The 56,544-nt window shown below is 71.5% G+C and carries 52 protein-coding genes and 2 pseudogenes (1 of these 54 running past the window's edge); 26 read left to right on the forward strand and 28 right to left on the reverse strand.

Annotated elements, in window-relative coordinates:
* From zwf to CFN78_RS15350, 4 genes are all read left to right on the forward strand, one after another.
* Positions 1-668, forward strand: the 3' end of a protein-coding gene (zwf, locus tag CFN78_RS15335; RefSeq protein ID WP_094863464.1) for a glucose-6-phosphate dehydrogenase. Its footprint begins 862 nt before the window's first position; the window shows 668 of its 1,530 coding nt (coding positions 863-1,530); the start codon falls outside the window, past its left edge; its stop codon occupies positions 666-668.
* A gap of 136 nt (positions 669-804) precedes the next feature.
* Positions 805-1,824, forward strand: coding sequence for a glucose-6-phosphate dehydrogenase assembly protein OpcA (opcA, locus tag CFN78_RS15340; RefSeq protein WP_094863465.1), 1,020 nt, complete (start codon positions 805-807; stop codon positions 1,822-1,824).
* On the forward strand, positions 1,821-2,609 hold the full coding sequence (gene pgl, locus CFN78_RS15345; RefSeq protein ID WP_094863466.1) for a 6-phosphogluconolactonase: 789 nt from the start codon (positions 1,821-1,823) through the stop codon (positions 2,607-2,609). The genes opcA and pgl overlap by 4 nt, the downstream gene beginning before the upstream one ends.
* 215 nt (positions 2,610-2,824) lie before the next feature.
* Positions 2,825-4,027 (forward strand): sensor histidine kinase, encoded by a 1,203-nt coding sequence (locus tag CFN78_RS15350; protein WP_240519470.1) that lies wholly within the window; start codon positions 2,825-2,827, stop codon positions 4,025-4,027.
* A 245-nt stretch (positions 4,028-4,272) separates the two neighbouring features.
* On the opposite strand, the gene CFN78_RS15355 is transcribed toward CFN78_RS15350, so the two are convergent.
* The 9 genes and pseudogenes from CFN78_RS15355 to CFN78_RS15395 all read right to left on the reverse strand — a co-directional run bounded on the left by CFN78_RS15355 (position 4,273) and on the right by CFN78_RS15395 (position 16,211).
* The gene (locus CFN78_RS15355) at positions 4,273-4,614 is read right to left on the reverse strand and encodes an RNA polymerase-binding protein RbpA (RefSeq protein WP_094863468.1); all 342 of its coding nucleotides are present in this window, start codon (positions 4,612-4,614) and stop codon (positions 4,273-4,275) included.
* A 57-nt stretch (positions 4,615-4,671) separates the two neighbouring features.
* The gene (secG, locus tag CFN78_RS15360; RefSeq protein ID WP_094863469.1) at positions 4,672-4,902 is read right to left on the reverse strand and encodes a preprotein translocase subunit SecG; all 231 of its coding nucleotides are present in this window, start codon (positions 4,900-4,902) and stop codon (positions 4,672-4,674) included.
* Between the two features lie 56 nt (positions 4,903-4,958).
* Positions 4,959-5,744 carry a triose-phosphate isomerase gene (tpiA, locus tag CFN78_RS15365; protein ID WP_094863470.1) on the reverse strand — a complete coding sequence of 262 codons (786 nt, stop codon included), beginning with the start codon at positions 5,742-5,744 and terminating at the stop codon, positions 4,959-4,961.
* Positions 5,744-6,961, reverse strand: a complete 1,218-nt coding sequence (locus CFN78_RS15370; RefSeq protein ID WP_094863471.1) for a phosphoglycerate kinase — start codon at positions 6,959-6,961, stop codon at positions 5,744-5,746. The genes tpiA and CFN78_RS15370 overlap by 1 nt, the downstream gene beginning before the upstream one ends.
* A gap of 38 nt (positions 6,962-6,999) precedes the next feature.
* On the reverse strand, positions 7,000-8,004 hold the full coding sequence (gap, locus tag CFN78_RS15375) for a type I glyceraldehyde-3-phosphate dehydrogenase (RefSeq protein ID WP_094863472.1): 1,005 nt from the start codon (positions 8,002-8,004) through the stop codon (positions 7,000-7,002).
* 147 nt (positions 8,005-8,151) lie between these two features.
* Positions 8,152-9,341 (reverse strand): annotated as a pseudogene (locus CFN78_RS15380) (winged helix DNA-binding domain-containing protein).
* Positions 9,342-9,387: 46 nt separating this feature from the next.
* Positions 9,388-13,893 carry a coiled-coil domain-containing protein gene (locus tag CFN78_RS15385; protein WP_240519471.1) on the reverse strand — a complete coding sequence of 1,502 codons (4,506 nt, stop codon included), beginning with the start codon at positions 13,891-13,893 and terminating at the stop codon, positions 9,388-9,390.
* 9 nt (positions 13,894-13,902) lie between these two features.
* Positions 13,903-14,643 carry a hypothetical protein gene (locus CFN78_RS15390; RefSeq protein ID WP_094863607.1) on the reverse strand — a complete coding sequence of 247 codons (741 nt, stop codon included), beginning with the start codon at positions 14,641-14,643 and terminating at the stop codon, positions 13,903-13,905.
* Between the two features lie 44 nt (positions 14,644-14,687).
* A complete protein-coding gene (locus tag CFN78_RS15395) occupies positions 14,688-16,211 on the reverse strand; it encodes a hypothetical protein (RefSeq protein ID WP_094863473.1) in 1,524 nt (507 codons plus the stop codon).
* A 76-nt stretch (positions 16,212-16,287) separates the two neighbouring features.
* Between CFN78_RS15395 and CFN78_RS15400 the strand changes: the two genes are divergently transcribed.
* On the forward strand, positions 16,288-16,725 hold the full coding sequence (locus CFN78_RS15400; RefSeq protein WP_094863474.1) for a PPOX class F420-dependent oxidoreductase: 438 nt from the start codon (positions 16,288-16,290) through the stop codon (positions 16,723-16,725).
* A gap of 66 nt (positions 16,726-16,791) precedes the next feature.
* Here the strand turns inward: CFN78_RS15400 and fabI are convergent, their stop codons facing one another.
* Complete coding sequence (gene fabI, locus CFN78_RS15405; protein WP_094863475.1) at positions 16,792-17,556, reverse strand: enoyl-ACP reductase FabI; 765 nt, start codon at positions 17,554-17,556, stop codon at positions 16,792-16,794.
* A 53-nt stretch (positions 17,557-17,609) separates the two neighbouring features.
* Entirely contained in the window at positions 17,610-18,314 is a 705-nt protein-coding gene (gene fabG / locus CFN78_RS15410; RefSeq protein ID WP_094863476.1) for a beta-ketoacyl-ACP reductase, read from the reverse strand.
* Between the two features lie 279 nt (positions 18,315-18,593).
* Between fabG and CFN78_RS15415 the strand changes: the two genes are divergently transcribed.
* On the forward strand, positions 18,594-19,055 hold the full coding sequence (locus CFN78_RS15415) for a tRNA (cytidine(34)-2'-O)-methyltransferase (RefSeq protein ID WP_094863608.1): 462 nt from the start codon (positions 18,594-18,596) through the stop codon (positions 19,053-19,055).
* A gap of 27 nt (positions 19,056-19,082) precedes the next feature.
* Here the strand turns inward: CFN78_RS15415 and CFN78_RS15420 are convergent, their stop codons facing one another.
* The 4 genes from CFN78_RS15420 to mobA all read right to left on the reverse strand — a co-directional run bounded on the left by CFN78_RS15420 (position 19,083) and on the right by mobA (position 22,894).
* Positions 19,083-20,066: a VWA domain-containing protein gene (locus CFN78_RS15420; protein ID WP_094863477.1), complete on the reverse strand. Its 984-nt coding sequence runs from the start codon at positions 20,064-20,066 to the stop codon at positions 19,083-19,085.
* Positions 20,063-21,013 carry a DUF58 domain-containing protein gene (locus tag CFN78_RS15425; RefSeq protein ID WP_094863478.1) on the reverse strand — a complete coding sequence of 317 codons (951 nt, stop codon included), beginning with the start codon at positions 21,011-21,013 and terminating at the stop codon, positions 20,063-20,065. The genes CFN78_RS15420 and CFN78_RS15425 overlap by 4 nt, the downstream gene beginning before the upstream one ends.
* A gap of 9 nt (positions 21,014-21,022) precedes the next feature.
* Complete coding sequence (locus CFN78_RS15430) at positions 21,023-22,087, reverse strand: AAA family ATPase (protein WP_094863609.1); 1,065 nt, start codon at positions 22,085-22,087, stop codon at positions 21,023-21,025.
* Between the two features lie 129 nt (positions 22,088-22,216).
* Entirely contained in the window at positions 22,217-22,894 is a 678-nt protein-coding gene (gene mobA / locus CFN78_RS15435; RefSeq protein ID WP_420807887.1) for a molybdenum cofactor guanylyltransferase, read from the reverse strand.
* 200 nt (positions 22,895-23,094) lie between these two features.
* On the opposite strand from mobA, the gene CFN78_RS15440 reads away from it, so the two are divergent.
* The 5 genes from CFN78_RS15440 (at position 23,095) to CFN78_RS15460 (ending at position 27,724) form a co-directional block, all read left to right on the forward strand.
* Positions 23,095-23,919: an ABC transporter permease gene (locus CFN78_RS15440; protein ID WP_094863611.1), complete on the forward strand. Its 825-nt coding sequence runs from the start codon at positions 23,095-23,097 to the stop codon at positions 23,917-23,919.
* Complete coding sequence (locus tag CFN78_RS15445) at positions 23,907-24,620, forward strand: ABC transporter ATP-binding protein (RefSeq protein WP_094863479.1); 714 nt, start codon at positions 23,907-23,909, stop codon at positions 24,618-24,620. Before CFN78_RS15440 ends, CFN78_RS15445 begins: the two co-directional genes overlap by 13 nt.
* Complete coding sequence (locus CFN78_RS15450) at positions 24,607-25,626, forward strand: ABC transporter substrate-binding protein (protein WP_094863480.1); 1,020 nt, start codon at positions 24,607-24,609, stop codon at positions 25,624-25,626. Before CFN78_RS15445 ends, CFN78_RS15450 begins: the two co-directional genes overlap by 14 nt.
* Positions 25,623-26,780: an LLM class flavin-dependent oxidoreductase gene (locus CFN78_RS15455; RefSeq protein WP_094863481.1), complete on the forward strand. Its 1,158-nt coding sequence runs from the start codon at positions 25,623-25,625 to the stop codon at positions 26,778-26,780. Before CFN78_RS15450 ends, CFN78_RS15455 begins: the two co-directional genes overlap by 4 nt.
* Before the next feature lie 77 nt (positions 26,781-26,857).
* The gene (locus CFN78_RS15460) at positions 26,858-27,724 is read left to right on the forward strand and encodes a GNAT family N-acetyltransferase (protein ID WP_094863612.1); all 867 of its coding nucleotides are present in this window, start codon (positions 26,858-26,860) and stop codon (positions 27,722-27,724) included.
* Between the two features lie 51 nt (positions 27,725-27,775).
* Here the strand turns inward: CFN78_RS15460 and CFN78_RS15465 are convergent, their stop codons facing one another.
* Positions 27,776-29,170 carry an NlpC/P60 family protein gene (locus CFN78_RS15465; RefSeq protein WP_094863482.1) on the reverse strand — a complete coding sequence of 465 codons (1,395 nt, stop codon included), beginning with the start codon at positions 29,168-29,170 and terminating at the stop codon, positions 27,776-27,778.
* 272 nt (positions 29,171-29,442) lie between these two features.
* On the opposite strand from CFN78_RS15465, the gene CFN78_RS15470 reads away from it, so the two are divergent.
* The 4 genes from CFN78_RS15470 to CFN78_RS15485 all read left to right on the forward strand — a co-directional run bounded on the left by CFN78_RS15470 (position 29,443) and on the right by CFN78_RS15485 (position 35,462).
* On the forward strand, positions 29,443-29,934 hold the full coding sequence (locus tag CFN78_RS15470) for a hypothetical protein (protein ID WP_240519472.1): 492 nt from the start codon (positions 29,443-29,445) through the stop codon (positions 29,932-29,934).
* 5 nt (positions 29,935-29,939) lie between these two features.
* Complete coding sequence (locus CFN78_RS15475) at positions 29,940-31,481, forward strand: flagellar basal body protein FliL (RefSeq protein ID WP_240519473.1); 1,542 nt, start codon at positions 29,940-29,942, stop codon at positions 31,479-31,481.
* Positions 31,482-31,786: 305 nt separating this feature from the next.
* Positions 31,787-34,651 carry an aconitate hydratase AcnA gene (gene acnA / locus CFN78_RS15480; RefSeq protein WP_205660526.1) on the forward strand — a complete coding sequence of 955 codons (2,865 nt, stop codon included), beginning with the start codon at positions 31,787-31,789 and terminating at the stop codon, positions 34,649-34,651.
* Positions 34,652-34,745: 94 nt separating this feature from the next.
* Positions 34,746-35,462, forward strand: coding sequence for a sulfite exporter TauE/SafE family protein (locus CFN78_RS15485; protein ID WP_094863484.1), 717 nt, complete (start codon positions 34,746-34,748; stop codon positions 35,460-35,462).
* Here CFN78_RS15485 and CFN78_RS15490 read toward each other — a convergent pair.
* Complete coding sequence (locus CFN78_RS15490; protein WP_094863485.1) at positions 35,459-35,689, reverse strand: hypothetical protein; 231 nt, start codon at positions 35,687-35,689, stop codon at positions 35,459-35,461. The genes CFN78_RS15485 and CFN78_RS15490 overlap by 4 nt on opposite strands.
* Positions 35,690-35,810: 121 nt before the next feature.
* Between CFN78_RS15490 and CFN78_RS15495 the strand changes: the two genes are divergently transcribed.
* The 4 genes from CFN78_RS15495 to CFN78_RS15510 all read left to right on the forward strand — a co-directional run bounded on the left by CFN78_RS15495 (position 35,811) and on the right by CFN78_RS15510 (position 38,073).
* Positions 35,811-36,680, forward strand: coding sequence for a helix-turn-helix domain-containing protein (locus tag CFN78_RS15495; RefSeq protein WP_094863486.1), 870 nt, complete (start codon positions 35,811-35,813; stop codon positions 36,678-36,680).
* 2 nt (positions 36,681-36,682) lie between these two features.
* On the forward strand, positions 36,683-36,880 hold the full coding sequence (locus tag CFN78_RS15500) for a DUF397 domain-containing protein (RefSeq protein ID WP_094863487.1): 198 nt from the start codon (positions 36,683-36,685) through the stop codon (positions 36,878-36,880).
* An 80-nt stretch (positions 36,881-36,960) separates the two neighbouring features.
* Positions 36,961-37,143, forward strand: a complete 183-nt coding sequence (locus CFN78_RS15505) for a DUF397 domain-containing protein (protein WP_094863488.1) — start codon at positions 36,961-36,963, stop codon at positions 37,141-37,143.
* 57 nt (positions 37,144-37,200) lie between these two features.
* Positions 37,201-38,073 carry a DUF3626 domain-containing protein gene (locus CFN78_RS15510; protein ID WP_094863489.1) on the forward strand — a complete coding sequence of 291 codons (873 nt, stop codon included), beginning with the start codon at positions 37,201-37,203 and terminating at the stop codon, positions 38,071-38,073.
* 127 nt (positions 38,074-38,200) lie between these two features.
* On the opposite strand, the gene CFN78_RS15515 is transcribed toward CFN78_RS15510, so the two are convergent.
* From CFN78_RS15515 to CFN78_RS15555, 10 genes and pseudogenes are all read right to left on the reverse strand, one after another.
* Positions 38,201-38,485 (reverse strand): hypothetical protein, encoded by a 285-nt coding sequence (locus CFN78_RS15515; RefSeq protein ID WP_094863490.1) that lies wholly within the window; start codon positions 38,483-38,485, stop codon positions 38,201-38,203.
* Entirely contained in the window at positions 38,482-38,625 is a 144-nt protein-coding gene (locus tag CFN78_RS29150; protein ID WP_165777565.1) for a hypothetical protein, read from the reverse strand. Before CFN78_RS29150 ends, CFN78_RS15515 begins: the two co-directional genes overlap by 4 nt.
* Entirely contained in the window at positions 38,622-39,578 is a 957-nt protein-coding gene (locus CFN78_RS15520) for a CHAP domain-containing protein (protein WP_240519474.1), read from the reverse strand. The genes CFN78_RS29150 and CFN78_RS15520 overlap by 4 nt, the downstream gene beginning before the upstream one ends.
* Before the next feature lie 131 nt (positions 39,579-39,709).
* Positions 39,710-40,327, reverse strand: a pseudogene (locus CFN78_RS15525) (transglycosylase SLT domain-containing protein); the annotation flags it as partial.
* 34 nt (positions 40,328-40,361) lie between these two features.
* On the reverse strand, positions 40,362-42,035 hold the full coding sequence (locus CFN78_RS15530) for an alpha/beta hydrolase (RefSeq protein WP_240519475.1): 1,674 nt from the start codon (positions 42,033-42,035) through the stop codon (positions 40,362-40,364).
* Positions 42,036-42,228: 193 nt separating this feature from the next.
* Entirely contained in the window at positions 42,229-43,197 is a 969-nt protein-coding gene (gene egtD, locus CFN78_RS15535) for an L-histidine N(alpha)-methyltransferase (protein ID WP_094863492.1), read from the reverse strand.
* Complete coding sequence (egtC, locus tag CFN78_RS15540; protein WP_094863493.1) at positions 43,194-43,958, reverse strand: ergothioneine biosynthesis protein EgtC; 765 nt, start codon at positions 43,956-43,958, stop codon at positions 43,194-43,196. Before egtC ends, egtD begins: the two co-directional genes overlap by 4 nt.
* Positions 43,959-43,960: 2 nt before the next feature.
* The gene (gene egtB / locus CFN78_RS15545; RefSeq protein ID WP_094863494.1) at positions 43,961-45,328 is read right to left on the reverse strand and encodes an ergothioneine biosynthesis protein EgtB; all 1,368 of its coding nucleotides are present in this window, start codon (positions 45,326-45,328) and stop codon (positions 43,961-43,963) included.
* Positions 45,325-46,593 (reverse strand): glutamate-cysteine ligase family protein, encoded by a 1,269-nt coding sequence (locus tag CFN78_RS15550; RefSeq protein ID WP_094863495.1) that lies wholly within the window; start codon positions 46,591-46,593, stop codon positions 45,325-45,327. The genes egtB and CFN78_RS15550 overlap by 4 nt, the downstream gene beginning before the upstream one ends.
* A gap of 85 nt (positions 46,594-46,678) precedes the next feature.
* Complete coding sequence (locus CFN78_RS15555) at positions 46,679-47,644, reverse strand: LysR family transcriptional regulator (protein ID WP_094863496.1); 966 nt, start codon at positions 47,642-47,644, stop codon at positions 46,679-46,681.
* A gap of 260 nt (positions 47,645-47,904) precedes the next feature.
* Here CFN78_RS15555 and CFN78_RS15560 point away from each other — a divergent pair, with 260 nt between their 5' ends.
* The 7 genes from CFN78_RS15560 to CFN78_RS29780 all read left to right on the forward strand — a co-directional run bounded on the left by CFN78_RS15560 (position 47,905) and on the right by CFN78_RS29780 (position 55,640).
* Positions 47,905-49,110, forward strand: coding sequence for a Glu/Leu/Phe/Val dehydrogenase dimerization domain-containing protein (locus CFN78_RS15560; protein ID WP_240519476.1), 1,206 nt, complete (start codon positions 47,905-47,907; stop codon positions 49,108-49,110).
* 139 nt (positions 49,111-49,249) lie between these two features.
* On the forward strand, positions 49,250-49,834 hold the full coding sequence (locus CFN78_RS15565) for a TetR/AcrR family transcriptional regulator (protein WP_094863498.1): 585 nt from the start codon (positions 49,250-49,252) through the stop codon (positions 49,832-49,834).
* Between the two features lie 49 nt (positions 49,835-49,883).
* On the forward strand, positions 49,884-50,453 hold the full coding sequence (locus CFN78_RS15570; RefSeq protein ID WP_094863499.1) for a TIGR03086 family metal-binding protein: 570 nt from the start codon (positions 49,884-49,886) through the stop codon (positions 50,451-50,453).
* 219 nt (positions 50,454-50,672) lie between these two features.
* On the forward strand, positions 50,673-52,046 hold the full coding sequence (locus CFN78_RS15575) for a hemolysin family protein (protein ID WP_165777566.1): 1,374 nt from the start codon (positions 50,673-50,675) through the stop codon (positions 52,044-52,046).
* Positions 52,043-53,086 (forward strand): hemolysin family protein, encoded by a 1,044-nt coding sequence (locus CFN78_RS15580; RefSeq protein WP_094863501.1) that lies wholly within the window; start codon positions 52,043-52,045, stop codon positions 53,084-53,086. The genes CFN78_RS15575 and CFN78_RS15580 overlap by 4 nt, the downstream gene beginning before the upstream one ends.
* Complete coding sequence (locus tag CFN78_RS15585) at positions 53,086-53,970, forward strand: 3-methyladenine DNA glycosylase (protein ID WP_094863502.1); 885 nt, start codon at positions 53,086-53,088, stop codon at positions 53,968-53,970. The genes CFN78_RS15580 and CFN78_RS15585 overlap by 1 nt, the downstream gene beginning before the upstream one ends.
* A 119-nt stretch (positions 53,971-54,089) precedes the next feature.
* Positions 54,090-55,640: a hypothetical protein gene (locus CFN78_RS29780; RefSeq protein ID WP_240519477.1), complete on the forward strand. Its 1,551-nt coding sequence runs from the start codon at positions 54,090-54,092 to the stop codon at positions 55,638-55,640.
* Between the two features lie 22 nt (positions 55,641-55,662).
* Here the strand turns inward: CFN78_RS29780 and CFN78_RS15595 are convergent, their stop codons facing one another.
* On the reverse strand, positions 55,663-56,493 hold the full coding sequence (locus tag CFN78_RS15595; protein ID WP_094863503.1) for an aldo/keto reductase: 831 nt from the start codon (positions 56,491-56,493) through the stop codon (positions 55,663-55,665).
* Between the last annotated feature and the right edge of the window lie 51 nt (positions 56,494-56,544).

Below are 56,544 nucleotides of genomic sequence, written 5' to 3' on the forward strand. Positions count from 1 at the left end.
AGGTCAAGGTGCTGGAGGCGACGAAGGCGGTGGGCCCGTTCGCGGAGACCACAGCGCGTGGCCAGTACGGCGGCGGCTGGCAGGGCGGGAAGAAGGTTCCCGGTTTGTTGCAGGAGGAGGGTTTCGCGCGGGATTCGACGACGGAGACCTACGCGGCGGTGACCTTGGAGGTGCAGAACCGTCGCTGGGCGGGGGTGCCGTTCCACGTCCGTACCGGTAAACGCCTTGGCCGCCGGGTCACGGAGATCGCGGTGATGTTCAAGCGTGCGCCGCATCTGCCGTTCGATTCGACGGCGACGGAGGAGCTGGGGCAGAACGCCCTGGTGATCCGGGTGCAGCCGGACGAGGGTGTGACGATGCGATTCGGTTCGAAGGTGCCGGGCACGACGATGGAGGTCCGGGACGTCACGATGGACTTCGGGTACGGGCACGCGTTCACCGAGTCCTCTCCGGAGGCCTATGAGCGGCTGATTCTGGATGTGCTGCTGGGTGAGCCCTCGTTGTTCCCGGTGAACGAGGAGGTCGAGTTGTCGTGGCGGATCCTGGATCCGGTGTTGCAGTACTGGGCCCGTTCGGGTTCGCCGGAGGCGTATCAGCCGGGTTCGTGGGGGCCGGAGTCGGCGGACGCGATCATGGCCCGCGAGGGACGTCACTGGAGGAGGCCGTGACCGATACTTGCGCAGCCCCGGTCCACGGACACCGACCGGGCGCGGGTGTCCCGCACACCACCGAGGCGACCGTGCCCGATACTCACGCGGACGGTCTGTCCGTGGCACACAGTTCTTTCCACGCTCGGAGGCGTCCGTGATCATCGACATGCCCTCGACGACGACCTCGCAGGTCAACAACAAGCTCGTCGAGCTCAGGGAACGTGGCGGCGCGGTGGCGCTGGGCCGGGTGCTGACGCTGGTGATCGCGGCGGACGACGACGAGCATCTGGAGGATGCGATCGACGCCGCGAACGAGGCGAGCCGGGAGCACCCCTCGCGGGTGATCGTGGTGGCCAAGGGGGTGCGTACGGCGGCGGCGCGGATCGATGGGCAGATCCGGATCGGTGGTGACGCGGGCGCGAGCGAGGTGATCGTGCTGCGCTTGTACGGCGCGCTGGCGAGCCAGGGGCAGAGCGCGGTGGTGCCCTTGCTGCTGCCGGACGCGCCGATCGTGACGTGGTGGCCGAGCAACGGCCCGAAGTCGCCCGCGGCGGATCCGCTGGGTGCCTTGGCGCAGCGCCGGATCACCGATTCGGCGGCGGACAAGAACCCGATCCGGGCGCTGACCGGACGCAGCAAGTCCTATGTGGAGGGTGACACGGACTTGGCGTGGACGCGGTTGACGCACTGGCGTGCGCAGCTCGTGTCGGCGCTGGATCTGCCGCCGTACGAGAAGGTGACGACGGCGACGGTGACGGGTGAGGCGGATTCGCCGTCGACGGAGTTGCTGGCGGGCTGGCTGGCCGAGTATCTGCGGGTGCCGGTGCGGCGGGTCAAGACGACGGGGGCGCAGGGCATCGTGTCGGTGGCGCTGGAGCGGAAGTCCGGGGCGGTGGAGGTGCACCGGCCGGATGGCCGGGTGGGCACGCTGACGCAGCCGGGGCAGCCGACGCGGCGGGTGGCGTTGCAGCGCAGGACCACTCAGGACTGTCTGGTCGAGGAGTTGCGCAGGCTGGATCCGGACGAGATCTACGAGGCCGCGTTGCATGGTCTGGCGAAGTTGTCCACGGGCCGTGAGCGCAAGAAGCCCGCCGCACGGCCGGCGGCGAAGTCCGGGGGCGGTGCTGTCGCGAAGGCCGCGGGCACCTCGGTGAAGGAGAAGGCCTCGTCATGACCGATGCCCAGGTGGTCGTGTATCCCGGTGCGGACCTGCTGGCCGCGGCGTGTGCCGCTCGGCTGGTGACCCGGCTGGTGGATGTGCAGGCGGCGAAGGGCTCGGCCTCGGTGGTGCTGACCGGTGGCGGCACGGGGATCGCGATTCTGGAGCAGTTGCGGCGTTCGCCTGCCCGCGATGCCGTGGACTGGTCTCGGCTGGACGTCTACTGGGGTGATGAGCGGTTCCTGCCTGCCGGTGATCCGGAGCGTAACGAGACGCAGGCGCGTGCGGCGCTGCTGGATCATGTGCCGGTCGATCCGGCCCGGGTGCATGCGATGGCCGCTTCGGACGGTGAGTTCGGTGAGGACGCGGAGGCCGCGGAGGCCGCGGCCGCGGCGTATGCCGAGGTGCTGGCGGGGCGGGCGGTGCCGGAGGATCACGGGCCGGTGCCCGCGTTCGATGTGCTGATGCTCGGTTTGGGCGGCGAGGGGCATACGGCGTCGATCTTCCCGTCCTCTCCCGCCGTGTACGAGACGCGGCGTCCGGTGGTGGCGGTGCGGAACTCGCCGAAGCCGCCGCCGACGCGGGTGTCGCTGACCTTGCCGGCGATCCGCAGGGCGAACGAGGTGTGGCTGGTGACGACCGGCGAGGCGAAGGCCGATGCGGTGGCGTTGGCGTTGGCCGGTGCGGGTGAGGTGCAGTTGCCGGTGGCGGGTGCCCGGGGTTCGCGGCGGACTCTGTGGTTGCTGGACCGTTCGGCCGCGTCGAAGCTGGGCCGGGTGTACCAGCCCCCGTTGTCCTGATCTCGTCCTGCCGGTTTGCGGGAGTCGGCCGGCGGAGTCGTTGCTCTCGTGCCGGTGTGTGGTGTTGCGCTGGTGTGCCAGAATCCCGTCGGTAAATGGCACACCGACAACAAATCCCACACGTTTGCATTCGTGTATTTGTTGCTCGCGGCGCGTCCCGATCGGGTCTTTTCTCCATCTCACTTCACAAGACCACGACACGGGAGGTCCGAGCAGTGACCACAGAGGGACTCTCCATGCCGCACATCGCCGTCGGTTCCACCAGCGCGCGGTCAGGCGAGCGGCAGCGACGCACGGCCGGTACGCGCCGTGCCGCTCTCCCCCATCGCGGGACGCTGCGCCCGTACGCGCTGGACATCACCGTGATCCTGCTGGCCGGACTCGACGTGTGGATGGTTGGCCCCGAACAGGTCCCCAGTTACTCGATCGTCCTATCGGTGCTGGCATGCCTGGCGTTAGCAGGGCGCCGCTGGTTTCCTTTCGCCGTTCTCCTGCTGACCGTCCCGGGGTTCCTGGCGGGCTGGGCGCAGATCGCCGCCATGTTCGCCCTCGGCATGCTCGCCACCCGCAAGCAGTTCCACTGGCAGGTGTGGGTCGGTGCCGGTCTGATCTGGGTCTGCCGGTTCTTCCAGTGGCCGCTGGAGGAGTTCATGGACCTGAGCTGGCAGATGCACGTCCGCAACGCCATCTACGGCGTCGTGGTGGCCGGGATGCCGGTGGCCATCGGACTGCTGATCGGTGCCCGCTCCGAGCTGTCCGCGCGCCTGGCCGAGCTGGCCGCCAGCCGTGATCGTGAACGGATACTGCACGCCCAGGCGGTTCGTGCCGATGAACGCGCGAAGCTGGCCCGCGACATGCACGACGTGGTCTCGCACGACATCACCCTGATCGCGATGCAGGCGAACGCCCTGTCGGTGTCCAACACGAGTGCCGAGGCCCAGCGCACGGCCGACACGATCCGGCAGTTGAGCAAGCACACGCTCGAGGAGCTGCGGTCGCTGGTGGGCCTGTTGCGCTCCAGTGGGCAGACCGAGCCGTCCCAGCCCGGCATCACCGAACTCGATCAGCTCGTGCGCAACACCAACGTCCCGGTGCAGCTCACGGTCGAGAGCGTGCCGGACGGGCTGCCGAACGACGTGTCCGCGGCCGCCTACCGGACCGTGCAGGAGTGCCTGACGAACGTGCACAAGCACGCGCCGGGAGCCGGGGCGACAGTACGGGTCCGCGGCGAGGACGACGGTCTGCGCATCGAGGTGCACAACGCACCGGGCACGACGGCAACCGCCGGGCTGCCCTCCGGCGGGCACGGGCTCACCGGTATGGCGGAACGGGCGCGGATGCTCGGTGGGACCTTCGAGACGGCGCCGACGGAGGACGGCGGGTTCCGCGTGCGCGCGAGCTACCCGGTCGACACCTGATCGGTGGCCGGCCGCGTTCGGGGCGCTCCCCTTCGGCGTGCGCCCCTCCGGGACCGACTCGGCGGCCCTCTCCGCCCGCCTCGTGCGGGTGCGGGATGGCCGGCCCGTGTCCGGGGTCCCCGGCCGGCAGGGCGAGGGCCCGGTGGCTCGTCACCGGTGACCGGCGTACCGAACACGGCCACGGGCCTGGTTCCGGTCACCCGGAACCAGGCCCGTGGCCGTTGTGGTTCTGTGCTCGTCCGCGCTCAGATCTCGCGGCGCTGGCGCAGCCGCTCCAGCGCCTCGGCGAGGATGGCCTCGCCGTCGGAGTCGCTGCGGCGCTCCTTCACGTAGGCGAGGTGCGTCTTGTACGGCTCGGTGCGGCGCGCGGCGGGCGGGTTCTTCTCGTCCTGTCCGCCGGGGAGCCCGCAGCGCGGGCAGTCCCACTCGTCCGGGATCTCGGCTTCCATCGAGAACGAGGGCTGCGCCTCGTGCCCGTTGGCGCACCAGTAGGAGATCCGGCGCCGGGGAGCGGACTCGCCGCGCTCCGACTCACCGGTCGGGCCGGCACCGATCCTGGTGCCGCGAATTGCGTTACCGCCAACCATGATTCCTCACACCCACCAGAATGTTCGACGTACGCGGCGCCTTCTCACGCCGGGCACTCAGACCTTGAGCAGCAGGCCGAGGCCGACGATGCTGATCAGCCATACGGCACCGAGCAGCAGGGTGATCCGGTCGAGGTTCTTCTCGGCCACACTCGACCCGGACAGGCTCGACTGCATGCCGCCGCCGAACAGCGACGACAGACCGCCACCACGGCCACGGTGCAGCAGCACCGCGACGACCAGCAGCACGCTGGAGGCGATCAACAGGATCTGCAGGAAAAGCTTCATCTCATCCTCGTTCGTGCGGCGGCCTGAACGCCCAGATTAGCGCGTGGCCGCATGGTTCAGGGCAGCGGCCCACCAGCCGCGAGCGCGCAGAGCTTCGTGAACTCCTCGCCGTCCAGGCTCGCGCCACCGACCAGTGCGCCGTCCACGTTCTCACAGGCGATCAGTTCGCCGATGTTGCCGGACTTCACCGAGCCGCCGTAGAGCACGCGGACGCCGGCCGCGACCTCGTCACCGTACTTGCCGGCGAGGGTGGAGCGGATCGCGGCACAGACCTCCTCGGCGTCGGCCGGGGTGGCCACCCGGCCGGTGCCGATGGCCCAGACCGGCTCGTAGGCGACGACGAGGCCCGCGACCTGGTCGGCCTTGAGGCCCTTGAGCGCCGCGACGACCTGGGCGGTGGTGTGCTCGATCTGACCGCCCGCCTCACGCACCTCGAGGGGCTCGCCGACACACAGGATCGGCGTGATGCCGTTCTTGACGGCCGCCCGGACCTTCTTGTTCACCACCTCGTCGGTTTCCGCGTGGTACTCACGCCGCTCGGAGTGGCCCACGGTGACGTAGGTGCAGCCGAGCTTGGCAAGCATCGGGCCGGACACCTCGCCGGTGTAGGCACCCGACTCGTGCGCCGAGAGGTCCTGCGCGCCGTAGACGAGCAGCATCTTGTCGCCGTCGGTCAGTGTCTGCACGCTGCGGATGTCGGTGAACGGCGGCAGAACCGCCACCTCGACCTTGCCGTAGTACTTGTCCGGCAGGGCGAACGCGATCTTCTGCACCAGTGCGATGGCCTCGAGGTGGTTGAGGTTCATCTTCCAGTTGCCTGCGATGAGGGGCTTGCGGGCCATCAGTCGTTCTCCTCCAGCACGGACACCCCGGGCAGGTCCTTGCCCTCCAGGTATTCCAGCGAGGCTCCCCCGCCGGTCGAGATATGGGAGAAGCCGTCCTCGGGCAGGCCCAGCAGGCGCACCGCCGCGGCGGAGTCGCCACCACCGACCACGCTGAAGGCGTCCGAGTCGACGATCGCCTGCGCCACTCCGCGGGTGCCGCCGGAGAAGGGTGCCAGCTCGAACACGCCCGCGGGGCCGTTCCAGAACACGGTGCCGGCCCCGGCGATGACCTCACTGAAGCGCCGCACGCTGTTGGGGCCGATGTCGAGGCCCTTCCAGGCGGCCGGGATGGCGTCGGACGGAACCGTCCGCACCTCCACGTCCTCGGTCATCGCCTCGGCCACGACCACGTCCACCGGCAGCACGATCCGGTCGCCGTGCTCGTCGAGGAGCCGCTTCGCCGTGTCGACGAAGTCGCTCTCCAGCAGTGATCCGCCGACGTCGTGGCCCTGGGCGGCGAGGAAGGTGAACGCCATCCCGCCGCCGATGAGCAGCGAGTCGACCTTCGGCAGCAGCGCGGAGATCACGGCGAGCTTGTCCGAGACCTTCGATCCGCCGAGCACGACCACGTACGGCCGCGCGGGCTCACCGGTCAGCCTGCCCAGCACCTCCAGCTCGGCCAGCACGAGGCCGCCCGCGTAGGCGGGCAGCTCCCTGGCCACCTCGTACACCGAGGCCTGCTTGCGGTGCACCACGCCGAAACCGTCGGAGACGAACGCACCCCCGGGCCCCCCGGCGGCGTCCGCGGTCAGCGCCGCCAGCTCGCCGGCCAGTTCGGCCCGGTCGCTCTCGGTCTTGCTGGTCTCCCGCGGGTCGAACCGCACGTTCTCCAGCAGCGCGACCTGGCCGTCGGCGAGCGAGGCCGCGACGGAGCGGGCCTGCTCCCCCACCACGTCGCCGGCGAGGCGGACCTCGGCGCCGAGCAGCTCGCCGAGCCGCTCGGCGACCGGGGCCAGCGAGTACCTCGGATCCGGCGCGCCCTTGGGCCTGCCGAGGTGCGCGGCGACGATCACCTTCGCGCCCGCGTCCGCGAGCCGCTCGATGGTCGGCAACGCGGCCCTGACCCGGCCGTCGTCGGTGATGGTGGATCCGTCGAGGGGGACGTTCAGGTCCGAGCGCACGAGCACGCGCCGTCCCGAGACGCCCTCGGCGAGCAGGTCTTCGACAGACTTCACAGCGTCTTCGTTCCTCTGGTCTCGGCGTGGTGCGCGGGTCAGGACAGCTTGGAGCCGACCAGCTTCACCAGGTCCGCGAGGCGGCTGGAGTAGCCCCACTCGTTGTCGTACCAGCCGACGACCTTCACCTGGTTGCCGATGACCTTGGTCAGCGGGGCGTCGTAGATGCAGGAGGACGGGTCGGTGACGATGTCCGAGGAGACGATCGGCTCCTCGCTGTAGCGCAGGATGCCCTTGAGCGGACCGTCCGCGGCGGCGCGGTAGGCGGCGTTGATCTCGTCGATCGAGGCGGCCTTGGACAGGGTGACGGTCAGGTCGGTGGTGGAGCCGGTCGGCACCGGGACGCGCAGCGCGTAGCCGTCCAGCTTGCCGTTGAGCTCCGGCAGCACCAGGCCGATGGCCTTCGCGGCGCCGGTACCGGTGGGCACGATGTTCAGCGCGGCGGCGCGGGCGCGGCGCAGGTCCTTGTGCGGGCCGTCCTGCAGGTTCTGGTCGGCGGTGTAGGCGTGGATCGTGGTCATCAGGCCGTGCTCGACACCGAAGGCGTCGTGCAGGACCTTGGCCAGCGGGCCGAGGCAGTTGGTGGTGCAGGAGGCGTTCGAGATGATCGCCTGCGAGCCGTCGTACTGGCCGTCGTTGACGCCGAGCACCACGGTGAGGTCCTCGCCCTTGGCCGGGGCGGAGACGATGACCTTCTTCGCGCCCGCGTCGATGTGCTTGCGCGCGTCCTCGGCGTTGGTGAAGAACCCGGTGGACTCGATGACCACGTCGACGCCGAGGTCGCCCCACGGCAGCTTGGCCGGGTCGCGCTCGGCGAACGCCTTGATCGTCCGGCCGCCGACGGTGATGCCCTCGTCGTTGGAGCTGATCTCCTCGGGGAAACGGCCGAGCACGCTGTCGTACTTGAGCAGGTGCGCGAGCGCGGCGTTGTCGGTGAGGTCGTTGACCGCCACGATCTCGATGTCGTGACCGCTGGCCACGGCTGCACGGAAGAAGTTGCGGCCGATGCGGCCGAAGCCGTTGACGCCTACGCGAACCGTCACTGCTCTTGTCTCCTCTGGGGGCTGGACCCGGCCCCGGGGCCGGGCGCGACGTGCTGTGCTCAACGGCCACCCTAGCGTGCGACCACCTCCGTATCCGCAGGCCTCCGCCGATGGCCGGGGAGATTCCGGCCACCGGGACGCGCCGGATCAGGAGTTGAGTTCACGCTCCAGCGGGGTGCGGAAACGGGGCGTGACCGGACCTCGCCCAGCCACGTGCCGAGCCGGTGCGCCGCCGCGTCCACGGCCGCGGCGCGTTCGCTGCCGATGTCGGTGAGCAGGCGGGCCACCACCTCCCCGCCCGGGCGCTGCGCCCAGCCGCCGACCACCCGGCCGTCCGCCCAGACCGTAGGGCCGATGTTGCCGGACCGGTCGAACAACGGCGCCTCGTGCCCGTCCAGGAACCAGCCGCGCTCCTTCCAGCCCATCGGAGTCGGGTCCAGCGCGGGCAGCAGGGCGATCCACGGCTCCGGTTCGGGCACCGGCTCCAGGTCCGCGGGCAGGGCGATACCGGGCGTTCCGTGCAGGTCGACCTCCACCGGTGACAGCGGCGCCAGTGCCCGCGCCGTCCTGGCCGCCGTCCAGCCGGTCCACCAGCGCAGGTCGGCGACGGTCGCCGGACCGTACGCCCGGAGCCAGGCCCGCGCGAGCGCGGTGCCCGCCTGCTGTTCGTCCATTCCGGTCATCCCGGTCGGGCCGCCGGGCAGCCAGTCGGCGGTGGTGGACCAGTGGTACTGGGAGCTCAGCCAGGTGCCACGGGGACGCCCGCGCACGATGCGCCCGTCCGCGGCGAGCAGGAACAGCACCCGGCTGGTGATGTTGCCGGTCGCCTCGTAGGGCTTGCCCCGCGCCATCACCAGCCGCTGCCGCAGCCGCGGCTCGTCCTCGGCGAGCTGTGTGGCGGTGGCCGAGCCGCGCGCGGCCAGCGCCGCGTACGTGCCTTCCTCCACCTCGCGCAGCCAGGACGCCGGGTCGCCGGCCGGCGGCGGCTCGGCCTGCTCGGCGAGATGCCGCACGAGCAGCGTCCGCTGCCGCCGGGCGATGTCGTCGGCGCAGGCCGCCTGCACGACGGGTGCCGTGGCGGTGCCGACGACGAACACGGTACGGCGCATGCCGAGCAGCCGGACGAGGGACCGCTGTTCGTAGAGGGCGCGTTCGAGATCGGCGACCACGGGCTCGCGGATCCGCGCGGCGACCGAGAGGTGCACGGTGGCCGGGTCGGTGGCGTGCAGCGCCACCATCGCCGCCGCCGCGGCCTCCGGGCCGGTACCGGGGGCGGCGAGCAGGTGCCGCACGCCGAGACGGGCGCGGCGCTGGGCGAGGTCGATGGCCGGTGTCACCGGGTGTTCGTACCAGCGGGCACCGACAGCCGCCCGCTCCTGCCGGTCACGGCGAGCCGTCCTCCCCCGCCGGGGCCTCCTCCCCCGCCGGGACCTCCACCTCCACGTGTGCCCGGTCGTCGCCGGGGGCGGTGAACAGCCGGGTGGCGGAGAGCCGGGAGGTGCCGTCCGGCCGGTCGAGTTCGTCCAGGGCGCCGCGCATCGTGGCGTCGACCGAGAGGTACTTGCGACCGGCGCGCAGGTCGGCGTCGTTGCGCAGGCGGATGATCAGCGGGAACTCGCTGAGCGCGCCCGCGTCGAACAGACCGGTGGTGTAAATGAGCTGGACGCCGAGCGCACGCGCCACGACGCGCTGCAGCTCCAGCAGGTAACCGGCGGACGCGCGGCCGATCGGGTTGTCCAGGAACAGCACCCCGGAGTGCGGGTTGCGTACCTTGCCCCGGTTGTTGGCCCGTAGCGCGGCGAGCGTGCAGTACAGGATGATCGCGGCGGTGAGCTGCTGGCCGCCGGAGAAGACGTCGCGGATCTCCGAAACCCGCTGGCGTTCGGTGCGCAGCACCGAGTCGGGCTTGAGCATGTCCACCCGGAATCCCTTCGGCACGGCCGCCTGGACCCCGCGCAGCACCAGGGACATGCCGTCCCGCTTGACGTCGCGGCCGTCCCGGGTCCTGCCGATCGCGGCCTCGTCGACGACCTCGCCCAACGCCTCGGCGAGCACGTTGTCCTCCGGGTCGGCGAACCGGACCCGGAGGAACTCCTGCCCGGACCAGTCGCCGAGTCCCTCCGGCAACCGGGACAGGCGTTGCGCGGAGCGCAGCATGCGCAGTGCCCCGTCGACCATGCCCTGCAGCCGGGCGACGATGCCGGAGCGGTGCCGGTCGATCTGGGCCAGGTCGTCGGTGAGCGTGCGCAGCCGCGGCCGCAGTGCCGAGGACCACTCGGCGGCGTGGCCGGGCAGGTTGTCCCGCCGCACCGAGACGATCTGCTGACGCACCGGGCTGCTCAGGTGCTCGAAACGCTTCTCCGTGGCGTACTGCGCCAGCGTGTCGGCGGCGGCGCGGACCCGAGACTGGGCGGCGTCGACGGCCGAGTCGGCGGAGCGAAGTGCCTCGGTGAGCCTGCTGTACTTGGTCTGGGCGGCGTCGAGATCGCCGTCGAAGATGCCGGCGTCCTGGTGCCCCTCGGCGAGCTGGGTCATGGATTCGGCGAGCACGCGGAAACCGGTGGCCGCGGAGCGGGCGTTGTCCAGCACGTACTCGGCTTCCCCGCGCCGGGCCTGCGATTGCTCCAGGGTCCGTGCGGCCGCGGTGGCCTCGGCCGTGGCGGTCTCGATCAGCTCGTGCCCGTGCTCCACCCCGGTCGGCCTGCCGTAGCCCTCCAGCGAGGACGGCTGTTTCGGGAACTGCTCCAGCTCGGCACGGCGGGTGGCGACCACCCCGATCGCCTCCGCGTGCCGCTCCTCCAGCACGGCGACCGCTCGCACGGCGCGTTCCCGCGCGGCCGAGCGGGTGGCCGCGTCCGATCCGTCCGGGGTCTCCAGCATCCCGCCCGCGCGGGCGCGGACCTCGGCCTCCAGCGCTTCCAGCGCGGCCCTGGCCGCCGATTCGGCACGTTCGGCCTGCTCCAGCTCGGCCCGCAGGTCGCTGCCGACCTCGACGCGGGCGTACGACTCGCTGGCCGCGACGAAGGTGCGGCGCAGAGCGTCGACCGGTTCGGCCGGGACCGGGTCCTCGGTGGACGCCGACCCGCCGCCGGGTACCTCGGCGAGTTCGGCGCGCGCGCTGCTCACGGTGCGGCGGTGCCCGTCCGCCGTGCGCTGCTCCTCGGCCGCCCGTTCACGTGACCGGGCGGCAGCGGCGGCAGCGGCCCCGGCCTCGGCCTGTCCGCGCTCGACGAGCTCGGCCGCCCGTTCCGCCGCGTCCGTCCACTGTGGAATGCGAGCGGCACGTTCGGCGAGCGCGACCAGGTCGCGGGCACGGGTGTCGGCGGTCTCGACCTCATCGCGGCGTCCGGGGAGCTGCTCGCGCAGCCGGACCCGGCGGGCGGTCAGCTCCTCCGCGGCGCGCTCGGCCCCGGTCTCGGCCGCCTCCGCGGCACCGAGTTCGGCGGTGGCCAGCTCGGCGTCCTCGGCGAGGGTGCCGATGGCGCCGGGCGGGTAGTCCTCGCGCCACGCGGTGAGTTTCCATTCCAGCGCGGCGTCGGTGTCGACGGCGGCGGCGAGCGCTTCGAGCTGCTTCTGCCGCCGGGAGTTGCGCGCGGCGATCGCCCGCCGTTCGGCGTCGGCGGCGTCCTCGTCGTACATCGCGGGATTGGGCGGTACGAGGAAGTCCAGTCCGGCGGGCTCGCCACCCTCCGCCCGCACGGCGGCGGTGGTGCCCACGCCGAGCGTCACGCTGGGCAGCAGTTTCGCCTCGGTCAGCGCGGTGCGGGCCCGGTCGAGCTGGCCCGCCTCGTTGACCAGCAGTCCACCCACCAGGTGCGGATAGTGGGCCAGCGCGCGAACCCGGGCTTCCGCGTCCATTGTGGACAGATACCGCCAGCCGGACCACGCGGTGACCCCGGCCCGCTCCAGCACGTCCAGCGCCGCCTGCACCTCGGGTGGGGCCGGCAGCAGGCCGCCGTCGCCGAGCGCCGCCAGTGCCCGCTCGTCGACGGCCTCCTCCATCCGCAGCACCGTGCGTTCCCGCTCGGATTCGGCTCGCGCCTCCCGCAGCCTGCCCAGCAGCGCGGGCGCGTCGGTCTCCGGGCGGACGCCGTCGCCGCCGAGCAGTTCGGCGAGGCGCGGCTGGGCGGCGAGCGCGTCGGTGCGCCGGTGCGCCTTCTCCAGTTCGGCGGCTGCCCGGTCGGCCAGCCCCTGTGCGGAACTGACCCGGTGGCGCGCGGTGTGCAGGGCGGACTGCGCCTCGGCGAGGTCCTCGCCGAGGGTCTCCAGTTCGGCCTCGGCGGTGGCGAGCTCGCGGCGGGCGGTCTCGGCGGCGGTCCGGGCACGCTGGGACGACGCGGCCGCGTCGGTGCCGTCGGGCAGCAGGCCGTCCCGGGAGAAGATGCGGATCTCGCCGCGCACCTCCTCGATGCGCTCGGCGAGTTGCGCCGACTCGGCGGTGTACCTCGCCGCCGTCGCGGTGGCCGTGTCGCGTTCCGACTGCGCGGTGGCCGCTTCCTCGCGCAGCGTCACGGCCGCGCGTTCCGCGGTGTCGGCCTGCTCGCCGGCCTGCTCGGCGAGGGCGAGCAGGCCCCGCGCCAGCGCGACGGCGGCCGCGTTCTTCGCCTCCAGCGCGGGTTTCGCCGTCTCCTCGCGTTCGCCGACCAGTTCCCGGATGGCGGCGGCGTCCCTGGCCGCGGTGACGTGCGCCAGCACCGTGCTGGTCTCCCGCCAGGCCTGCGCGGTGAGCCGGGCGTCGGCGAGTTCGCCGTCGAAGCCTTCCTTGGCCGACACCGCGTCGGCCAGCCGCATGTCGGCGACGACGCGGCGCAGCTCGGTGACGACCGCGGCGAGCCTGCGGTGATCGCCCTCGGCGAGCCGTTCGGCGCCGCGCGTCTCCTCCACGTGCGCTTCGAGTCCGTCGAGTCGCTCCGACTCGACCCGATGCCGGGCGAGGATCCGCCCGGCCAGCTCGCCCGCCTCGGCGCGGGCGGTGGCCGCGAGCGAGCGCGAGGCGGCCGCCATCGACTCCTCCTCGGACAACGGACCGAGCAGGTCGAGCGCGCCGGCGACGAAGTCCCGTTCGGCGATCAGCTCGCCGCGCTGGCCAAGGTTGTCGGCGTAGGTGCGGACGACTTCGGCCAGGTCACGCGGATCGTCCTCGGTGAGCACGGCCTTGAGCAGGAACTCGACGAAGGCCTCGTCGGTGTTGAAGGCGAAGGCATCGGCGGCCTCGCCCTCGCCCGCGTTCATCGCCCGCTGATAGCGGAACAGTTCGGTGTCCAGGCCGATCGTGTCGAGCCGCTCGGTCCACTCGTGGTGCCGCCGGGTCCAGGACAGTTCCAGTTCCGGTTCGGCCCGGTGCCGGGTCTCGAGCTGCTCGCCGAAGCCGGACATCGTCAGCAGCCTGCCCTCGGCGGTGAGCGGCAGCGTGTCCAGCCCGACGGTGTCGCTGGGCCGGAAGCAGTACCAGGAGTCGATCAGGTTGGCCGGGTCCGAGGAGACGACGTGACCCCGCCATTCGGAGACCTTGCCGGTGATCACCCGGCTGCCGGTGTCGGTGTGCTGCCACTCCAGCACCACGTGCGAGACGTCCTTGGCCCCGACGAACTTCTCCAGCACGCGGGTACTGGTGGTGCCCACGACCTGGCGGCGGCCGGGCAGCATGACCGAGAAGATCAGCTTGATCAGTACCGACTTGCCGCCGCCGTTCTCCAGGAACAGCACGCTGGCGGGCGACGGGCGGCGCGGCAGGCCCTGGCCCGCCGAATGGATGCCCGCGGTGAACAGCGCGTCCTGCGAGGGCGCGCGCACCGCGGCGCCGACCTCGCTGAGGTCGAGCACCACGTCCTGGTACCGCGCGCCGGAGGGCCCCACCGAGTGCAGCCGGACCCGTGACAGCTCGTACATTCCCGCCCCCTACAGAGTGTCCGAAATGGACGGACGCAGGCTGCCGCCGCCCTCGGCCACCGACACCACGTCCAGCGCCAGCAGTTCGTCGAACGCGCTGTCCGCCGCCAATTCCCTGACCTGCACCTGGTAGCGCGGCGTGGTCCGGTAGGTGCCCCCCTGCTCGCCGTTCACCTGCACCAGGAACCCTTGTTCGGCGAGGAAACGCAGCGCCCGCGACACCATGCCGCGGGTGGTGTCGGAGGACAGCCGCCCGTCCTTTGTCGCCGCGGCGGCGGGCCGGCGCGCGTAGGCCCGCCACGCCTGCTCCAACTCCGGGGTGTCGGAGAGCGGATCGCTGTTCTCCTCGGCGCGCGCGGCGCGCTCGTCGAGGATCCGGCACGCCTCGCGCACCACGCCGTCCACCTGCTCCACGCTCACCCTGCCGATGTAGGTGTCGTTGGCCAGGTCGTCCGGGCGCGGGTAGCCGAGCGCGGCGACGGCGAGGTGCACCAGGCCGTGCAGCACCTTCTCGGTCTCCCGCCGCTCGCGGATCTTGCTCTGCCGGGCGTAGCTGTCCATCTTGATCTCGAAGACGGACTCGTCGGTGGCGGCCAGCACCGCCCCGGCCTGCCTGCTGACGTCGAGCACCATCAGCCCGAGCCCGGCCGCCACCGAGTGCGTGAGCTGCTTGAACGCGCTGTCCTCGCCGTAGCGCCGCACCAGTTCCCCGTACACGACGTCACGTGAGGGCAACTGTTTCGGCCGCATGCCGAACGAGATCAGCCGCGCCGCGGACTCCACGTCGACGTTCTTCACGCCTTCTCCCCCTCGCTCGCCGGTCTGCCGTTCTCCCCTGCTTCCGCGTCCGCTCCCCCGCCCCGGTCGAGCAGCGCCGAGGTCAGCAGCAGGTCCGCGCCGCCGAACTGCTCGTCCCGCAGCACGGTGCCGTCGTCCACGGCCAGCAGCGCCCGCTCGTCGCCCTGCCGCACCGCGGCGCCGATCTCGGGGCTGTAGGAGTACAGCGCCCGCAGGGCCACCAGGTGCGGCAGTCCCGGGTCGAGCTCGCGGGCCTCGGCGAGCAGACCGGAGAGCCTGCGCGGTACCTCCGGCAGGTCGAGCAGTTCGTCGGCGCGACGCCACTGCTCGTCGCTGTAGTGGTCGATGGCCTCGGCGGGCAGCAGTTCCGGCTTCGGCACCTCGCCCACCAGGGTGTCCCGCTCGGGTGCCGGGCGCAGCAGCAGCGAGACCAGTGCGGGCAGCGCGGGCACGGTGGGCACGGCGATCCCGGCGGATCCGTGGAAGAAGCGCTCAACGGGTGCCACGGCGTCGGCGAGCGGCAGCTCCAGCGCGGGTACCAGGAGCTGGCCGAACAGGTCGACGGTGGCGCGCTGGGGCGGGCCGGAGAACTGCTGCCGGTCCTGCTCGGCACGGAAGATCGCGCCCGCGGCCTGTACCCGCGCCTGGAGCTGGGTGTGCCTGCTGATGCAGTCGCCGACGATGTCGACCAGTTCGGCCGCCCGGCGTTTGCGGTCCACGTCCTCGGCGTCGTCCCGGGAGGCGGTGATGTTCTTCAGGATCGCGTTCTCCGCGCGGAACCGCGCCTCGATGTGGGTCAGCGCCGAGTCCAGCAGCTCCGGCATCTCGACGTCCCAGTCCACGGCGCGCACGTCCCGCCGGGTCGCGTCGAGTTTGGCGCGCAGCGTCTCGCCGTACTGGACGGTGCGGTAGCGGGCCTGCTCGGCAGCCAGCTTCGCGTCCGCCAGCCGTCCCCTGCTGATCAGGTTCTCCAGCTTCACCTCGGCCGCGATCTGCGCCGACTCGACATCGGTGTCCAGGGCGCCGACCAGCACGTTGATCGCCTCGTCGCTGGCCCGCAGGTAGACCTCCCCGTCCGGGGCGGCGAGTTCGACGAGTAGCTTGAAGTCGAAGGCCCGGCGCTGGTACGCGCCGTGCGCGTCGACGCTGCCGTAGACCCGCCGGAACCCGCGGTCCGCGGTGCCGACGTTGATCAGGTTGTCCAGTACCCAGCGGGCGACGTGGGTGTGTTCCTCCCGGCCGCGCCCCGGCGCCTGCGCGGCGACGAAGGGCTGGAGCCTGCGGACGACCTGCTGGTGGTCGGCGCCGGTGTCGAAGTCCATCGCGATGGTGACCTGGTCGATGGTGTGCAGCCCGATCTCGGCCATCTGGTAGACCGACGCGTCCGCCCATTCGAGCATGCCCTTGCGCGCGTCGAGGTCGTGCAGCGGCGCGGTGCAGGCGAGCGCCTTCAGCCTGCGGGCCAGCCCCTCGTCCGCGGCGAGGGGTCCCGCCCCGCCGATCAGCTCGTCATCACGCACAGCGGGCCAGGTTAGTCGGCGTGCACGGGCGCCGCGCCACGCGGCTGGGTAGCGTGACCCTCATGCGGGAGACGACATGCGCGCGATGACTCGGGACGAGTGGTGGGACTTCGCCGCCACGGGCAGCCGGACGGGCATGCTGGGCGTCACCCGGAAGGACGGCTCGCCGCACGTCACGCCGGTGTGGTTCGTACTCGCCGAAGGTGAGCACGGCGACGAGTTGATCTTCAACACGGGCTCCGAGTCGGTGAAGGGCCGGGCGCTGGACCGCGATCCCCGGCTCTCGCTCTGCGTCGACGAGGCCGCGCCGCCGTTCTCCTTCGTGCAGTTCACCGCGCGGGCGAGGCTGGTGACCGATCTCGGCGAGATGCGGCACTGGGCGACGGTCATCGGTGGCCGCTACATGGGCCCGGACCGGGCGGAGGCTTTCGGCGAACGCAACGCGGTCCCCGGCGAGTACCTGGTCCGCGCGACGATCTCGAAGGTCCTCGCGCACGCCGCCGTGGCGGACTGAGCGCGGAACCCACCCCGCCGTCGCCGCCGTGTACGACGACGACGGTGCGCGGGCTCCGTCGTCGTCTCAGCCGAGGATGTGCACCCCGCCGTCGACCATGATCATCGATCCGGTGGTGGCGGGCAGCCAGTCGGATAGCGCCACGCAGACGGATTTCGCGACGGCCGTCGGGTCCTCGGTGTTCCAGCCGAGGGGCGCACGCTCACCCCAGGAGTCCTCCAGGTCCGAGAAGCCGGGAATGGACTTTGCCGCCATGGTCCGCACCGGACCCGCGGAGACCAGGTTGACCCGGATGCCGCGCGGGCCGAGTTCACGGGCGAGGTAGCGGTTCACCGACTCCAGCGCCGCCTTGGCCACGCCCATCCAGTTGTACGCGGGCCAGGTGACGCGGGCGTCGAAGTCCATGCCGACGACCGAGGAACCGTTGCCCAGCAAGGGAAGCAACGCACCGGTGAGCGACTTGAACGAGTAGGCCGAGACCTCGACCGCGTTCGAGACGTCCTCGCGGGGAGCGTCCATGAACGGCGCGCCGAGACAGCTCGGCGGGGCGAACCCGATCGAGTGCAGCACGCCGTCGAGACCGTCGACGTGCTCGCGCACCCGGTCGGCGAGGGAGTCCAGGTGCTCGTTGTTCTGCACGTCGAGCTCCACCAGCGGGGCGGGCTCGGGCAGCCGCTTGGCGATGCGCTCGACCAGCGACATCCGGCCGAAGCCGGTGAGCACGACGGTGGCTCCCTGCTCCTGCGCGACCTTCGCGGTGTGGAAGGCGATCGAGGCGTCGGTGATGACGCCGGTGATGAGCAGTCGTTTGCCTTCGAGCAGTCCGGGCACCTGGGCTCCTTCGGATTCGTGCGGATCGTGGCGGTGGGGACGGGAACGGGGGGTCAGTGACCCATCCCGGCGCCGCCGTCGACGGGCAGGACGGCACCGTTGACGTAGCCGGCCTCGTCGGAGGCGAGATAGCGGACGGCCGCGGCGATCTCGGCCGGTTCGGCGAACCGTGCCGAGGGGATCTGGGCGAGCAGTTCCGTGCGCCGCGCCTCGCCGAGCGCGTCGGTCATGTCGGTGCTGACGAACCCGGGCGCGACCACGTTGGCGGTGATGTTGCGGGAACCGAGTTCGCGGGCCAGGGAGCGGGAGAGCCCGATCAGCCCGGCCTTGCTGGCGGCGTAGTTGATCTGGCCGGGGGAACCCAGCATGCCGACCACCGAGGAGATGAAAACGAAACGGCCCCACTTGGCGCGCAGCATGTTCCGCGAGGCGCGCTTGGCGACCCGGTAGGCACCGGTGAGGTTGGCGTCGACGACCCGGGTGAACTGGTCCTCGCTCATCCGCATCAGCAGCGTGTCGTCGGTGATCCCGGCGTTGGCCACGAGGACCTCCACCGGGCCCTGGTGCTCCTCTACGGCGGTGAAGGCGGCGTCGATCTGCTCGGCGTCGGTGACGTCGGCCTGTGCGCCGAACAGGCCCTCCGGCGCACCCGAACCGCGGTGGGTGATCGCGACCCGGTGCCCCTGCGCGGCGAGATCCCGCGCGATCGCCAGCCCGATTCCCCGGTTGCCGCCGGTGACCAGTACGGATCGTCCCACCTGTGCACTCCTCGCCTCGACCGCTGACCGTGCCCGGCGGTGCCGGACACTGTGACCGGCGTGAGGTTATCGGCTCGCGGGGCCGGGTGCGCACCCCCCGCCGGGCTACCAGCGGGTAGCGGCCGCCGCGTGCCGCCCACGTTCCGGTGGACGCCCAGCCCCGGGCCCGCCGGGCCGGAGATCCGGTGAATCTCGCCACTGCTCGCCGTTTCCGGGCCGCCCGCGCCGGTCCGGGTGCCCGGCGTGGGTTCGTACCGGGCGGCGGGTGAGAATGCGCTGGTGTTCCGGATCGTCTTCTACCGCCCCGAGATCCCGCCCAACACTGGCAACGCGATTCGGCTGGCCGCCAACACCGGCAGCGAGCTGCATCTGGTGGCACCGCTGGGTTTCTCGCTGGCGGAGCGGCATCTGCGCCGGGCGGGCCTGGATTACCACGATCTCGCCGAGGTCCGGGTGCACGAGGACCTGGACGCCGCCTGGGCGGCCCTGCTCCCGGCGCGCGTGTACGCCTTCACCACCGGGGCGCGGCGCGGGCACCACGAGATCCGCTACCGGCGTGGCGACGTGCTGCTGTTCGGACCCGAGTCCGGTGGGCTGCCCGAGGAGGTACGGGAGCACGAGGCGGTGACCGAGCGGGTGCGCATCCCGATGCTGGCGGCCTCGCGCTCGCTGAACCTGGCCAACGCGGCCGCCATCGGCGTCTACGAGGCCTGGCGGCAGAACGGGTTCGCCGGGCCGTGACGACCCGTTCCCGCTCAGGCCAGTCGCTCAGGGCAGCCGCTGGCCGATGAACAGTGAACTGCCGGCGGAGGCGATGAGCACGATGGTCCCCAGCATCACCCACGGCCTGCTGGAGTCGGCGTCCTTGGTCTCGTAGCCGATCTGCTCGCCGAGGCTGTCGTAGACCTGCTTGAGTTCCTCGGCGGTCGCGGCCTTGTAGAAGTCGCCGCCGGAGAGCCTGGCGATCTCCTGCATCGACTCGTCGTCGACGTCGACCGGTACTTCCTTGCCCTCGATGTCCACCGTGCCGTTCGGGGTCCCGAACGAGATCGAGGACACCGGGATCTCCTGCTGTTTGGCCGCCTGTGCCGCGGTGTAGGCGCCGCGCGGGTCGTACGGATCGTCGGTCGGCACGGTCTGCTTGCCGTCGGTCATCAGCACCACCCGGGCGGGCGGCGGTCCCTCGGCCCCGCCGACGACGGCCGAGAAGCCCTCGATCGACTGCAGGGCGGCGAAGATGCCCTCCCCGGTGGCCGTGGACTGGGCGAGCTTGAGGTTGTCGATCGACTTCACCACGCCGCCGCGTTCGGTGGTGGGCGCGACGAGCACCGTCGCCGTGCCGGCGAAGGAGATCAGGCCGAGGTTGACTCCGGGCGTCAGTCCTTCGGCGAACGAGCGGGCCGCGTCCTGGGCGGCCTCGAGGCGGGTGGGCGCGACGTCGGTGGACTCCATCGACAGCGACACGTCGATCACCAGCATCACGGTGGCCCGGTTGCGCGGGACCTTCTGCTCGGCGGTCGGTCCGGCCAGTGAGAAGGTGAGCAGGATGAGGGCGACGATCAGCAGCGCGGCGGGCACGTGCCGGGGCCAGCCCTGTCGTTTCGGTGCCACCTTCTCCAGCAGCGCGAGGTTGGAGAAGCGGAGCGTGCGTTTGCGGCGCAGCCGCTGCACCACGACGTATCCGGCGGCCACACCCGCCACGACGATCAGCAGCAGGAACCACCACGGCGAGGCGAATCCGGTGAGGCTCATCGGCCACCTCCGGACCAGCGGCGCTTGCGGGAGACGATGAAGCGGACCATGTCGGCGATCCAGTCGGAGTCGGTGCGCAGCACCAGGTGTGCCGCCCCGGCGCGGCGCAGGGCGAGGGCGACCTGTTCGCGGTGCGCCTGTGCGGCGGCGGCGAACTCCTTGCGCAGCAAGGGAGAGGCCCGGACCTCACGCTGCCGTCCGGTTTCCGGGTCGGCGAGTACGACCGTGCCCACGTCGGGCAGGTTGACGTCGCGGGGGTCGACGACCTCGACGGCGACGAGGTCGTGCCTGCCGGACAGCGCCCGCATGGGGCGCTGCCAGTCGGGCTCGCCGAGGAAGTCGGAGACGATCACCGCCAGGCCGCGGCGGCGCGGGGGCCTGCGGAGTTGCTCGACCACGGTGGCCAGGTCACCGCGGGTGCCCTCCTCGGCCCGGGGCGTCTCGGCGACCCGGCGCACCAGCGCCCGTGCATGCGGGAGCCCGCCGCGCGGTGGCAGCCGGGTGACGCCGGTGCCGTTCGAGATGAGCGCGCCGATCCGGTTCCCGCCGCCGCCGGTGAGGTGCGCGATCGCGGCGGTGGCGCAGACGACCAGGTCGCGCTTCTCGCAGAACGCCGTGCCGAAGTCCAGGCTCGCCGAGAGGTCGGCGACCACCCAGGTCTCCAGTTCCCGATCGGCCACGGTCTCGCGGATGTGCGGTTCGGTGGTGCGGGCGGTGACCGCCCAGTCCATCCGGCGCACGTCGTCGCCGGGCTGGTACGGCCGCGCCTCGCCGGGCTCGGAGCCCGGCCCCGGCACCAGGCCGAGGTGGTTTCCCTGCAGCAGGCCGTCCAGGCGCCTGCGCACCTCGAGTTCGAGGGTCCGTAGCCCGGCCTCGAGCCGTTCGCCGCGCAGTACCGGCGGCGCCCAGCCCGGCCGCTCGCCGTCCGTCTCCGTCAACGCACCCATGAGCGGCCGCTACCTGTTCGGCGCACCCGCGGGCATCGGCTGGCCGCCGCCCTGCGGCCGCGCGGAGACCTGTGGCAGGGGCACCGTCTGCAGCACACGGGTGATGATGTGGTCGAGCGGGACGGCGTCGGCGAGCGCGTCGTAGGAGAGCACCAGGCGGTGGCGGAGCACGTCCGGCACGACGTCGACGACGTCCTGCGGAAGCACGTAGTCGCGGCCGCGGACCAGTGCCAGGGCCCGCGAGGCGGCGATGATGCCGAGGCTGGCGCGGGGCGAGGCGCCGTAGGACACCCAGTTCGCGACGTCGGTGAGGCCGTGCTCGGCGGGGGTACGCGTGGTGAGCACGAGGCGGACGACGTAGTCGACGAGCGCGTGGTGCACGAACACCTGGGAGGCGACGCCCTGGAGCCGGACGAGTTCGGCGGGGCTGAGCACCTCCTGCGGCTCCGGCGGGGTCACGCCCATCCGGTAGACGATCTCGCGCTCCTCCTCGGCCGTCGGGTACTCGACGACGATCTTGAACAGGAAGCGGTCGCGCTGTGCCTCGGGAAGCGGGTAGACGCCCTCGTTCTCGATCGGGTTCTGCGTGGCGAGGACGAGGAACGGGTCCGGCATCGAGAAGGTCTTGCCGCCGATGGAGACGTGTCGCTCGGCCATCACCTCGAGCATCGCGGACTGCACCTTGGCGGGCGCGCGGTTGATCTCGTCGGCGAGCACGAAGTTCGCCACCACGGGCCCGAGTTCGACGTCGAACTGCTCGGCGGCCTGGCGGTAGATCCGGGTGCCGAGGATGTCGGCGGGCACCAGGTCGGGGGTGAACTGCACGCGGGAGAACGATCCGCCGACGACGCGGGCGAAGGTCTCCACCGCGAGCGTCTTCGCCACACCGGGTACGCCTTCGAGCAGCAGGTGGCCCCTGGCGAGGAGTCCGACCAGCATCCGCTCCACGAGCCGGTCCTGGCCGACGATGATCCGCTTGACCTCGAAGACCGTGCGCTCGAGCAATTGCGCGTCCCGTGCGGGAGTCCCGGGCTGCCCTCCGGTAGCCCCCTCGGCGTAGCCGGGCTCGCTCACTGGTACCTCCTCGCTGATGATCACGTGCCGGGTGCGACGACCGTACTCGGCGTCGCACGCGGGTCACCGCGCGGCCAAGCCTGGGCACAGGAAACCGGAAGCCCGGTGTGACGGCGGTGAAGACCCCGGTCAGTCCGCTTCCCGGACACCCCTCGCCCTGGCGAGATCCTCGGGTGTGTCCACGTCGGCCGCCTCGCCGGGCAGCGCCGGGATCCCGGCGATCGTCAGTCCGGCGAAGGTGGCCCGCAGCGACCTTCCCGCCGGGTCGCCCGGCAGCGCCGCGCGCAGGCTTCCGGCTCGCCACACACCGATGAGCCACTGCTCCCTCCCCCCGGCGTCGACGAGTACCGCGCCGTCGGGCCGGGCCGGGTCCGTTCCGGCCGGGTTCCCGAGCGCGCGGGCCAGCCGGGCCACGGTGGACGGGGTCACGCCCGCGAGGTCGGCCGCCAGCACGACCACCCGGTCGCCCGAGCCCGTGGGAAGGGCGGCGAGACCGGCCGCGAGCGCCGCCAGCGGCCCGCCACCGGCCGGATGCTCACGGGCCCACAGCACGTCCGGGAAGCCGCTGCGACGCGGGCCGACGACGACCACCGGCCCGGCCCCTGCGGCCTCCACCGCCCGCCGCAGCAGTGATCGCCCGCCGATCTCCAGGGCGGGTTTGTCCACGCCGCCGAGGCGGCCCGCTCCCCCGCCCGCCAGGATCACCGCCGCCGGGGGCGGGCCCGGCGGTCCATCGCCGGTGACGCCGTCGTGCACGACCACCACCACCCGCACTCTCGTCCGCTCCGGATCGGAACAGCCTGTCACGGACCGCCCCGCGCACCACCGGCTCGGGCCGGTGACGTCACGTTCTTTTCCGCTCGGAAACTAATTCGCTTCCACAATTCGGGACGCTTCGACCATTCCTTGACTTCACCCGAATAGGCAAGCAGCATTCGTGCAAGACGGCCGGAAGGCGCCGAATCCGAACCAATTTACGTACCCACGATCCGCTGGGAGAAGTGCGCGTGACTGTTTCTTCTGCGGGCGTTCTGCTGCGCCCGGAAAATGCGGCCGAGGACTCGCGGACACGGGCGCGAAAACGCGCCCGGCTGCCCGATCTCCGCCGGTGGATAAGCCCGCTCGCGCTCATTCTCCTCTGGCAGCTCGCGAGTTCCTCGGGCGTTCTGCCACCGGAGAAACTGAGCTCTCCGCTGACCGTCCTGCAGTCCGGCATCGACACCGCGCGGAGCGGGGAACTCGGTGACGCTTTCGCCGTGTCGGTCGGCCGGGTGGCGATCGGATTCCTCCTCGGCGCAGCGGTGGCGATGCTGCTCGGGATCGCCGCGGGTTTGTCCCGCTGGGGCGATGTGCTGATCGATCCGCCGGTGCAGATGCTGCGCACCCTGCCGTTCCTGGGACTGATTCCACTGTTCATTCTCTGGTTCGGAATCGGCGAGGCGCCGAAGATCGTGCTGGTCGCCCTGGGCGTCGCCTTCCCGCTCTACCTGAACGTGCATTCCGGCATCCGCAACGTCGACGACCAGATCATCGAGGCGACCACGGCGCTGGGCTTCACCCGGACCGAACGACTGTGGCACGTGGTGCTTCCCGCCGCGGTCCCGCAGCCCCTGGTCGGGTTGCGCCAATCCCTCGGCATCGCCTGGCTGGCACTGATCGTCGGCGAGACCGTGAACGCCGACGCCGGGCTGGGCTACCTGATCAACAACGCCAGGGAGTTCCTGCGCACCGACGTGATCGTGGTCGGCCTGATCGTGTACGCGATTCTCGGCCTGGCCACCGACGCGCTGGTACGGCTGATCGAACGGAGGGCGCTGCGATGGCGAGCGTGAGCCCGGTGGTCGAGGTCCGCGGACTGGCCAGGAACTTCGGCGACCGCGTGGTGCTCGCCGATCTCGACCTGGACATCGCGGCGGGTGAGTTCGTCGCGCTGCTCGGGCGCAGTGGGTCCGGAAAGTCCACGCTGCTAAGGGTTCTGGCCGGGCTGGACGCCGAGGTGCAGGGTTCGGTGACGGTCCGGGGCACTGTGTCGGTGGCGTTCCAGCAGCCTCGGTTGCTGCCATGGCGGCGGGTGTGGCGCAACGTCGTGCTCGGGCTGCGCGAGGGGGGCGCCGACCGCGAGCTGGCCGGGAACGCGCTCGCCGAGGTGCGGCTCACCGGTCACGCGGATGCCTGGCCCCGCACGCTGTCCGGTGGCGAGGCGCAGCGCGTGTCGCTGGCCAGGGCGCTGGTCCGCAAACCCGATCTGCTGCTGCTGGACGAGCCGTTCGGGGCGCTGGACGCGCTGACCAGGCTGGCCATGCACCGGCTGGTCGAGGACCTGTGGAACCGGCACCGGCCCGGTGTGCTGCTGGTGACCCACGACGTCGACGAGGCACTGCTGCTCGCCGACCGGGTCCTCGTGCTGGATGACGGGCACATCGTCGCCGAGCACACCCTTGACCACCCACGCCCCCGGCGGCTGGCCGAACACGTCGACGTCCGCACGAAGGTGCTGACAGAGCTGGGAGTGACCGAACATGCGCACACCTAGGTGGCTCGGTGCGGGCCTCGCCCTGCTGCTGACCTCCGCCCTGGCCGGCTGTGGCGGCGGAACCGGTCCGCGGGAGGCGGCGGTGCCGCCGCCGGTGGACCCGGCACAGCTCGCCGGGGTCACCCTCAAGGTGGGCGACCAGAAGGGTGGATCGCAGACCCTGCTCAAGGCCGCGGGCCTGCTCGACGACGTGCCCTACACGATCGAATGGGCGACGTTCACCTCCGGACCGCCGTTGCTGGAAGCCGCCTCGGCGGGTGCGGTGGACATCGGCGGCGTCGGCAACACCCCGCCGATCTTCGCGGCCGCCGCGAACGCCGACATCGGCGTGGTCAGCGCGGCGCGGGGCGATGTGGCGGGCGACGCGCTCCTGGTGGCCGGGGACTCCCCGCTGCGTGCCGTCTCCGAACTGCGGGGCAAGAGGGTCGGCGTGGCGAGGGGAAGTTCGGCACACGGCCAGCTTCTCTACACCCTGCGCGCGGCCGGACTGTCCACACAGGACGTCGAGTTGTCGTTCCTGCAACCGGCGGACGGGTTCAGCGCGTTCACCCAGGGCAACCTGGATGCCTGGGCGGTCTGGGATCCCTACACCGCCCAGGCGAGGATCGAGGCGGGTGCCCGGGTCCTGGCGGACGGCACCGGTACCGCCAACGGCTACACCTTCCAGGTGGCCGGCCGCTCGGCGCTGGCCGACGCGGGGAAGAACTCGGCGATCCGCGACTACGTCACCCGGCTGTCCAGGGCGCAGCTCTGGTCGGACCGGAACCGGGAGCCGTGGGCACAGAGCTGGGCGGCCGAGACCGGACTCGATCCGGAGGTCGCGCTCGCCGCCGTGCGCAACGGCCCCGACCTGCCGATAGCACTCGACGACGCCGTGGTCCGCTCCGAACAGGACCTCGCCGACACCTTCTCCAAGGAGAAGGTCCTTCCCGGAAAGGTCGACTTCGGACAGTTCGTCGACCGCCGTTACACCGCCGACCTCGACACAGCGAGGGGACGACAATGACCGTCGCACTGCACTGGTTCCTGCCCACCTCCGGCGACGGCAGGACCATCGTGGAACGCTTTCACGCCAACCGTTCGCGCGGGCCGAGTGCCCAGCGGGACCCGGACATCGACTACCTGGCGCAGATCGCGCGGGCGGCCGAGCAGCTCGGGTTCGAGGGTGTGCTGACGCCGACCGGCACCTGGTGCGAGGACGCCTGGCTGTCCACCGCCGCTCTGATCCGCGAGACGAAGCGGCTGAAGTTCCTGGTCGCGTTCCGGCCCGGCGTGATCTCGCCGACGCTGGCCGCGCAGATGGCCTCGACGTACCAGCGGCTCTCCGGCGGCAGGCTGATGCTCAACATCGTCACCGGCGGGGACGCCGTCGAGCAGCGCCGGTTCGGTGACTGGCACGACCACGACCAGCGTTACGCCCGCACCGACGAGTTCCTGTCCATCGTGCGCGGGGTGTGGAGCGGGACACCGTTCGACTTCGAGGGTGAGCACCTGCGGGTCGAGGGCGCGACCGTGCTGGCTCCCCCGGACCCGGTCCCGCCGGTCTACTTCGGCGGCTCCTCGCCGGCCGCGCTGCCGGTCGCCGCCCGGCACAGCGACGTCTACCTGACCTGGGGCGAGCCCCCGGCGCAGGTCGCCGAGAAGATCGGCCGGGTTCGCGAGCTCGCCGAGCGGCAGGGGCGCACGGTGCGCTTCGGCGTCCGGCTGCACACCATCTCCCGCGACTCCTCGGCGGAGGCGTGGCGGGAGGCCCAGCGCCTGCTGGACGCCCTTGACCCCGAGCAGGTACGGCGGGCACAGGCCCAGCTCGCCGCGAGCGAGTCGATCGGCCAGCAGCGCATGGTCGCCCTGCACGGCGGCGACCTGGCGAAGGGCGTCCGTGGGCTGGAGATCCACCCGAATCTGTGGGCCGGGGTCGGCCTGGTCCGCGGCGGGGCCGGCACCGCACTGGTCGGCGACCACGGGCAGGTGGCCGATCTGATCGAGGAGTACCACTCGGCAGGCGTCGACGAGTTCGTGCTGTCCGGCTACCCGCACCTGGAAGAGGCGTACTGGTTCGGCGAGGGCGTCCGTCCGGAACTCGCCCGGCGGGGGCTGCTCGGCGGCACCCGCGACCCTCGGGTGAGCACCCGCCCGGACCGCTACGTCGCCGCGTTGTGAGCTGGGAGCCGATGCTCGCCAGGTAGCGCGGCGAAAACCAGGTGCCCGCCGTCCGCGTGGTGGTGTGTGATCGGGACATGACGATCGCACTGGACACGCCGGGCACCGACGGGCTGGCCGGGGCCGTGGCCGCGCTGCGGGACTGGCAGTACGACGGGGCAGCGTTTCAACTGCACCCCGGCGACCTGGGCTGGTTCTGGCGCTTCGGCACGGAGGCGACGGCCGCCGCGGTCCGCACCTGGAGCCGGGACGGGCGGATTCTCGCCCTCGGGCTGCTGGACGGACCCGAGCTGCTGCGGCTGACGATCGCGCCGGACGCCGCGCGCGACGAGGAACTGGCGCGGCGGCTGGCCGGGGACATCGCCGAACCGGACCGCGGCGTACTTCCCGCGGGGAAGGTGTACGTCGAGTCGCCGGAAGGCGTCCTGGTCAAGGACTTCCTGTTCGAGCGCGGCTGGAACCTCGACGAGCCGTGGACGCCGCTGCGCCGCGACCTGACCGCGCCGCTGCCGGACCCGGGCGTGCGGGTCGAGGTGGTCGGGCCGGAGCGGGCGGAGGTGCAGGCCGCCGTGCTGCGGGCGGCGTTCGACGGGTCGACGTCCACGGCGGACCGCTGGCACGCGATGGCCGCCGGACTGCCGTACGCCGACGCCCGGTCCCTGCTCGCCTACGACGGCCGGGGCGAGGCGGTGGCGACGGTGACGGTGTGGTCGGCCGGCCCGGGCAAACCCGGGCTACTCGAACCGATGGGCGTGCACCGGGACCACCGGGGGCGCGGCCACGGCAGGGCGGTCACCGTGGCCGCGGCGGCGGCACTCCGGGAGCTGGGCTCGTCGAGCGCGGTGCTGTACACCCCGAGCCGCAACGTCGGCGCGGTCGCCACCTACGAATCGGCAGGCTTCCGGCGGTACCCCGAGACCCGGGACCAGGCCCGCGAAGCCTAGGGCGGTGCCCGGAGATCGGCGTGCTCGCCTGCTCCCGCCGGGCGGACCGGCCTAGCCGGTCAGCCTGGTGGCGTACGGCATGATCCCGCCGTAGCGCACCGGGGAGACCTTCACGACGGAGCCGGAGTGCGGTGCCTCGACCATCTGGCCGTTGCCGAGGTAGAGGGCGACGTGGTGGATCCGCCCGCCGCGACCCCAGAACAGCATGTCGCCCCGGCGCATCTGGGACAGCGGCACCCGCGGGCCGGAGGTGTACTGGTACCCGCTGTAGTGGGCGAGGCCCTTGACCCCGGCGAAGGCGTAGATCATCAGGCCCGAGCAGTCGAACCCGACCTTGCGGTAGTCGCCGTAGCTGTCGGCCACGCCGCCGTCGCGGATGCCGCGCGTCGGACCGCGCTGGTTGCCGCCGCCCCAGGCGTAGACGACGCCGAGCTGCGACATGGCCCTGGCCACGATCGCCTCCACGCTGGCGCCCGCGGGGGCCGAGGGGCCGGGATCGGGCTTCGGCCTGCTGCCGCCGTTGTTCCCGTTGCCACCGTCGTTCCCGTTGTTCCCGCCGGAGTCGTTGGCGGCCGCGGCCTCGGCGGCCTCCCTGGCCAGCCGGTCGTCCTCGGCCTGCTTCGCCGATCGCCAGTCCTCGAACCGCTCGCGCTGGCCTTCAAGGCCGCTGACCCTGGACTGCGCCTCGAACAGCCGCTGCTCGACACCGGACCGGTCGGATTCCAGCACGGCCGTGCGGCTCGCCTGATCCTGCTGCGCCTGCTCGGCCGAGGACCGCGCCGCGTCCGCGTCCGACTTGGCCTGCTCGGCGGCGGCCTGCTTCCGCTGCGCGTTCTGCAGGGCCTGGCGGGCGGCGGCGTCGGCGTTGCCCTTCTCGGTCTGCGCCTTGCGCATCCCGTCGAGCGCGTCCATCTGGCTGCCGCCGACGGCGCCGAGGAGCTGGGCGCGGGCGAGCAGGTTCTCCGGGCTGTCCGAGCCCATGTACGCCGACATGGAGCCGATGGTGCTGCCCTGCTGGTAACTGCCCGCGACGAACTCGTCGACGTCGGCGCGGGCGTCCTCGATGGCGGCCGACGCTCCGTCGGAGGCGACCCGGGCGGCGTCCGCGTCGCGCCGCGCCTGCCCGGCTTCGTCCTGGGCGGTCTGCATGTCGACGAGCGCCTTGTTGGCGTCCTCCAGCTTGACCTGGACGTCGGCCTCCAGGTCGGCCAGCCGGGATTCGGCCTCGGCGAGCTGGTTGGTGAGCTGGCCTACCTCACCCGCACGGGCGTTTGCCTCGCCGCGGCCTGCCTGGAGTTCGGAGTCGCTGGGGTTCGGGGGCGGAGGCGGGACGGCGACCGCCGTTCCCGCGAGCCCGAACAGGACCACGCTGCACAACGAGGCGGTGGCGATCCACCGCCGGACGCCGCCGCCACGGACTCCGCTGCCACCCTGCCTGTTCGGCACGGCTCCACCTCCCGCTCGCCGGCCGTCGCGCGGCCTCGCCTCGCGGTGCCCGTGCGGATCTCGCGACGCAGGTCACACCGCGTGAGGACACCGAAGCGAACTGTGCCACTTGCACCCCAGCTTTACCAGTCGTCACACGTGAAACTCACTCCTCATTCATCACATTTCCCCATTCAGGGGGACCCTCGGCGCTTCCGCGGCGTCCAATGGGCGTGCACATCACCACTCACGCCGCCCCGATCCGGCGATCCAGTCAGCCAGGGAGCTCCCCCATGTACGGCACACCGGTCACCACCAGGCGTCCGACCACGGCGTACGTGCTCGTGGCCATGTGCTGCGCCGGCCTGGTGACCGTGGTCGCCGGCACCTTCCTGCCGTGGTTCCGCTCCGGGGGCGTGCTGCGCAACAGTTACGAGACGATCGCGCTCGCGGATCATTTCGCCCTTTTCGGTGACGCGGCGCTGGCGGTCGTGTTTCGCTCCTGGATCGCCGTACCGCTGGCGACCACGGCGTGCCTGGCCCTGTACGCACTGCGACTTTTCCGGACCGCCGCAACGTTGTCCGCGGTTCTGGCGATAGTCGTGGGAACCGTGGCACTCACCCTCGCCGTCGAAAGCGGCGGGACGGGAGGACCGATCGGCCTGGCTTCGGCCGGGCCGTGGACCTCCACGGCCGGCGCGATCACCGCCCTGATCGGCGCCGTGGGCGCGGCCATCGCCACCCGCGGGCGGAACCGCTCCACCGATACTCCGAGGAACAGGTGACCACAGTGACGACTCCAGGATCAGGCGGGCAGCCGCCACAGCAGCCGGGGGACCCGCAGCACGGCGGCCACCCGCCCGCTCCCCAGTACGGGCAGGGCCAGCAGTACGGGCAGGGCCAGCAGTACGGGCAGGGCCAGCAGTACGGCGAGCCCCAGCAGTACGGGCAGGGCCGGTACCCGCAGGGCAAGTACGGCCAGCAGTACCCGCAGGGCCAGCAGTACCCGCAGCCCGGTCAGCCGGCCGCGTTCGCGCAGCAGCCGTACGGCCAGGACCCGCAGCAGCAGGTGTACGCCCAGCAGGTCGGCGGGGAGCCTCCGCGCAAGGGCAGGCGCGGCCTGGTCGTCGGGCTGGTCATCGCGCTGGTGGCGCTGGTCGGCGGCGGGGTCACCTGGTTCGCCGTCGCGCAGGGCGATTCGGTGGCCGCGGGTTCGGCGAACCCGACCGAGGCGGCGACCAATCTGGTCAACTCCCTCGGCAACGGTGACGTCGTCGGCCTGCTGAGCACGCTGGCGCCGGCCGAGGCCTCGCTGTTCACCGATCCGATCGAGGAGGCGACGACCGAACTCAAGCGGCTGCAGGTGCTGGACGGCAACGCCGACCCGGCCGCGCTGAGCGGGGTCGAGTTGAAGACCGAGAACCTGGTCTTCGACGACGCCGCCGCGGAGAAGGTCAACGACCACCTGACGATCACCAAGCTCACCGGCGGCACGCTGACCGTGACGGCCGACCTGAGCAAGATCCCGCTGGCGAAGGACTTCATCGACGCCGCGCTCTCCGACCGGGACCGCCGCGAGCTGGAGCAGGGCCCGCAGACGCAGACCATCGACATCGGCAAGGAGGTCCGCGAGGAGGGTCAGCCGGTGCGCATCGCGACGGTGAACGTGGACGGCGAGTGGTATCCCAGCATGCTCTACAGCATCGCCGACTACGCGCTGCTGGAAGAGGGCAAGCCGTGGCCGCAGCAGTCGATCGCGGCGAACGGCGCGGGCTCGTCCGAGGACGCGGTGAAGCAGATGCTGCAGGCGGCGCTGGACGCCGATGTCAGCCGGGTGATCGAGCTGTTGCCGCCGGACGAGATGGCCGTCATGCACGATGTCGGCCCGGCGATCGTCGAGGCGGTCGGCCGCGAGGAGCCCAGCGGGGCGACGGTGGACACGCTCACCACGGAGACGGCACCGATCACCGGCGGCACCCGGGCGACGGTGACGGCGGTCGAGATGACCGGCCCGAACGGTGAGAAGGCGTCGATCACCAAGAGCGGTGACTGCTACGAGATGGCGTCGGAGGGCCGGACCGAGCGGCTCTGCGCGAGCGAGCTGGCCGAGATGGCCGAGCAGGAGGCCTCCGACAAGCTGCCTCCGGAGGTCCGTGACGTGCTCGTCGACCTCGGCGCGGGGGTCATGGAGCAGGGCCTCGGCGTGGTCACCACCGAGGTCGAGGGCAAGCACTACGTCAGCCCGATCCGCACGTTCACCGAGGCGGGCATGACCGTCCTGCGGAGCCTGCAGCCGGAGGACGTGAAGGCACTGATCCGCGCGGCCAACTGACGTCGGCGATCCGAGGGCCCGGTACCACACGGTGGTACCGGGCCCTCGCGCGTGGCCCCCTTGAAGTGAAAAAAGGACAGGCGTACTGTTTGAAGACGCAGGGGCACGGTGAACCCCGGGACGCGGTGACGGCCCGGGTGCGCCAGACTCGCCCCCGGGGCCTGCCCGACGGCCCCGAGCACCAGGCCCCGAGGACGGGCCGAACGCACCACCGCCCGAACAGCACCACCGCACCGAACACAACCGAACTGACCGGGGACCACCATCGCAGCTTCCACGCCTCGTGCGATGGGAAGTCCACTTCCATGGAGTTAGACGTGACTGCACCCGCCAGCAAGGACAGCTTCGGCGCCCGCGACACGCTCAAGGTCGGAGACGCCTCCTACGAGGTCTTCCGCCTGGACAAGGTCGACGGCTCGCAGCGTCTCCCGTACAGCCTGAAGATCCTGCTCGAGAACCTGTTGCGGACGGAGGACGGCGCGAACATCACCGCCGACCACATCCGCGCCCTCGGCGAGTGGGACGCGAACGCCGACCCGTCCGTCGAGATCCAGTTCACGCCCGCCCGCGTGATCATGCAGGACTTCACCGGGGTGCCCTGCGTCGTCGACCTGGCGACCATGCGCGAGGCGGTCACCGAACTTGGCGGCGACCCGGACAAGGTGAACCCGCTGGCCCCGGCCGAGCTGGTCATCGACCACTCGGTGATCATCGACGTGTTCGGCCGCGCGGACGCCTTCGAGCGCAACGTGGAGATCGAGTACGAGCGCAACCGTGAGCGTTACCAGTTCCTCCGCTGGGGCCAGGGTGCCTTCGACGAGTTCAAGGTCGTCCCCCCGGGCACCGGCATCGTGCACCAGGTCAACATCGAGCACCTGGCGCGCACGGTCATGTCCCGGGCCGTGCCCGCCGGCACGGGAGGCACCGGCACCGTCCAGGCCTACCCCGACTCCTGTGTCGGCACCGACTCGCACACCACCATGGTCAACGGCCTCGGCGTGCTGGGCTGGGGCGTCGGCGGCATCGAGGCCGAGGCCGCGATGCTGGGCCAGCCGGTGTCGATGCTCATCCCGCGCGTCGTCGGCTTCAAGCTGACCGGCGAGATCCCCACCGGCGTCACCGCGACCGACGTGGTGCTGACGATCACCGAGATGCTGCGCCGGCACGGTGTGGTCGGCAAGTTCGTCGAGTTCTACGGCGAGGGTGTGGGCTCGGTGCCGCTGGCCAACCGCGCCACCATCGGCAACATGAGCCCGGAGTTCGGCTCCACCGCGGCGATCTTCCCGATCGACGAGGAGACCGTCCGCTACCTCAAGCTGACCGCCCGCTCCGCCGAGCAGGTCGCGCTCGTCGAGGCCTACGCCAAGGAGCAGGGCCTCTGGCACGACCCCGCGCACGAGCCGGAGTACTCCGAGTACATCGAGCTGGACCTGTCGACGGTGGTGCCGTCGATCGCCGGGCCGAAGCGCCCGCAGGACCGGATCGAGCTGACCGACGCGAAGTCCTCGTTCCGCAAGTCGGTGCACGACTACACCGGTGGCGAGGAAGTGCCGCACACCAACGTCGACGAGACCGTCGACGAGTCGTTCCCGGCGAGTGACCCGGCGGCACTGTCCTTCGCCGACGAGACCTCTGTGCCGGTGCACTCGGCCGCCAACGGCGCGTCCGGCCGCCCGACCAACCCGGTCAACGTCAGCACCTCCGACCGTGGCGAGTTCGTGCTCGACCACGGCGCCGTGGTGATCGCCTCGATCACCTCCTGCACCAACACGTCCAACCCCTCGGTGATGCTCGGCGCGGCTCTGCTCGCGCGCAACGCCGTGGACCGGGGCCTGACGGTGAAGCCGTGGGTGAAGACGTCGATGGCGCCGGGCTCGCAGGTCGTCACCGACTACTACGACAAGGCCGGTCTCTGGCCGTACCTGGAGAAGCTGGGCTACCACCTGGTCGGTTACGGCTGCACCACCTGCATCGGCAACTCCGGCCCGCTCTCCGACGAGATCTCCGCCGCGATCGGAGACAACGACCTCACCGCGGTCTCGGTGCTCTCCGGCAACCGGAACTTCGAGGGCCGGATCAACCCGGACGTCAAGATGAACTACCTGGCCTCGCCGCCGCTGGTCATCGCCTACGCCCTCGCGGGCACGATGGACTTCGACTTCGCGGAGCAGCCCCTCGGTCAGGACGGTGAGGGCAAGGACGTCTTCCTGAAAGACATCTGGCCGTCCACGCAGGAGATCCAGGAGACCATCGACTCCTCGATCACCCAGGAGATGTTCACCAAGGACTACGCGGACGTGTTCGACGGCGGTGAGCGCTGGAAGGCGCTGCCCACCCCGGAGGGCAAGACCTTCGACTGGGACGCCGAGTCCACCTACGTCCGCAAGCCACCGTACTTCGAGGGGATGCAGGCCGAGCCGGCACCGGTCACCGACATCACCGGTGCGCGTGTGCTGGCGAAGCTGGGCGACTCGGTCACCACCGACCACATCTCCCCCGCCGGTGCCATCAAGGCGGACACCCCGGCAGGGAAGTACCTGTCGGAGCACGGGATCGAGCGCAAGGACTTCAACTCCTACGGTTCCCGCCGCGGTAACCACGAGGTGATGATCCGCGGCACGTTCGCGAACATCCGGCTGCGCAACGAACTTCTCGACGAGATCGTCAAGGGCGGCGTGCAGGGCGGTTACACCCGCGACTTCACCCAGGACGGTGCGCCGCAGGCGTTCATCTACGACGCCGCGCAGAACTACGCCGCGCAGGGCACCCCGCTGGTGGTGCTGGGCGGCAAGGAGTACGGCTCGGGTTCCTCGCGTGACTGGGCGGCCAAGGGCACCTCGCTGCTCGGTGTCCGTGCGGTGATCGTGGAGTCGTTCGAGCGCATCCACCGGTCGAACCTGATCGGCATGGGCGTCATCCCGCTGCAGTTCCCGGCGGGCGAGTCGATCGGGTCCCTTGGCCTGGACGGCACGGAGACCTTCGACATCGCCGGGATCACGGCGCTGAACGACGGCGACACCCCGAGGACGGTGAAGGTGACCGCGACGAAGTCCGACGGGAAGGCCGTCGAGTTCGACGCGGACGTCCGGATCGACACCCCGGGCGAGGCCGACTACTACCGCAACGGCGGCATCCTGCAGTACGTGCTGCGGAAGATGACCAGGAGCTGAACACCGTGAAGGCCCCGGCGGGGGCGGGCCGGTCTCCCGGCCCGCCCCCGCCGGGTTTTCTTGTGCCACAGGGACTTTCCGCGAAGCGACGCCGGTGAGCACGGGTCTGCTGCTGGCCGGTCTGGTGGTGTTCGCCGGTTCGGTCGTCCAGGGCGGCGTCGGTTTCGGGCTGAACCTGATCGCCGCGCCGATCCTGGCGCTGATCGACCCGGAACTGGTTCCCGTGCCGGTGCTGCTGATCGCCTGCGCGCAGGCCGGGCTGACGGTGCTGCGGGAGCGCCGCGAGACGCACTGGCCGGGCGTCGGCTGGGCGATGGCGGGCAGGCTGCCCGGCAACCTGCTGGGCGTGCTGGCGCTGGCATCGTTGCCGCTGGCCGGTTTCACCATCGCCGTGGGGCTCTCGGTGCTGGCGTGCGTGGCGCTGTCGCTGCTCACCTGGCAGCCGGCGATTACCCGGTCGAGCCTGGTGATCGCCGGGGCGGCGAGCGGGGCGTTCGGTACGGCCGCCTCCATCGGCGGGCCGCCGATGGCGTTGCTGTACCAGAACTCGGCGGGCCCCAGGATGCGCGCGACGCTCGGCGCGTACTTCCTGTTCTCCTCGGTGTCCTCGGTGCTCACGCTGACGATCGCCGGCCAGGTCACCGTGCGTCACCTGTGGGCGGCGCTGGTGCTGCTTCCGTTCATGGGCCTGGGTTTCCTGGTGTCCTCACCGTTGCGGCGGTTTCTCGACGACGGGCGGATCCGTTACGCGGTGCTCGCGGTCGCCGCGGGCAGCGCGCTGCTTCTGGTGGCACGCGGCGTGTTCGGCTAGCACGTCCGCTTCGGGCTCGCCGACGAGGCGAGTTCCTCGCGCGCCCGTCCGGCGAGGGTGGCGAGCGCGTTCAGGCTGTCCCGGCCGAGGTGTAGCACGAAGTCGTCCCGGCCGAAGAACAGGATCGCGCTGTCGCCGTCCGGTTCCACCTCGCAGCGCATGTCCACGCCCTCCTGCATCTCCACCCACGACTCCACCGACACGCCCGTCTGCTGGTACAAGGCCATCACAACTCCTTTCGCTAGAGTTCGGGCGACACGTTCCGTCAAACCCGACTGTCGCCTAGACTTTAGGGCGACAGTCGCCTTTGACGGTAGTCCGCTGATCGGGTGAGCAACAGGAGGCCTCGTGGCACAGGCTCGGCAGACGTTCGAACGCAGGCAGCTCGGGCTGACGATGCGCAGGCTCCGCGACGCCGCGGGCAAGACGCAGAGCGTCGCCGCGGAGGCGATCGGCAAGGCGCGCTCGCGCGTGGTCCAGCTCGAGGACGGGACCGCGACCGCCAGCGAGGCCGACCTCACCACGCTGCTCGATCTCTACGGCGTCGCCGACGAGACCGAACGCGCCACCGTCGTCGACCTCGGTGCCCAGGCCCGCAGGCGCGAACGTCGCGGCCCGCACTACGACGTCCTGCCGGATTCGTACCTGCGCCTGGCCGACCTGGAATCCAGCGCCACCGAGATCAACTGCCTGGAACAGGGCATCATCCCGGGACTGCTGCAGTCGCCGTACTACCTGCGGGCGGTCTTCGGCGAAGCCGAAGGGGTGTTGTGGAAACGCGGCGGCAAAGAGATCACCGAGCGCATTGAGTTCCGCGAACACCGGCAAGCCCGCATCTGGGAGGCGTCGAAGCAGCCGATCATGCGCTATGTGATTACCGAGGATGCTCTGCGCGCGAACATGGGCAGTCCCGAGGTGATGCACCAACAACTCACCCACTTGCTGAAACTGATGGAGGAACACCCGTCGCTCACCATCCGCGTGCTAGAGACGACGATGTACGGAAATCCGCTGCGCGGCACCAGTTTGACGGTCTTCGCCTTCGCGACCCGTGGCGCGCCGATCGGTTACGCGACCGCTGCGTTCAGTCCGTCAGCCTACTTCGACGACGAGGATGAAGTGGCCGGTATGCTGCGCGTGTTCCACCACATCTGGGAGCGGTCGCTGAGCCGAATCGACTCACAGATGATGATCGAAGGCATCGCTAAGGAGTTGTAACCGTGGACGGCACCCGCGACACCGGCTGGTTCACGAGCTCGCGGAGCGGGGCCACCAACAACGACTGCGTCGAGGTCCGGCTGACCGACGCCGGAACCCGGGTACGCGACTCCAAAGATCGCCACGGCCCGGCCCTCGCCTTCTCCCCCGCGGCGTGGTCGGCGTTGCTCGGCACCACCCGCACGGCGCAGCAGCACTGACCGATCGCACCTGACGCAGACCACCGGTCCGCGACTAGCGTTGCGGTACGGGCACTTCGACGCGACGTTCGGGAGCCGACATGAGTACCACCCGCGACACCGGCTGGTTCACGAGCACGCACAGCGGAGCTGCCGACAACGACTGCGTCGAGGTCCGGCTGACCGACGCCGGAACCCGGGTACGCGACTCCAAAGACCGCCACGGCCCGGCCCTCGCCTTCTCCCCTGCCGCCTGGACAGCGTTGCTCCGCACCACCCGCTGACCACCTCCGCACAACACGGCCTGCCCCGGAGGCGGGCCGTGTGGGCACACTGAGCCGATGGACACCGGCGGACGCGGCGAGGGGGCGGGCGTGTCGTGGCAGCGGGCGCTGGCGTACGTGTCGCAGCGGGCGAGCGGTCCGCCGGTCGACCCCGGACTGGCCGTGACGGTGCACTTCCACCCGGACCGGCTGGTCGGTGGCGTGCCGCTCCTGCGCCATCTGGTCAACGACGGCGTCTACCGCTCGCAGTTCGAAACCCGCACCGGCAACGGTGGCCTCACCGCACATCCCGGAGGCGACCGCTGGCGCTGGGAGCACCGGATGTTCGGCGGCGCCTACGACGACGCCCCGCCGGCCGAGCGCCCCAAGTACGGCTCGCTGAACCACCACCGCCGTCCCTCCGGGGGTTCGGTGCGGTTCGGTTCCGCGTACCTGTGCCTGGCCCGTGATGTCCTGCGGCGCACCACTTTCTGCTACCCCGACAGCGTCACCGAACCGTCCGACTTCGGCACCGCCGACCACCTGGGCCTGATCGCCGTCGCCGAGGCCGACGCCCGCGGTGGCGAGGTGGACGTCCTCGACGACCACATCGAGGCGCACGTCCACGGCCCGCTCCGGCTGGATCGTGACGTCGACGCACTGGTCCTTGATCCGGCGTACCGGGGAACCGAGGTCGAGGCCGCGGCGCTGGCGTTGCCGTTTCCGATGCGGTGGCATCACGGTTTCCGGCTGCACGTCGACGTCCTCGCCGCCCATGCCGCCTACCGCGGCGCGGAGATCGTCCGGGTGGCTCGCGAGATCGCGGAGGGCGGTCTGCTCGACGCGCGCGTCATCGGCGACGCGGTGCGCGCCGGACGGCACGACCCGCAGGACCTCAAACGGGTCTGGCACTGCACCGCCCGCTTCGGCCACACCTGGCCGCGGCGGTGATGACACCACCTGCCGAAACGCACGACACGGCCTGCCCAGGCGCCCGACACGGCGGGCTGGAACGCGCGACACGGCGTGTCCAGACGCGCGACACGGGGTGCTCGGACGCGCGACACGGCGGGGTGGATCAGTTCGGCACGGCCCAGGTCCGCGGGGTGTAGTTCTCCTCCTCGTCGGCCACCGGACGGCGGCGGGGCCTGCGAACCGGACGCGGAATCTCGGCGGCCTCGCGCGTCGGCACCTCGCGCCGTGCCTCGTCGCGGTCGTGCGCCGGGGTCACCTCCTCCGGCAGCGGCCCGCGTCCCCGGTCGGCGAGTGCCGCCGCGACCTCCGGGCCGCCGGCGTCACCGAGCAGCGCCATCCCCTCGGCGAGCGCGGCGACAGTCGCCCGGCCCGCGAGGTCGGTGATCACCGTGGCCAGCGCCGCCGGGCGGCCAGGCCGATCGGCCCCAGGCGCAGCGCGGTGCCGGACAGCGACACCGAGCGCAGGGCACCCCCGGGATCCACCTCGACGGCCATCGCCGTGCCGGGGTACTCCGCCCGGCCGGTCACGGGTGCACCCCGCCGTAGAAGGTTTCACTGCTCAACGTGTGCGTGTTGCGCTGCACCTTGTCGCCGGAGTTGCCCTCGATCAGCGTGACCCTGTCGCCCTCGACCTTCTCCACGATGCCGATGTGCGTCGAGGTCGAGGGGCTGCCGGGGCCGGTGCCGAACAGCAGCACGTCGCCGGGGCGGGCCTTGTCGAGGGAGTTCTTGCCGTACGCCTTGCCGTGCTGCTGACCCCACTGGTAGACGTCGCCGGTGAACGGCAGCACCGGGATCTTCACGCCCGCCTTGCGCCACATGGAGGTGGCGAACGAGGAGCACCAGGCGGCCGTCGGGCCGTACGGGTTGCGGTTGCTGCCCGGTGGCTTCTCGGCCACGCCGATCTCCTTGCGGGCGGCGGAGACGATGTCCTTGCCGCGACCGGAGGCCGAGGTGCTCGGCGACGTCTTCTTGTCGTCCTTGCGGCCGCTCTCGCGTTCGGGACTCTTCTGCTTGCGCTTGCCGGGGTCGCCGATCCCGTCGTGCCCGATGTCCCTCTCCAGCGACTTCAGCTTCTTCGCCGCTCTGGTCAGCTCGGTGTTGGCGGCGCGAAGGTTCTGCGCGGATTCCTTGGTGTGCAAGGGAACCATGTCCGAGACGGAGGCGACGGCCTTCATCAGCGCGGCCTGTGAGCCGGAACCCGAGACGGAGATGCCCGCGTCGGGGGTGCGGGACGCCTTCGTCAGGTACTCGTCGAGCAGCCGGGTGGCGGCGGTGTGTCCGCCGTCGAGCGCCTGGGTGACCCCGGCGACGACCTTGCCCGCCTCGGCGCCCGTCGCCGCCGTGGTGCGGAGCTGCCTGTCGAGCCTGCCGGTGCGTTTCTCGAACCGGTCCGCGCCCCGCCCTTCCAGTGCCCGGCGACGGTCTGCGCGTCCTTGTTGTGCTCGCTCCGCCCGTCCGACACCGCACTCGTCATCCACCCCAGTGCGATCTGCGCCTTCACCGACTCCTCGGCCTTGCCCGCCAGCTTGTTGCGATGCGCGATCATGTCACCGGCGAACTGCCGGGCGATCGCCCGCGTGTCCATTGTGCTCACTGTGGAATCCCTCCCCTACCGGCGCCGCTCGATGATGCGCATGAGTTCCCCGGCGATGTCGTCGTCCTTCTCCCGGTACGCCTTGGCGCCCTTCGCCGTCGAGGAGGCGAGCGCGTCGGCGTTGGATCCGACGGTGCGCACCTGGCGGCCGAGTGCCGAGCCGAAACCGTTCGGGGCGGCGGCGAATCCGCTCTCCTTACCGATCTTGCCGAAACTGTCCTCGGCGATCTCCCGGATCGCCCGCGACTGCCGTGCGGCCTCACCGATCTCGTCCGCCGCCCTCCGGGTGTTGCGGACGTACCCACCCAGCGCCTCCGGGTCGACGTCGAAACCGCCCGCGCCGGCGCCGCCACCACCTTTGCCCGGCCGCGCTCCGTCCTTCCGGGTACCGCCCTTGCCCTTGCGGGCGGTCAGCTCCTTGGCGGCGCGTCGGGCGGCGTCGAGGTGCCTGCGGTACGCGCCGTTGGTGTAGGTCGACCAGGGGCGCCAGTTGCTGCCGTCACCGGAGAGCGCGTTCGCGACCTCGGCGTTCGTGCCCGCGTCGAACAGGTCCTTGTTCGAGTCGAGGCCGAACTGCGTGCGCCGCTCCGGCCCCATGGCACCGAGCATGTTGATCTGCCACAGGCCGTAGGAGTCGTCGGGCGGGGGGCCCGCTGAGCGGTCCCGCTCAGGCGGGTGGCGCCGGGTCGAACGGCCGGGCGTCGGTGGGGAACACCTGCCCCTGCGCCGGGACCGCCAGGGTGATCAGGTACTCGGCCGCCAGGTCGTCGATCGGCGTGGAGGAGCCGAGCACGCAGTGCCCGTGCGCGTCGGCGGTGACCAGCCTGGCGTTGCCGAGCTGCGCGGCCATCCGCTGGGAGAACACGTACGGGGTGGCCGGGTCGTAGTAGTTGCCCACCAGCAACAGCGGGTTGGGAGTCGCGGCGTTCCACGGCCCGGTGTAGGTGTCCGGCTCCGCGTTCGGCCACACCGGGCAGCCCGCCGGATCCGCGAACGCCTGCGAACGCCCGAACGCGGGTGAGGCCGTCTCCCATTCTCCGGCGATCGCCGGGATCTCGTCCTGGGTGTTGCCGAACGGCTTGTCGGTGCAGTTGACGCCCAGGTACGAGTCGTCGGCCGTGTACGGGGTGCGGGGGTCGGCGTCGGTGCGCGGGTGCGGGCGGGCGGCGAGCAGGGTCGGCAGCGCCTCCCGTCCGGTGGCCGCCCGGGTGGCGGTGGCCGCCGGATCGATCAACGAGTACAGCACCTGCAGATCCTCGGCCAGGCCGGGGAACAGCCCCGGCACGTTCAGCGCGCTCATCGTGTTGCCGGTGAACAGACTCAGGTCGACCGTCGTCCCGTCGGGCAGGGTGATCGGCTGGTTCCGCAGATGGGTCCGCAGCGCCTCGAACTTCGCCCTGGGGTCGCCGTCACTGAACGCGCAGCGGGCGGCGTCGGCGGTGCACTCGGCGAGGTAGGCGTCCAGGGCGATGTCGAACCCGTCGGTGCGCTCCCGGTCGTACCGGAGGCCGTCACCGGTGCGCAGAGCCGGATCGACGTTGCCGTCGAGCACCATCGCGCGGGTGCGTTCCGGGAACATGTTGGCGTAGGTGGCACCGATCAGCGTCCCGTAGGACAGGCCGGCGAAGTTGAGTTCCTCCTCGCCCGCGGCGGCGCGCAGCAGGTCGAGGTCCCGGGTCACGTCCTTGGTCGACATGTGGTCGATCAGCGGTCCCGCGTTGCGCGCGCAGTAGTCGCCGTACTCGCGGTAGGCGCCGAGCGTGCTCTCGATCTCCGCCTCGCTCACCGGCATCACCACCTGCTTGGCGAGGTTCGCGGCCGCCTCCTCTGCCGTGGTGAAGCAGCGCAGCGGGGCACTCGCACCGACGCCACGCGGGTCGAAACCGATCAGGTCGAAACGGTCGAGCACCGGGCGGGCGAAGAAGGTCTCGCCGGTCGCGGGCAGGGTCAGCCCCGAACCGCCTGGGCCGCCCGGATTCAGGAACAGCGAACCCACCCGCGCGTCCGGGGTGGCCGCCGCGCGGCGCATCAGCGCCAGGTCGACGGTGCCCGAGGCGGGATCGTCGTGGTCGATCGGCACGGGGTAGCTCGCGCAGGAATAGAGATGCAGTTGCTCCGGCGGCACCTGCTCCACCGAGCCCGGATCGCAGGCACCCCATTCGACCGGCGCCACCGAGCCGACGTCGGCCGCTGCGGGTGCCGTCCTCGGCGAGGCCGGTGACGGCGGTGGGGTCGGCTCGGGTGCGGCGAGTGCCGCCGAGACCGGCACCGCCACCGCGGTCGCGCAGACGACCGCCGCGGCGAGGACGCGACGACGGAACGGCCGATGTTCGATACCCACCCGGTGCCCCCTTGGCTCGCCCGGCGCGCCAACAGACGGCACGCCTGCCGACGAACGGCAGCGTCACACAATCGGGTGACGTTTTACATCGTCCGAGGGTAAGAATCGTTCGAAGGGACGAGACGCTGTCCGGCGGTCCCTGGCGCGAGGGCGGGAACCAGCGGACCGGGCCGCGACGGTCCGGCCCGAGTTCTCAGTCCGCGGCGCGGGCCAGGGTCACGCCGTACCGCGACCGGGCGTCGGTCCACCAGCGCACGGCCGTGAAACCGGCCGCCGTCAGCTCGTCGCCGACCTTCGCCTGCCGGAACTTCGCCGAGATCTCCGTGCGGATGTGCTCACCCTCGGCGAAGGAGACCTCGAGATCCGCACCCGGAATGCGCACGACCTGCCGGACGCGGGCCCGCAGCCGCATCTCGATCCACTCGTGCACCGGATCCCAGTGCGCGACGTGCTCGAAAGCCCCGGGATCGAAGTTCGCGCCGAGCCCGGCGTTGATCACCCGCAGCACGTTGCGGTCGAACTCGGCCGTCACCCCCGCCGCGTCGTCGTAGGCCCGCACCAGCGTGGCCTCGTCCTTGACCAGGTCGGTACCGAGCAGCAGCCACTCCCCCGCATCGAGGACGCCGCGCACCGAACGCAGGAACGTGAGCCGGTCGGCGGGCAGGAAGTTGCCGATCGTTCCGCCGAGGAACGCGACCAGCCGCGGCCGGTCGCCCGGCAGCAGGTCCAGATGCGCGGTGAAGTCACCGACCACACCACGCACCGCGAGCCCCGGGTAGTCACCGGCGATCGCCGTCGTCGCCTCGGCCAGCGCCGAGGCCGACACGTCGAGCGGAACGAAGGTCTCCAGCGAACCGTGCCCGATCAGCGCGTCGAGCAGCAGCCGCGTCTTCTCGCTGGAGCCGGAACCCAGCTCGACCAGCGTGCGCGCGGAGGTGACCTCCGCGATCTCCACCGCCTCCCGGCCGAGCACCTCGCGTTCGCTGCGGGTCGGGTAGTACTCCGGGAGGGCGGTGATGCGCTCGAACAGTTCGCTGCCCCGCGCGTCGTAGAACCACTTGGCGGGCAACCACTTCTGCTCCGCCGTCAGCCCGGCCCGGACGTCGGCCCGCAGCGCGTCGATCAGGTCGTCGGCGCTGTGCGCCACGTCGAGGTCGCTCATGTCCGCTCGGAGCTCCGATCCGTACGCAGGTCGATCAGGTCCACGGCTCCGGCGCGGGCGTGCACCAGATGTCCGTGCGGAACCGGGGTCCAGCCCGGCTCCTGGTCCGGCGGTTCGGACGCGAGCAGCACCGAGTCGCCGTCCCTGCGTAGCGACAGGGCGTGTGTCCACGCCGTACCGATGAGCTGCTCCCCGTCGGTGAGCAGCAGGTTCATCCGGGAGTCCGGTGCGGCGCGCACCACCGAGCCGAGCAGTTCCGCCACCGCCGCGGCGGGCTCGGCGCCCTCCCGCAGCGATCGCCGCAGCAAGGCCCACAGCAGGGCCGAGTCCGTGGGTGCCTCCAGCCGCAGCAGGTCGGCGGTGGGCAGCTTCTCGGCCAGCCCCGCGACCGAGTCCGGCCAGCCGGCGACCACACCGTTGTGGCTGAACAGCCAGCCGTCACCGGCGAACGGGGCGCAGGCCGCCTCGGTCACCGGCATGCCCGGCGTGCCGGAGCGGACCGCGGCGAGAAACGCCTTGGTACGCAGGGAATTCGCGATGGCGGGCAGCGCCTCGTCGGTCCACAGCGGGGATGGCCGCCGGTACCAGAGCGTCTCGCCCTCGTCGTCGAACCAGCCGAGTCCGAAGCCGTCCGCGTTCACGGTGCCACCACGGCGCATGTCGGCCGGGGCGTACGACTGCACCAGCAGCGAGTGCGGTGCCTCGAACACCGGGCCCGCGGGCGAGCACGGCTCGCCGACGTATGCCAGGTGCCTGCACACGGTCAGTTCCCCCCGTCCGGACCGGCGACATCACGCGCGCACCGGAAACCGGCGAAGATCTGCCTGCGCACGGGCAGGTCCCAGTTGCGGAACGAACCGCGCACGGCGGCGGCGTCGGTACCGAACGAGCCACCACGCAGCATCCGGTACCCGGGCCCGAAGAAGACCTCCGAGTACTCCTGGTACGGGAACGCGGCGAACCCCGGATACGGCCGGAAGTCGCTGCTGGTCCACTCCCACACGTCGCCGACGAGCTGGTGCACGCCCAGCGCGGACGCACCGGCCGGGTAGGCCCCGGCCACCGCCGGGCGAAGATGCCGCTGGCCGAGGTTCGCGTGCTCGGGCCCCGGCTCCTGCTCACCCCACGGGTAGCGGCGCGAATGCCCGGTCGCCGGGTCGAAGCGGGCGGCCTTCTCCCACTCCGGCTCGGTGGGCAGGCGCTTGCCCACCCAGCGGGCGTAGGCCTGCGCCTCGTGGAAGCAGACGTGCTGCACCGGCTCGTCGGCGGGCACCGGCTCGTCGATCCCGAACCGCCTGCGCCACCACCGGCCCCCCTCACGGCGCCAGAAACGCGGCGCGATGAGCCCGTGCCGCTGTACGTGCGCCCAGCCCTCGGCGGTCCACCAGCGTTCCTGCCGGTAACCGCCGGAGTCCGCGAAGGCGGCGAACTCGGCGTTGGTCACCGGGAAGGTGTCGATCGCGAAGGTGCCGACGTGCACCGGGTGCGCGGGCCGTTCGTTGTCCAGCGCCCACGGTTCCGCGGAGGTGCCCATCAGGAACGAACCGCCGGGTACGACCACCTCCGCGGGAAGGGGGCCGGTTCGGCGGGCCGGCGGGTCGGGGGCGTGCAGCACCGCCTCGCCCGTCCGGAGCTGGTGGGTGGCCAGCATCGTCTCGTCGTGCTGCTGTTCGTGTTGGGTGATCATGCCGAAAGCGAAACCGGCCTCGGTCAGCCGCCGCCCGCGCAGCGGCACGGTGTCCAGGACGTCGAACGCCTTCCGCCGCACCTGCCCGACGTAGGCGCGCGCCTCGGCCGGGCTGAGCAGCGGCAGCCCCGGCCGGTCGGCGCGGGCGTGCTTGAACGCGTCGTAGAGCTCGTCGATCTCCGGCCGCACCGGTTCCCGGCCGCCGACGTCGCGCACCAGCCAGAGTTCCTCCTGGCTGCCGATGTGCGCGAGGTCCCAGACCAGCGGCGACATCAGCGGGGAGTGCTGCTTGCTGAGCTCCTCGTCGTCGACGGCCCCGGTGAGCACCTCGCTGCGCGCGCGGGAACGGGTCAGCGCCGCGGCGGCGTGCGTCCGCAGCGCGTCCGCATCGAGGGAACGGACCGGGTTCTCGGCCTCGCTGAGCGGTTCCGGCACGGTAGTCACTCCCTCACCGCGTGCGCACGTGCCTGCACGCTCTCGGCGATCGGTGCCGCTGCCCGCTCCGGCAGGCCGGTGTCCGCGAGCACGGCACAGCCGAGATCGGCGACCGCACGGGCCGCGGCGGCCAGTCCGGCGTCGGCGAGCCCGCGGCGGGCGGCGGTCTCCCACTGGTCCGCTACCGGTGCGCACACCTCGAGTACACGCTCCACAGTGGACGGACGGGCGAGCAGTGCGGTCAGCAGTGCCACCGGATGCAGCCAGTTGCCCGGTGGCTGGGCGTCCAGGTAACGGATCTCCAGGTAGCCATGCGGCCGGACCGGGGTGAACATCGTGGTGAGGTGGTAGTCGAGGTCGTCGAGCGTGGGCGGGGCGAGGGTGCCCGCGGCGCCGCGGCCCTCGATCCAGTCCCCGAAAGTCAGCGACTCCGGCGCGTCCCACGGCCCGTCCGGGCGGCGCACCACCATCAGCGGGGTGTCGATCAGCCGCGCGGCCCACGCCGGGCCGGGGTCCCCGGAGCACGGCACGGCGGCCGTGCGCGCCCGCTCGGTCTCCATCACCGCCAGCCAGCGCGCCGATTCGCTGCCGGTCGGCCTGCCCGCGTGCGTGGCGGAGTTCGCGAACAGAGCGAGCAGCACCGGGCCGAGCGCGTGCACCGCGGCCCACCGGCCGGCGAGCTGCGCGCGTTCGCCGCTGTCCACGCACACCTGGAGCCCCGCGGTGCTGCACATCATCGTCGCCCCGCCAGGGCCCAGCGGGGCGAACCGGCGTTCCATCGCCGCGTAGCGCCGGGTGTGCAGCAGCCGCCGCGGTGGGCGGTGCGCGTCGATCGCGGTGTCCGAGAGCCGCAGGCCATGGGCACCGAGCAGCTCGGTGAGATGGGCCAGGTCGGCGTCGACCACGGCGGCGAGAGCGGGGAGGGAGGGTTGCGGGAGTGCGGAGATCTCGACCTGGCAACCGGGTTCTAGCGTGAGGGGCGAGCCGGCGGGTAGGGGATCCGCCGGGCTGTCCGGACGCAGTGTCCGGGGGGTGTGCGGGCCGAGCGCGGCGGCGAGCACGTCGGCATCGAGGGGTCTGGCCGGGTCGTCGGCGTGGTGGACGACGAACTCGAGTTCCACGCCGAGGAGCTTCGGCGGCCCGTGCTTGAAGCAGACGGACGCGACGTACGCCTCGCCGGCCGCCCGGTCCGAGATGGTCCTGGCCGAACAGTCCGGCGCGGTGCCGCGGTGCGTTCCGCTGCCGAGTGAGCTGAGATGCCGGATGGCTGTCATGGTGTCCGCCCTGGTAGATCTGTGGAGTCAATCCGGTGGAACTGGCCGTTTCGACGCTACACGGGCCCTCCGACAGTCGCAGTCGTCAATTCGTGGCGACGTCCGTATTTTCCGGATATGTGGTCGTTTCCGCCTCGTCGGACGCCGTTCCGAGGCCCAGTTCCGCGGCCGCCGTGCGGACCGCCTGGATGACCAGGTTCAGCGCCGGCCTGCGCAGCGCCCCGGTGCGCGAGGCGATGGAGACCGTACGGATCAGCGGACTGGTCAAAGCCACGATGTCGACCCCGTCGGGCCGCAGCGTGAGCCCCAGGTCGGAGACCAGGGTGATGCCCAGCCCCGCCGCGACCATCGCCATGGCCGTGGACTGCTCCTCGACCTCGTGGTTGATCTTCGGCTCGAAACCGTTGCGCTGGCAGGCCACCCGCACGGCCCGGCCGAAATGGCTCTTGCGGCTGGCCAGGATCCACGGATGCTCGGCGAGTTCCAGCAGTGAGACCACGCCCGCCGGGACCGCGCCGGATGGAACGGCCGCGTGCAGCCGCTCGACCGCGATCACCGACCGTTCCAGGTTCGTGTCCCACGCCATCGGCGCGTCCGAATAGTCCAGCACGAACGAGAAGTCGAGAGTCCCGTCCCGTACCGCGCCCGCCGTGTCCTCCGGCGCCAGCTCCCGGGTGCGCACGTGGATACCCGGGTAGTCGACCGCGAGCGCCGTCAGTGCCACGGGCATCAGACCCGAGGCGACCGAGGCCCAGACCCCCGCCGTCAGCCGGACCGTCACCGACTCCTGCGCCTCCTCCAGCGCGAGGGTCGCCCGTTCCACGGCGCCGAGGATCTCCTCGGCGTGCTCGGTGAGCAGCACGCCCAGCTCGGTGAGCTGCACCCGCCTGCCGAGGCGCTCGAACAGCTTGGCCCCGACGTCCCGTTCGAGCTGCGCGAGCTGCTGCGAAACGGCGGACGCCGTGTAGTGCAGCGCGGCCGCGGCCGCCGTGACGGTGCCCCGCCGGTGAAGTTCCCGGAGCATTCGCAACCGGTGCAACGAAAGCTCCATGCAGGAAGCGTAAACGGAACTGTGCATGATCCTTAACTGGACGCGCGTAAGCCGTCGGGCGCACTCTGGTGACACGGCGGGAGGCACGCCGGATCGGGTCGGCGAAGAGCCGAAAAAGCCCAGCCCACACAACATCACAGCACCGGACTTCTCCTGGGGCACGCGGGAAGTCCGGCGCATCCCCCATGCCCGAAAACGGCCGGGTGCCCGCACTTGAGCCATTTGGACCATATCGAGAAGTACGCTTGGAGGTGGTTGACGTGATCGCCGAGAACACCGAACCCTTGCTGAGGCTGACGTGGACGGACCCGGTGACCGGCACCAGGGGTTACCTGGTGGTGCACACCCTCGTGTCCGGACTGGCGACCGGCGGCACCCGGATGCGGGCCGGCTGCACCCTCGGTGAGGTCGAGGACCTCGCCTTCGGCATGGCCGCGAAAACCGCCACCTTCAACCTGCCGGTCGGCGGTGCCAAGGGCGGCATCGACTTCGACCCCAAGGACCCCAGGGCCAAGGGCGTACTCACCCGCTTCTGCCAGGCCATGCGCCCGTGGCTGGACGCGAGCTGGGTGACCGCGGAGGACCTCGGCGTCCCGCAGCACTTCATCGACGAGGTCTTCGCCGACCTCGGCCTCGAGCAGTCGTACCACGCGGCCATCAGCCGCGCGGCCGACCCGGAGCGGACTCTGCGCCGCGTTCAGGCCGGCCTGAACGCGCCGGTCCCCGGCGGACTGCTGCTCGGCGACGTCATCGGCGGTTACGGCGTGGCGCAGTCCTGCCTGGGTGCGGCATACGCCTGGGGCTGGGAGGAATCGGCCACCACCGTCGCGATCCAGGGCATCGGCACCATGGGCGGCGGCGCCGCCTGGTACCTGCACGAGGCGGGCGTGAAGGTGGTGGCCGTCGCCGACGCCGCGGGCACCCTCTACGACCCGAACGGCCTGGACATCCCGGCCCTGCTGGAGCTGCGGGACCGTTTCGGCGAGGTGGACCGCTCGACGCTGCCGGCCCACGTCCAGCAGCTCCCCCGCGGGGCCGTCATCGGCATCGACGCGGACATCCTGGTTCCCGCGGCGATCTCCTACGCGATCACCCCGGACAACTTCGACGAGGTCGCCGCCAAGGTCGTCATCGAGGCCGCGAACGCCGCGACCACCCCCGAGGCGGAGGCCATGCTCGCCGAGCGCGGGATCCCGGTGATCCCGGACTTCGTGGCGAACGCGGGTGCGGCCGCCTGGGCCTGGTGGTTGCTGCTCGGCCAGGTCGGCGCCGACCCGGCCGACTCCTTCCTGCGCCTGCGCAACGAGATGCAGGCCAAGGTCGCACTGCTGCTGGGTGAGTGGAACGCCGAGGGCACCCGGCCGCGGCTGACCGGCTGGGCGCTCGCCGACAGCAACCGCGGCACGCTCGTCGAGGGTGCCGAGATGGCCGAGGCGACGGGCGTGCCCGCGCTGACCATCCCGTAGGCACCGGCGTACGGTCCGGCTCGTGCGGAAGGGCGTCTCCCCGGGGGAGGCGCCCTTCCGCACGTCCGGCCGGGTACCGCTGGTCGCAATACGTACGTACGGATTGCATCGCATCCTGCCGAGGTGCCAGGATCACGGGATGCCACGGGTCAGCCAGGACCACCTGGACGCACGGCGGCGCCAGATCCTCGACGGCGCGCGGGTGTGTTTCGCGCGCCACGGATACGAGGGTGCCACGGTGCGGCGCCTGGAGGAAGCGACCGGACTCTCCCGCGGCGCGATCTTCCATCACTTCCGCGACAAGGAGTCGCTCTTCCTCGCGCTCGCCGAGGACGACGCCGTGCGCATGGCCGACGTCGTCGCCGAGCAGGGCCTGGTACAGGTGATGCGCGATCTGCTCGCCGGCGGCAGCGCGCACCCGGCCGACTGGCTCGGTACCCGGCTGGAGGTGTCCAGACGGCTGCGCACCGACCCGGACTTCCGGGCGCGCTGGGCGGAGCGTTCGCAGCAGCTCACCATCGCCACCCGGCAGCGCCTGCTGCGTCAGCGCGAGGCCGGCAACCTGCGCGACGACGTCGGGGTGGACGTGCTCACCGCGTTCCTCGAACTGGTCCTCGAAGGCGTCGTGTCCCACCTGGCGATGGGACTGCCCGCCGACGATCTCGAACCGGTGCTCGACCTGGTCGAGGAGACGGCACGGCGGCACCGCACGGGAACCCGCTGAGCCGGAGTCAGCGCCTGCGCGCCTCCGGAGTCCGTGGTGCACTGGGGCGATGGAACTCCTCGACGCACACGGCTCGGCGATGCGCGAGTTCGACCGGCTGGTCCACCGGATCGATGCCGGGGCATGGGACTCGCCGACCCCGTGCACCGACTGGAACGTCCGGGAACTGCTGGCGCATCTGGTCTCCGAGCAACTGTGGGTACCGCACCTGCTCGGTGGCGGCACCATCGCCGGGGCGGGCGACCGTTTCGACGGCGATGTGCTCGGTGACCACCCCGTGCGCGCGTGGGAACGCTCCTCCGCCCGCGCCCGCGAGGCGTGGCTCGCCGACGGTGCCACCGGCGGCCAGGTGCACGTCTCGTTCGGCCGGATCGACACCACCGAGTACGGCTGGCAGATGACCCTGGATCTCGCGGTGCACGGCTGGGACCTCGCGAGTGCGCTGGGCGCGGCGCAGCCCATCGAGGCGGCGCTGGCGCGGGAGCTGCTCGACACGATGGGCCCGCAGGTCGAGAGCTTCGCCGGCAGCGGGATCTTCGGCGAACCGGTGCCCGTCGCCGGCGACGCGCCCGCAGCCGACCGGCTGGTCGCACTGCTCGGCCGCGACCCCGTCCGGTGACCTGCACCCGTTAGTCCCTCTTCCGGGCCGCTGACCCGGTACGATCGCGGCACCGGCCCCGCCGGAGCCCCCGTCGACGATCTGCGCCGGGCGGCATTGGAACGTACATCCATGAGGAGTGAAGTTTTTCGTGCGCGATGCGCAGTCACCTGGTGACAGTACTGAGCCGGGTGACCGACCCGGCTTCCCCGCCCGCCGGCTCGACGGCGGTGCCCGCTGATGGACGTGGTGCTCTCCGTTCTCGGCGTCCTGTTCTTCTTCCTGCTGACCGTGGGCACGGGCCTGGCGGTCGCCGCCGAGTTCTCGTTGACCGCACTGGAACGCAGCACCGTCGACGCCAATGTGCGCCAGGTCGGTGACAAGCGGTCCAAGACCGTGCAGAAGGCGCACCGGACGCTGTCCTTCCAGCTTTCCGGCGCCCAGGTGGCCATCACCATCACCACCCTGGTCACCGGTTACCTCGCCGAGCCGCTGATCGGCCAGCTCGTCCGCCCGCTGTTGCTCGGGCTCGGCATGGCCGACGGCCTGGCAGGCGGTTTCTCGCTTGCCATCTCGCTGCTGCTGGCGACCTCGCTGTCCATGGTCATCGGCGAGATGATGCCGAAGAACCTGGCGATCGCCCGCCCGCTGCAGACCGCGCGGGCGGTGGCCGGGTACCACTCGCGGTTCTCGGCGATGTTCGGCTGGCTGATCAACCTGATGAACAACAGCGCGAACGTTCTCGTGCGCAAGCTCGGCGTCGAGCCGCAGGAGGAACTGCGCTCGGCCCGTTCCCCCCAGGAACTCGGCTCGATCGTCCGGTCCAGCGCCGAGAGCGGCACGCTGGACACCTCGACCGCCGAACTGCTCGACCGTTCGTTGCGCTTCGGCGACCGCACGGCCGAGGAACTGATGACCCCGCGGGTACAGGTCGAGTCGCTGACCGTCGACGGCACGATCAACGATCTGGTCGCAGTCTCGCGCGCCACCGGATTCTCCCGCTTTCCCGTCTATACCGAGGATCTGGACGACGTGCAGGGCGCGGTGCACATCAAGCAGGCGTTCACCGTGCCCGCCGCCGACCGGGACAACGTCCGCATCCGCTCGGTCATGCGGCCGGTGCCCACCGTGCCGGAGTCGCTGCCCGGTGACACTCTGCTGGACCGGCTGCGGGACTCCCGCTTCCAGCTCGCCATCGTCGTCGACGAGTACGGCGGGACGGCCGGACTGGTCACACTGGAGGACGTGGTCGAGGAGATCATCGGCGACGTCCGCGACGAGCACGACGATCAGGAGGCGCCGGCCTCGCAGCAACTCGGTTCCGACACCTGGATGCTCTCCGGTCAGCTCAGGGCCGACGAGGTCGCCGACGTCACCGGGTTCCGGATGCCCGAGGGCGACTACGAGACGATCGCGGGCCTGATCATGCAACGCCTCGGCCGGATCCCTGCCGACGGCGACACCACCGAGGTCGACGGGTGGCGGCTCACCGTCACCTCCATGGACCGGCACCGCGTCGCCGAGGTTCGCGTGCACCGCGGCGCCTCCGGCGAGGAATCGGCGGACGAACCGGACCGGACGACCACCCGGCGGGACCAGGAGGCGAACCGATGAGCGACTGGTTCTACATCGCGCTGGTGGTCGTGCTGCTGCTGGCCAACGCGTTCTTCGTCGGCGCCGAGTTCGCGCTCATCTCCTCCCGCCGTGACCGGCTGGAGGCCTTGCTGGAGCAGGGGAAGACCCGGGCACGCATCGTCATCAACGCGAGCCGCAACGTCTCGCTCATGCTGGCGGGCGCACAACTCGGCATCACCATCGCCTCACTGCTGCTCGGCAGGCTCGGTGAACCGGCGATCGCGCACCAGCTCGCCGGCCTGTTCGAGCTGATCGGGATCCCCGACGTACTGCTGCACCCGATCTCGTTCGCGATCGCGCTGGCGTTCATCACCGTCCTGCACGTGCTGATCGGCGAGATGGTGCCGAAGAACCTGGCCATCGCCGAACCGGAACGGCTCGCACTGTGGCTGGTCCCGGTGCACGTCGGCTGGGTCAAGATCGCCAACCCCTTCATCTGGTTGCTGAACACGGTCGCGAACGCCCTGCTGCGGTTGTTCAAGGTGGAGCCGAAGGACGAACTGGAGACCGCCTACACCTCCGACGAACTCGCCGAACTGCTGAGCGAGTCGCGACAGGAGGGGCTGCTGGAGCAGTCCGAGCACCGACGCCTCAGCCAGACCCTGTCCTCGGTGCAGAAGACCGTGCGCGACGTGCTGGTGCCGATGGACCAGCTCACCACCCTGCCGAGCGCGCCGACGGTGGGAGACGTGGAACGGGCCGTGTCCGGCACGGGCTTCTCCCGCTTCCCGATCCGCGCGGCGGATGGGGCGCTGACCGGCTACGTGCACGTGAAGGACGTGCTCGACCAGGTCGGCGAGGCGCCGGAGACCACGGTGGCCGAGGGCAAGTCGCGGATGCTCACCGAGCTGTCCGCCGACGCGCGACTCGACGTCGCGCTCTCGGCGATGCGCAAGGAGGGCAGCCACCTGGCCAGGGCCATGGACGGCGAGGGTGCGGCCGTCGGCGTGGTGGCACTGGAGGACCTGGTCGAGCAGTACGTCGGCACGGTGCGCGACGGGACCCACGTCGGCGCGTGATGGAACGACTGGCCGAACGGGAGTGGCGGGAGCGGGAGCGGGCGCACGTCGCCCGCATGCGGCGCTGGACCGAACCGCACCAGCGCCGCCGCTCCCTCGGCCAGCCGCATCCGGTGCTGGACTTCCTGTTCACGTACTACTCGCACCGGCCGTCCCATCTCGAACGGTGGCAGCCGGGGCCGGGCGTCGTGCTGGCCGGAGCCGGGGCCCGACGCTTCCTCCGGCGCGCCGCGTTCCGCGAGGTCGAGGGCGGCGTCGCGCTGGACGAGGCCGCGCTCACCGCGGGCCGGCTACGCACGGCCACGGCAGTACGCACCCTGCTGACGGCCACCGCGTCCCGGGCGCCCCGGCTGAACTGCTTCGGTCTGCACGAATGGGCGATGGTCTACCGCCATCCGGCTGACGACGTCCGGCACGCCCAGGTTCCGCTCCGACTGGGCTCCGCGGGCACCGACGAGGTGGTGGAATCCCTGGAGATCCGCTGTGGCCACTATGACGCGTTCCGCTTCTTCACCGAACCCGCGCGTCCACGCAACCGGCTCACTCCCAGCCGGGAGAGCCAGGTCCGGCTGGAACAGCCGGGATGCCTGCACGCCAACATGGATCTGTTCAAATGGGCATACAAGCTCGACCCGTTCATCCCCGCCGAGCTGCTGGGCGACTGTTTCGAACTGGCCGCCGACATCCGTGAGCTGGACATGCGGGCAAGCCCGTACGACCTGTCCGCGTACGGCTATCCGCCGGTGCGCATCGAGACCGCCGCGGGCCGCGCAGAATACGCCAGGGCGCAGTCCGACTTCGCCCGTCGCGCGGCTCCGCTGCGCGATCGGCTGATCGCAGCGTGCGGATCACTACTGACAAAGCACGCGCCGTCCGGTAAATAGAATGACGACTGAAAGTCAGCACACATTCCTGATGAGTGTCGCCTGTTTGGGTGATAACGTTTTGGTTGCATACACTCCGCGTCGGGCAACCTGAGCGAATGTGACAGTGAGAGGACACGATGGGGCGACACAGCAGGGACGAGGACCCGGCTCCGCACCGTCCTGACGACCACTCCCCCTCGGCCCGTTTCCCGGCCGCACCGCAGCCGCCCCAGGCCCCCCGAGGCACGTTCCCGGCCGACGGTGCCCGCTACGGCACCGGCGCCCACCCCCGCCCTGGACAACCGCCCCGCCGTCACCCGGACGCCAGGTCCGCCGACGGCAACGCCGTGCCGGACGTACGCAGGCAGCCGAACGGCCCGCGCGGCAATCCCGGCGGCTCCGCTCCGCGGCGCGGGGGGACGCAACCGCCCGGCCAGGTACCGCCCCGACAGGACGCGCGCCAGCGTTCGGCACGCGACATCCCGCCGGTACCGGCGCCCCCGGAACGTCGCGGACCGACCGGCGAACACCCGCGCCCCGCGGCACCGCAACGCCCGGTCGCCGCCCAGCGCCCCGTCGCGCCGCAGCGTCCCGGCACACCTCGCCCCGGCACACCGCAGCGCCCGGCAGCGGCCCAGCGCCCCGGCACCGGCGACGGCCGCCATCCGGCCGGCCAGCATCCCCGGCCACAGCTACCGCATCGCGGCCCGCAACGTCCCGGGCAGCGGCCCGACGGGCAGCGCCCCGGCGCACCGCGCACGGACGGGCGCACCGGTCAGCATCCGGCGCCGAACCGGCCGGTGCAGCGCCCCGAGGGGCGGACCACCACCGTGCATCCGGTTCCGCCGCGTACCGACCGCAGGCCGGAACCCGCCCGGCCCGCCGAGCCGAGGGCCTCCCGCCGGCCGGACGCGCGGCCCACCGAGATCCACGAGGCCGTGCCCGCCTCCGCCGTCGTGACCGAGGAGCGCCCCGAAGCGGAGACCCGGACCATCCGCCGGGCGCGGGTCGGCGAGGACGACGGTGGCGACCGGATGCTCGCCGAGGAGTCCGCCGACAGCGCAGCCGAGGACGACGGTGAGACCCGGTTCGTCACCGGGCACCACCGCGCCATCGGTAAGGCCGCGCGGCGCAGGCGGGTGGCCAAGTGGCCGATCGCCTGCCTGGTGCTGGTCGCTCTCGTCGGGCTCGGCTGGCTCGGCTTCTCCTGGGCGGCGAGTGAATCCAACACCCGCGCCGAGGCACAGGCGGCGAAGTGCACGGACGGCGATTCGACGCTGGCGGTGGTCGTCACGCCCAGCGCGGAGAAGGCGGTCACCGCGGCCGCACAACGGTGGAACGACGCCAAGACCGTGGTACACGCGCACTGCATCAACGTCGAGGTCAAGGCCGTGCCCTCCGAGCAGGTCCTCGGCGCGCTGTCCGGCAAGACCGGCCTGGACACGATCGGCGGCCTGCCCGCGGCGTGGATCCCCGAATCGGCCTACTGGGTGGACGAGCTGACGGCCAACAAGCCGGAGATCATCGGCTCCCCCGCCGAGTCCGTGGCCTCCGCCCGGTCCGCCGAATACCGCTACCTGGGGCTGTCCGGCAAGGGCATCGACGACGTGCAGAAGCGGGCGGCTCAGTCGTTCCGCGGTTTCCTGACCGAACCCGCCCAGCAGGCCGACTTCACGGCCGGCCGCTGACGCGGGTCCGGTTCAGCTTCGCTCACACCGCGTCGAACACGTCCGGGTCGGCTCCGGTACGGGTGCCGGTGTCCAGCTCTCCGATGGCGGCGATGTCGTCGTCCGCGAGTTCGAAGTCGAACACGTCGATGTTCTCGGCGACGCGGGACGGCGTGACGGACTTCGGGATCACGACGTTGCCGACCTGGAGGTGCCAGCGGAGCACGATCTGCGCCGGGGTCTTGCCGTACTTGTCGCCGAGGCTGGTGATCGTCTGCTCGCCGAGCAGCGCGCCCTGCGCGAGGGGACTCCAGGCTTCGGTGGCGATCCCGTGCTCGGCGTGGAACGCGCGCAGGTCCGCCTGCTGCAACTGCGGGTGCAGCTCGACCTGGTTCACCGCGGGCACGATCTCGGTCTCGTCGAACAGCCTGCGCAGGTGGGCCTGGGTGAAGTTGGAGACGCCGATGGCCCGGACGCGCCCGTCCGCGTAGAGCTTCTCCAGTGCCCGCCAGGTGTCGACGTAGCTGTCCCGCTTCGGCAGCGGCCAGTGGATCAGGTACAGGTCCAGCCGATCCAGGCCCAGCTTCTCCAGGCTGACGTCGAACGCCCGCAGGGCGGAGTCGTAGCCCTGGTCGGCGTTCCACAGCTTGGTGGTGACGAACAGTTCGTCCCGGGCGATCCCGGACTCACGGATCGCCTGTCCCACACCGGATTCGTTCTTGTACACGGCTGCGGTGTCGATGCTGCGGTACCCGGCGTCGAGCGCCGTGGTGACGGCCTTCGCCGTCTCGTCGGCGGGCACCTGGAAGACACCGAAGCCGAGCTGCGGGATGGCGACCGAGTTGTTGAGACTGACTGTGGGCACTGTGGTCATGAAGGAGGGTTCCTCATCTGTCGGCGTCAAGGCGTCCTTACCCCCGGCACA

The sequence above is a fragment of the Amycolatopsis antarctica genome (assembly GCF_002262875.1).
Classification (GTDB): Bacteria; Actinomycetota; Actinomycetes; order Mycobacteriales; family Pseudonocardiaceae; genus Amycolatopsis; species Amycolatopsis antarctica.

What these genes read in the sequence shown, in the direction of transcription:
- acnA (WP_205660526.1), top strand. Translation starts at nt 31,787, where the DNA reads ATGGAGTTAGACGTGACTGCACCCGCCAGCAAGGACAGCTTCGGCGCC.
- CFN78_RS15445 (WP_094863479.1), top strand. Translation starts at nt 23,907, where the DNA reads ATGGCGAGCGTGAGCCCGGTGGTCGAGGTCCGCGGACTGGCCAGGAAC.
- CFN78_RS15555 (WP_094863496.1), bottom strand. Translation starts at nt 47,644, where the DNA reads ATGGAGCTTTCGTTGCACCGGTTGCGAATGCTCCGGGAACTTCACCGG.
- pgl (WP_094863466.1), top strand. Translation starts at nt 1,821, where the DNA reads ATGACCGATGCCCAGGTGGTCGTGTATCCCGGTGCGGACCTGCTGGCC.
- CFN78_RS15460 (WP_094863612.1), top strand. Translation starts at nt 26,858, where the DNA reads ATGACGATCGCACTGGACACGCCGGGCACCGACGGGCTGGCCGGGGCC.
- CFN78_RS15570 (WP_094863499.1), top strand. Translation starts at nt 49,884, where the DNA reads ATGGAACTCCTCGACGCACACGGCTCGGCGATGCGCGAGTTCGACCGG.
- CFN78_RS15455 (WP_094863481.1), top strand. Translation starts at nt 25,623, where the DNA reads ATGACCGTCGCACTGCACTGGTTCCTGCCCACCTCCGGCGACGGCAGG.
- CFN78_RS15470 (WP_240519472.1), top strand. Translation starts at nt 29,443, where the DNA reads ATGTACGGCACACCGGTCACCACCAGGCGTCCGACCACGGCGTACGTG.
- CFN78_RS15450 (WP_094863480.1), top strand. Translation starts at nt 24,607, where the DNA reads ATGCGCACACCTAGGTGGCTCGGTGCGGGCCTCGCCCTGCTGCTGACC.
- tpiA (WP_094863470.1), bottom strand. Translation starts at nt 5,744, where the DNA reads ATGGCCCGCAAGCCCCTCATCGCAGGCAACTGGAAGATGAACCTCAAC.
- CFN78_RS15425 (WP_094863478.1), bottom strand. Translation starts at nt 21,013, where the DNA reads ATGGGTGCGTTGACGGAGACGGACGGCGAGCGGCCGGGCTGGGCGCCG.
- CFN78_RS15385 (WP_240519471.1), bottom strand. Translation starts at nt 13,893, where the DNA reads ATGTACGAGCTGTCACGGGTCCGGCTGCACTCGGTGGGGCCCTCCGGC.
- CFN78_RS15550 (WP_094863495.1), bottom strand. Translation starts at nt 46,593, where the DNA reads ATGACAGCCATCCGGCATCTCAGCTCACTCGGCAGCGGAACGCACCGC.
- CFN78_RS15420 (WP_094863477.1), bottom strand. Translation starts at nt 20,066, where the DNA reads ATGAGCCTCACCGGATTCGCCTCGCCGTGGTGGTTCCTGCTGCTGATC.
- CFN78_RS15510 (WP_094863489.1), top strand. Translation starts at nt 37,201, where the DNA reads ATGGACACCGGCGGACGCGGCGAGGGGGCGGGCGTGTCGTGGCAGCGG.
- CFN78_RS15490 (WP_094863485.1), bottom strand. Translation starts at nt 35,689, where the DNA reads ATGGCCTTGTACCAGCAGACGGGCGTGTCGGTGGAGTCGTGGGTGGAG.
- CFN78_RS15580 (WP_094863501.1), top strand. Translation starts at nt 52,043, where the DNA reads ATGAGCGACTGGTTCTACATCGCGCTGGTGGTCGTGCTGCTGCTGGCC.
- CFN78_RS29780 (WP_240519477.1), top strand. Translation starts at nt 54,090, where the DNA reads ATGGGGCGACACAGCAGGGACGAGGACCCGGCTCCGCACCGTCCTGAC.
- CFN78_RS15390 (WP_094863607.1), bottom strand. Translation starts at nt 14,643, where the DNA reads ATGCGGCCGAAACAGTTGCCCTCACGTGACGTCGTGTACGGGGAACTG.
- CFN78_RS15355 (WP_094863468.1), bottom strand. Translation starts at nt 4,614, where the DNA reads ATGGTTGGCGGTAACGCAATTCGCGGCACCAGGATCGGTGCCGGCCCG.
- CFN78_RS15565 (WP_094863498.1), top strand. Translation starts at nt 49,250, where the DNA reads ATGCCACGGGTCAGCCAGGACCACCTGGACGCACGGCGGCGCCAGATC.
- CFN78_RS15575 (WP_165777566.1), top strand. Translation starts at nt 50,673, where the DNA reads ATGGACGTGGTGCTCTCCGTTCTCGGCGTCCTGTTCTTCTTCCTGCTG.
- CFN78_RS15505 (WP_094863488.1), top strand. Translation starts at nt 36,961, where the DNA reads ATGAGTACCACCCGCGACACCGGCTGGTTCACGAGCACGCACAGCGGA.
- CFN78_RS15400 (WP_094863474.1), top strand. Translation starts at nt 16,288, where the DNA reads ATGCGCGCGATGACTCGGGACGAGTGGTGGGACTTCGCCGCCACGGGC.
- egtD (WP_094863492.1), bottom strand. Translation starts at nt 43,197, where the DNA reads ATGAGCGACCTCGACGTGGCGCACAGCGCCGACGACCTGATCGACGCG.
- secG (WP_094863469.1), bottom strand. Translation starts at nt 4,902, where the DNA reads ATGAAGCTTTTCCTGCAGATCCTGTTGATCGCCTCCAGCGTGCTGCTG.
- CFN78_RS15595 (WP_094863503.1), bottom strand. Translation starts at nt 56,493, where the DNA reads ATGACCACAGTGCCCACAGTCAGTCTCAACAACTCGGTCGCCATCCCG.
- CFN78_RS15585 (WP_094863502.1), top strand. Translation starts at nt 53,086, where the DNA reads ATGGAACGACTGGCCGAACGGGAGTGGCGGGAGCGGGAGCGGGCGCAC.